This is a genomic window from Pseudomonas sp. LAMO17WK12:I10 (genome assembly GCF_900215185.1).
Taxonomy (GTDB): domain Bacteria; phylum Pseudomonadota; class Gammaproteobacteria; order Pseudomonadales; family Pseudomonadaceae; genus Aquipseudomonas; species Aquipseudomonas chlororaphis.
This window is the reverse complement of record NZ_OBDX01000005.1, coordinates 184,242-240,574: the sequence shown is the minus strand read 5'-3', so window position 1 is coordinate 240,574 and position 56,333 is coordinate 184,242. Positions and strand designations below refer to the sequence as shown.

Genomic DNA, 56,333 nt, shown 5'->3' with positions numbered 1-56,333 from the left:
CAGCGACTCGCTGCGCCCGCGGGCAGCCTGGATGAACAGCTCCATTTGCTCGCGCACCGTCGGCTGGCCGATGTATTCGGCCAGGCTGACGGGGCGAATCGCACGGTCCTGGACTTCCTCGCGCTCACGGGGGCCCGTGGCGGCGATCAGACGATCTGCTTCTATCACTTAAATCATTCCCTTCAGGGCGCGGCGAATCATGTCTTCACTGCTCAGGCCTTTTTCCTTGATCGCGGAAACGGCCTTGCTGGCTTCCTGCGGCTTGTAGCCCAGGGAGATCAGGGCGCTGACCGCATCGGTCTCGGCACTGGCCACCGGCATCGGCGCATCCGGCTGGTTCGGTACCAGGGCAAACATGCTCGGTACGGTTTCCCAGGCCTTGAAGCGGTCCTTGAGTTCGACCAGCAGGCGCTCCGCGGTCTTTTTACCGACCCCCGGCACCTTGGTCAGCGCCGAGGTGTCCTGCGCTTGCACGCAACGCACCAGCTCGTCGACCTCCAGGCTGGACATCAGCGCCAGTGCCAGTTTCGGCCCCACGCCATTGAGGCGAATCAGTTCGCGAAAGAAGTCCCGCTCGCGCTTGCTGGCAAAGCCATAGAGTAACTGGGCATCTTCACGCACGACCAAATGGGTGTGCAGGGTGAGCGGTTCACCGACCGACGGCAGGCGGTAGAGGGTGGTCATGGGGACTTCCACCTCGTAACCCAGGCCGTTTACATCGAGAATCAGGTACGGCGGCTGTTTTTCAGCCAAGGTGCCGCGCAAGCGTCCAATCACGTTTCAGATCCTTAGCTCAGGCCAGAACAGGGGCCGGCGAGTCATAGAGCGAAGATCCGGGCCGGGCAGACAGGCGCGGGACACTCCACTCATCAAATGTTTGCGCAGATGCTATCAGAGACGCAGGCGGCCGCCACGACTGCGTGCGGTACCCAGGCCGTGGGGCAGCAGACTGGAACGGGTGTGGGCATGACAGATGGCAATCGCCAGGGCGTCCGAGGCGTCGATCTGCGGCTTGCTGGTCAACTTGAGCAAGTGCATGACCATCATTTGCACTTGTTCCTTGTTGGCCCCACCGGTACCCGCCACGGCCTGCTTAACCTGAGTGGCGGTGTATTCGGCGATTTCCAGGCTCTCCTCGGCTCCCGCCACGATCGCCGCGCCACGGGCCTGGCCCAGTTTCAAGGCCGAATCGGCATTACGCGCCATGAACACCTTTTCAATGCCCATGGTCACCGGACCGTAGGTCTGAATGACCTCGCGAACCCCGCGATAGACGATTTGCAGCCGCTCATGCAGCTCGCCGGCGCCCGTGCGAATACAGCCCGAAGCCACGTACACGCAGCCACGCCCGGTATCACGTACCACGCCGTAACCGGTGATGCGCGAACCCGGGTCGATACCAAGAATAAGAGTCATAACGCCTGCAAAGAGAAAATTCGGTTGCCTAAGGTAACGCCGGGAGAAGCCGGAAAAACAAAAAATCGCAGCCTTCGACAGCTCCCCTACAGGTACAGCGTAACCCTGTGTGTAAAGGGGGGGAAACCGCCGAAGGCTGCGATCTTTTATCGCGCTATCAGCCGAGCTGCTCGGCAACCGACTGGGGAATATCCGCGTTGGAGTAGACGTTCTGCACATCGTCGAGATCTTCGAGCATGTCGATCAGCTTGAGGATCTTCTCGGCGCCTTCCAGATCCAGCTCGGCACTGGTGGTCGGCTGCATGACGATTTCCGCGTCATCGCCCTTGAAACCGGCCTCTTCGAGCGCGTTGCGTACCGCATAGAAGCCAGTGAACGAGGTAAACACATCGATCGAGCCGTCTTCGTGAACGACCACGTCATCGGCGTCGGCTTCCAGCGCCGCATCGGTCAGTGCGTCCTCATCGACGCCCGGCGCGAAGCTGATCTGCCCCTTGCGTTCGAACAGATACGCCACCGAACCGTCGGTGCCAAGATTGCCGCCACATTTACTGAACGCATGGCGCACGGCCGCGGCGGTACGGTTGCGGTTGTCGGTCATGCATTCGACCATCACCGCCACGCCGCCCGGGCCGTAACCCTCATAGGTCAACTCTTCAACGTTGTCGGCCTCGGTCGCACCCGCACCACGGGCGATGGCGCGATCGATGATGTCGCGGCTCATGTTGGCGCCCAGGGCCTTGTCCAGGGCCAGGCGCAGACGCGGGTTGGAACCCGGCTCGCCACCGCCCTGACGAGCGGCGACCGTCAGCTCACGGATCCACTTGGTGAAGATCTTGCCTCTCTTGGCATCCTGACGCTCTTTGCGGTGCTTGATGTTCGCCCACTTGGAATGACCTGCCATAACGCGCTCCAAATTCTCTTTGAAACATTGCCCGCAACGCCTTTAACAGCGGGCGGGCAACAAATATCTCGACCCAATAGAAAAAGGCGCATCCGAAGATGCGCCTTCAGGTCGGCCTTACTCAGCCTTTGGCTGTTCGCGCAAACGGATGTGCAGTTCGCGCAGCGCCTTGGCGTCGACCAGGCCAGGAGCCTGGGTCATCACGCAAGCGGCGCTCTGGGTTTTCGGGAAGGCGATCACTTCACGGATCGACTGGGCGCCGGTCATCAGCATCACCAGGCGATCCAGGCCGAACGCCAGGCCACCGTGCGGCGGCGCGCCGTACTTCAGGGCGTCCAGCAGGAAGCCGAACTTCTCTTCCTGCTCCGCTTCATCGATACCCAGCAGACGGAAGACCGCCTGTTGCATTTCCTTGCGGTGGATACGGATCGAACCGCCACCCAGCTCGGTGCCGTTGAGCACCATGTCGTAGGCACGCGACAGGGCGGTCGCCGGGTTGGCTTCCAGTTCTTCCGGCGAGCATTTCGGCGCGGTGAACGGGTGGTGCAAGGCGGTGAAGCTGCCGTCGTCGTTCTCTTCGAACATCGGGAAATCGACAACCCACATCGGCGCCCATTCGCAGGTCAGCAGGTTCAGGTCGTGACCGAGCTTGATCCGCAGCGCGCCCAGGGCCTCGCTGACGATCTTGGCCTTGTCGGCGCCGAAGAACACGATGTCGCCGTCGACCGCGCCCACGCGATCGAGGATCACATTCAGGTTGGCTTCCGGGATGTTCTTGACGATTGGTGACTGCAGACCGTCAACGCCATTGGCGCGCTCGTTGACCTTGATGTACGCCAGGCCCTTGGCACCGTAGATGCCGACGAACTTGGTGTAATCGTCGATCTGTTTGCGCGGCATGCTCGCCCCGCCAGGAACGCGCAAGGCGGCGATACGGCATTTTGGATCGTTGGCCGGACCGCTGAACACCTTGAATTCCACGTCCTTGAGCTGGTCGGCAACGTCCACCAGTTCCAGCGGGTTACGCAGGTCCGGCTTGTCGGAACCGTAGCGACGCATGGCTTCTTCAAAGGTCATGTGGGGGAATTCGCCGAATTCCAGATCCAGCACTTCCTTGAACAGGTTGCGGATCATGCCTTCGGTCAGGCCCATGATGTCTTTTTCATCGAGGAAGCTGGTTTCGATGTCGATCTGAGTGAACTCAGGCTGACGATCGGCACGCAGGTCTTCGTCGCGGAAGCATTTGGCGATCTGGTAGTAGCGGTCGAAGCCGGCGACCATCAGCAGCTGCTTGAACAGCTGTGGCGACTGCGGCAGGGCGAAGAAGCTGCCGGCGTGGGTACGGCTCGGCACCAGATAGTCACGCGCGCCTTCAGGGGTGGCACGGGTCAGGATCGGGGTTTCGACATCGAGGAAACCGTTCTCGTCCAGGTAGCGACGGATGCTGGTGGTCATGCGCGAGCGCAGACGCAGCTTCTCGGCCATTTCCGGACGGCGCAGGTCGATGAAGCGATAGCGCAGGCGGGTTTCTTCGCCCACGTCGGAGTATTCGTTGAGCGGGAACGGTGGGGTTTCCGCTTCGTTCAGCACTTCCAGCTCGTAACCCAGGACTTCGATCATGCCCGAAGCCATGTTGGCGTTGCCGGCACCGGCCGGACGCAGGCGCACCTTGCCGGTGATCTTGACCACGTATTCGCTGCGCACGCGGTCGGCGGCGGCGAAGGTTTCAGCGCGGTCCGGGTCGAACACCACCTGGGCCAGACCTTCACGATCACGGATATCGAGGAAGATCACCCCGCCATGGTCGCGACGACGGTGGACCCATCCGCAAAGGGTAACTTCCTGACCTTCCAGGCTTTCGTTCAGTTGGCCGCAATAATGGCTGCGCATCATGGTAGTGGTTTCACTTCTCGTAATTCGAAATTCGATGGGAGGCCTTGCGCACCTCGGGGTACCGGATAATGCAAGAGCTCGCGCGTGTCGTTCAACTTAATCAGCTTTGTCGCCACCGGCCAGGTTCTTCTTGGCGCCGGTTTTGAAGTCGGTCTCATACCAGCCCGAACCGCTGAGGCGGAAACCTGGCATGGACAGCATTTTTTTCAGCTCGGGCGCCTGGCAGGCAGGGCAATCGACCAACGCAGGCGCGCTGATCTTTTGAATGGCTTCCAGCTGATGACCACAGGAAGCACATTGGTAGTCGTACATGGGCATGAGAGCGTCTCGGCGTACTTAACGTCTGGCTTAACCCGTGCCGAGGCCCGGGTTATATAGCAAAGGGCGGGATTATATCCATTAAATCGACCCTGTGCAGCCGTATGACGGCGCCGATAGACCACCGCCCGCCGAAACAAAGCCAGCGCCCCGCTGCCATACCCCACTCATCGGGCCTGAGGACGAACAGCCATGATCGGACGACAAGTCACGCCCATAAAAGCAAATGGCGCCGATAACGGCGCCATTCGGTCTGCGGGACTATTGCTCGCTCAGCAGCGAGCGCAGCATCCACGCGGTTTTCTCATGCACCTGCATCCGCTGGGTCAGCAAGTCTGCGGTGGGTTCGTCGCTGACCTTGTCGATGATCGGGAAAATGCCACGGGCAGTGCGGGTCACAGCTTCCTGCCCCGCCACCAGTTGCTTGATCATCTCATCGGCGCTTGGCACACCCTCTTCTTCCTTGATCGAAGAAAGACGTGCGTAGATGGAATAGGCACCTGGCGCCGGGAACCCCAGGGCGCGGATACGCTCGGCAATCAGGTCCACCGCCAGCGCCAGTTCGTTGTACTGCTCCTCGAACATCAGATGCAGCGTGCGGAACTGCGGCCCCGTGACGTTCCAGTGGAAATTATGGGTCTTCAGATAAAGCACATAAGTATCTGAAAGCAGGCGAGAGAGCCCCTCCACGATGGATTTGCGATCTTCTGCGCTGATACCGATATCGATTGCCATGTCTATCTCCGTTAGTACATTGAATTCAACAGGTCAGGTACCGGACCACTCTAGCAAGACTGCCCTGCACCCGCAGCCCGGGATTGCCCGAGGCACTGCGACAAATTGCCCACCAAGCGGGCGGCCAGTACCTGCAAGAAGGTCCACGCCGGTTGTGACCCGCCTGGAAAGCCGCCGTTCCACTTTTTTGGGCGCTGGCTCTCTAGAACAAGGCTTTGCCCGATAGTCCGGTATTCCCTTAGGACAACCAGGGTTTTCTCCCTCCTCCCGGCCACAGCGCCTGATTTGAGAAGGCCTGGGCTTTGCTGTTAAATAGAGGCCGTGTCGTTGTTGCCTATTTCTCGGCCTCAGCGCATAGGCTGATCCCGCGCACGTGCTCACCGCCTCCCATTGTTCAGAAGCGAACCGTGCACGCTCAGCTCTTCCTTGTGATCCGTCTTAACGTGAGTTCATTAAAATGTTGAAAATCGTCCACCTGCTAACGGGCGCAGCAGCCTTGCTGCTGTCCTTTATCCCTAGCCTGCGATCTGAAGCCGTTCCCTTCCTGCAACAACCCGATGCTCTTTACCTGGCCTTTTTCGGCCTGCTCAACCTGACACTGGCTCCGGTTATCCCCTACTGGAACAAAGGCCCGCGTCACCAACTGCAAAACCTGGTCAGCGCGCTCCTGGTGCTGGCGGTGGTCTTGCAGACCTTGACCCTGCTGGCACCAATGCCGGTTATCGCAGGTCAACCGGCTGTGCTGTTCAGCCTGCTGACCGCGGCGATCGCCGTTCTTCTGCACCTGGCCGTCAGCTTCTATAAATCGTCCCCCTCGACCAATACGTCGCAAACCTACGACATGAGCAATCGCGATACCGGCACCGTCAAGTGGTTCAACACTTCGAAGGGTTTCGGCTTCATCTCTCGCGACTCCGGCGATGATATCTTCGTGCACTTCCGCGCCATCCGTGGCGAAGGTCACCGCGTCCTGGTGGAAGGCCAGCGCGTGGAGTTCTCCGTCATGAATCGTGACAAGGGCCTGCAAGCCGAAGACGTGATTGCGGCGTTGCCGCGGCGCTGATTCACGCTCCAAAAAAAACCGCGACGCAGCCATGCTGCTCGCGGTTTTTTATTGCCTGAACGTCCGGTCGCCCGATGCTCAGTAATGTGGCGGCGGAGCCTCTTCTTCGAATGATTCGAACTGCCCCACCATTTCCTCTTGTCGCTTGAGCAAGGCGGCCATTTGCAATTGCAGACGTTCGACCACCCGCTGCTGCCCTACCAGCACGTCGTTCAGGGCTTGAATGGTGTCATCCTGAAAAGCCAATCGGCTTTCCAGATCGGTTACCCGCTCTTCCAGGTTCATGACTCAGCCCTCCAGAAACTTGAAATCATCGGTCAGGACCAGTCGTAACCGCTCACGAATCGCAGCCACCTGTTCGGCGGCATAGGGCTTGGCAGGCAGCTTGCCCCATACCGGAGCAGGCCAGGCCGCATCGTCGCGCTTGCGAACGATAACGTGCATGTGCAACTGGCTGACGACATTACCCAGAGTCGCCACATTCAACTTGTCCGCATCGAACGAGTCTTTAAGCAACTCCGCCAGCGCCGTGGTTTCTCGCCATAGTTGCTGCTGGTCCGCGTCATCCAATTGAAACAACTCACTGATATCTTCCCGGCGCGGAACCAGGATGAACCACGGGTAATTGGAATCGTTGGACAACAGCAGCCGACAAAGGGGGAAATCCCCAATGGGCAGTGTGTCTTGTTGAAGTCGTGGATCTAAAGCGAACACCGCGCGTACTCCCGCTCAGCTCATCAAGTTTCAGCTTAGCGAACGCCATGACCGGCTGCCCGCCAAGCGACAGAACGGCAGCATACCTGCGAAAGCTCTTGCGTTCATTGCTCTGCTGCGCAGATCCCGCCTCAACATCCATCCTCGATGCCACGCGTCAGAGCGCCCCAGCCTGGAACATTTTCCAGCGGGCTGCACCATGACAGAACGAAGCTCATAAAAAACAGGGAGAAAACCGCGAAATAGCCCCTTCCCTGCGCATTCTTCCAGTGCCCGACGCCGGATTATGATTGAGCTGCATCAAGAAACTTTTGCACCAAAACCTCACAGTGCGTCTACGCTCAGTGCGTTAACCATCCGCCATCTACTCACTCAGCAGGGTGAACCGGTAACGTTTTGGAATGACATGCGTTTTTTTCAGGGATCAACACCAGGAGAACAGGGAACGTCAAGCCCAAACAAAACGACCTTAAAACCACTGTTTTATGCGGTTTTTACAGCCAGAAGGGCTATCACCGAAAAAAACTCGGTGCCTTTGCGTTTTGTGCACGCTTGTTGCATTCACACCCACATTGTCCCAGGAGAAGCCACCGGAAAAAGGCCTCTCCTGTGACTAATAACAATAGTGGCAAGGCTGCCCCATGGAGATTTGACTGCTTGACCAAAGTTCTTTTTGTTCCAGGTTCAAGCCTTCGAAAACAGCGCTGAAGTTGTCAGTCCGGGTACATGCGGACTGCGGATTTGCGACATTGATCGAGCATTTTGCGACAGGGTCGTAAAGAAGCTGAAAGGACTGATACGCAAGTATCGCCAACATTGTCGGCGTGATATAAGTTTGCGCCGACACAAAAAGAAAGAGCCGCCCAGATAATAAAACAGGTGGGACGGCAGTACTCTTCTAAAAACCAAAGGAGCAAATCACGATGCGCGTGATGAAGTGGAGCATGATCGCACTGGCAGTTGCAGCAGCCGCCAGTACTCAAGTGGCTACGGCCGCACCTTTTGTAAGTGACCAATCTGAAGCCAAGGGCTTTGTTGAAGACGCTAAGTTCGACGTACTGCTGCGTAACTATTACTTCAACCGTGACAACAAAGACCACAGCAACGATCAGAAAGACTGGACCCAGGGTATCTGGGGTAACTTCAGTTCTGGTTACACCCAGGGCACCGTAGGCGTCGGCGTCGATGCGTTCGGTTACCTGGCGATCAAACTGGACGGCGGCGACGGCACTGGCGGGACCGGCAACATGAGCCGCGACTCCGATGGCGACGTCAACAACAGCCAGGGCAAAGCAGGCGCTGCGGTCAAATTCCGCATATCCAAAACCGAGTTGAAAGCTGGCGACATGCAGCCAAGCACCTCCCCGGTCTTCGCGGTCGGCGGTTCCCGGATCCTTCCTCAAACTGCCAGCGGTTTCCAACTGCAGAGCAGCGAGATCAAAAACCTTGATCTGGAAGGTGGTCACTTCTATTCGGCCACCAGCCAGGACTCCAACGCCCGTAACGGCAACTTGTATGCTAACTATGCCGGCGTAGCATCCAACAGCATCGACTACTTCGGTGGCAAGTACGGCATCACCGACAACCTGAGTGCATCGCTCTACGGTGCCAAGCTGGAAGACATCTGGAACCAGTACTACGCCAACCTGAACTACACCATCCCGATGGGTGGCGATCAGTCGCTGAACCTGGACGGTAACATCTACCGCACCACCGATGCTGGCAGCGCCAAGGCTGGTGACATCAGCAACACCACGTTCTCCCTGGCAGCTGCTTTCTCGTTCCTGAAAGCACACACCATTACCGTCGCTTTCCAGAAGGTCAATGGTGATACTCCATTCGACTACATCGGTGTAGGTGGTCACGACTCCTCCCGGCGCGGTGCCAACCGTGGCGGCGACTCGATCTTCCTCGCCAACTCCATCCAGTACTCTGACTTCAACGGCCCGAACGAGAAGTCCGCACAGATCCGTTACGATCTGAAAATGGCCGAGTACGGCGTTCCTGGTCTGAGCTTCATGACCCGTTATGTCAAAGGCTGGGACATCGACGGCACCGGTCTGGCTGACAACAGCGTGTACCGTAAAAGCAACGGCGATCCGATTTACGGTGCCGATGGCAAACACAACGAGACCAACTTCGAAGCCAAGTACGTTGTTCAGTCTGGCCCGGCAAAAGATCTCTCCTTCCGCGTGCGCCAAGCTTGGCACTTCGCTAACAGCGACCAGGGTGAAGGCGATATCAAAGAGTTCCGCCTGATCGTCGACTACCCACTGTCGATCTTGTAATAGCGGTTACTTCGCAAGTAATAAAAAAGGCCCATCATTCGATGGGCCTTTTTATTAGGGCTGGCGGCTCGCTGAAGCTCCGGTTGTCGACAGCTTATTGTTACAGCCAGGTTTCAAATACCCTCCAGCGAGCACCGCGTTAAAAGCCTGACCACTCGATCAGACTTTTAATCCCTATCCCCGTTACTTACTCAAACAGCCGCTTCCTGAACCACACGAATCACTCGTTGTGGAAACGGAATATCAATACCCGCTTCCTTCAAGCGATCACGGGACAACTCGTTGAAGCGGAACATCACATCCCAGTAGTCCGCGGTTTTCACCCAGACTCGCAAGGAAAGAGTAATGGCGCTGTCACCCAGCATGGAAACCACCGCCACCGGCTCCGGATCGGCCAGCACACGCTCGTCCTTGGCCAGGTCCAGCAGAACCTCACGGGCCTTTTGCAGGTCAGCCTCGTAGTTCACGCCGACATCGAAGATCACTTTGCGGGTCAGCTGGCGGTTGTGGTTGGTGATGATGCCGTTGGACAGGTTGCCGTTAGGTACGATGACGGTCTTGTTGTCACCGGTACGCAGCACCGTATGGAAGATCTGGATGCTGTCGACCGTGCCGCTGATGCCTTGGGCTTCGATCACGTCGCCGATGCGGAAAGGACGGAACAGCAGGATCAGCACGCCACCGGCGAAGTTGGCCAGGCTGCCTTGCAAGGCCAGGCCGATGGCCAGGCCCGCCGCACCGATCGCGGCAACGAACGAAGTGGTTTCGACACCGATCATCGAGGCCACGCTGACAACCAGCAGCACCTTGAGAATGACGTTCGCCAGGCTGCTGATAAAACCCTGCAGGGCCTGGTCGGCATTACGCAGCGCCAGCAGCTTGCCGACTTTTTGCGTCAGGCTGTTGATCAGCCACCAGCCGATGGCCAGCGTGATGACGGCCAGCAGTACCCGACTGCCGTATTCCATGATCATCGGAATCCAGGCTTGGGAAGCCTTGACCAGGTTGTCCACTTCAGCATTCAAATCCATCTATCTCTCCTGATTCCCGGCTGCCGGGCACACAAAAAACAAGGGCAGAACGAGTAGCTTTCTTTATAAAGGCTTAATCGTTTCTGCCCACTACTCGGGCCTCGGACGCCAATAAACTCGCGAGGTTCCCGAAAAATCCCATCAGTCGCGGAAGTTGTTGAACTGCAGCGGCATGCCGAACTCTTTCGCCCGCAGGGCGGCGATGGCTTCCTGCAGATCGTCGCGCTTCTTGCCGGTCACCCGTACCTGCTCGCCCTGGATCGCAGCCTGGACCTTCAGCTTGGCGTCCTTGATGTGGGCAACGATCTTTTTCGCCAGCTCTTTGTCGATGCCTTCCTTGAGGGTGGCTTCCTGCTTCATCACCTTGCCCGAAGCGTAAGCGTCCTTGACCTCAAGGCACTGCACATCGATCTTGCGCTTGACCAGGGCCAGCTTGAGGATCTCGATCATCGCTTCCAGCTGGAATTCGGCTTCAGCGGTCAGGTTGACGGTGAGTTCCTTTTCCTTGAACTCGAAGCTGCCCTTGCCCTTCAAGTCATAGCGGCGGTCCAGCTCCTTGACGGCGTTTTCCACGGCGTTGGTGACTTCGTGTTTGTCCAGTTCGGATACCACGTCGAACGACGGCATGTCATTTCTCCAATAAAAAAAGGGGCGCAGCTCGATAAAGATGGAGCACGCCCGGTTTGCGGTTAAAATCCGGGCTCATTATAACGGGTCTTTCCCCTCCTTCACTGCGAGCCTCGCATGCGCCTGCCAAACCGAGCACCACGCTGATGTCGACTACCTGGCACATTCTGGGCGCGGGCAGCCTCGGCACCCTGTGGGCGACACGCCTGGCCCGGGCCGGCTTGCCGGTACGCCTGATCCTGCGTGATCAGTCCCGCCTGCAGGCCTACCAGGCCGCGGGTGGGCTGACGCTGGTGGAACAAGGGCAGACCAGTTTTCATGCCATTCCCGGCGAGACGGTCGACAGCCCTGAGCCCATCACTCGTCTGCTGGTAGCCTGCAAGGCCTATGACGCGCAACAGGCCGTCAGCCAGCTGGTCTCGCGCCTGACGCCGGATGCCGAACTGGTCCTGCTGCAGAACGGCCTGGGCAGCCAGGACGCCGTGGCCGCCCAAGTGCCGCAGGCCCGCTGCATTTATGCCTCGAGCACCGAAGGCGCCTTTCGCGATGGCGACTGGCGCGTGGTGTTCGCCGGTCATGGCTACACCTGGCTGGGGGACGCCAGCCACCCCACCGCGCCCTTCTGGCTCGACGACCTGAGCGCCAGCGGCATCCCCCATGAATGGAGCGCGGATATCCTGACCCGCCTCTGGCGCAAGCTGGCGCTCAACTGCGCGATCAACCCCCTGACGGTCCTGCACGACTGCCGCAACGGCGGCCTGCTGCAGCACCATTGCGAAGTGGCGATGCTGTGCGTCGAGCTGAGCGAACTGCTGGAACGTTGCGGCCAGCCCGCCGCGGCCGAGAACCTGCAGCAGGAAGTGGAGCGGGTGATCCAGGCGACCGCCGCCAACTACTCCTCCATGTACCAGGACGTCGCCAGCCGGCGCAGGACCGAAATCAGCTACTTATTGGGGCATGCCTGCGACGTTGCCGCCAGGCACCAGCTGCATCTGCCCAACCTCGGCCGCCTGCGCCGGCTATTGGTGGAACACCTGCAACAGCGCGGATTGCCCAGCGACTGAGCAGCGGCTACGCTGCCCACGTGTTCCTCTCTAGCGACGTCCCCGATGCCATTGCGCCAGCGCCTTGAAAACCTGCCGGTCGGCCAAAAACTGCTGGCCGCCTTGCTCGTCCTGCTGATTACCGTACTGCTGGTCGCCAACCTGACCTTTATCAGCGCCGCCTACTGGATCTCTCAGGAAAGCATGGCGCCGCAAGCCTTGCAGACCATCGGCCGACTGGTATCCAACCCGACCCTGGCCGCACAGGCGCTGGACTCGCCACAAAACGCCGAGAAGCTGCTCAACGAACTCAACAGCTACTCTCCCCTGCGCGCCGCAGCGATCTATGACGGCAAGGGCACTCGCCTGGCCCAGTTGCAACATGGCGAACGCCTGAACCTGCCGGAACGCTATCGGCATATCGAAGCCTGGCAACTGACCGAATTTCGCAGCAACCAGATCATCACCCTGCCCCGCGCCGGCCAGCCCCCCGGCCACCTGTTGCTGGTGGCCAGCAGTGAGCTGCCGATGGCCTTCTACACCGGCACCCTGACCGCGAGCCTGGGCATCCTGATCTTCAGCGTACTGCTGTGGCTGATCATTGCCCGACAGATCAAACGGCTGATCACCCAACCCATCCATCAGCTGGAAGAACTGTCCCGGCAGGTGACACGCGAGGAAAACTATTCCCTGCGCGCCGCCCGTGGCAACCACGATGAAATCGGCAGCCTGGCCGAGGCCTTCAACACCATGCTGTCGCGCATCGAAGCGCGAGAACAGCAACTCAAGCGGGCCCGCGACGACTCCCAGGCGGCCTATGACCAGGCCCAGGGGTTGGCCGAGGAAACCCGCCATACCAACCGCAAGCTGGAGCTGGAAGTCCAGGTGCGCAGCAAGATCGAAAAGAAACTCACCGGCTTTCAGAACTACCTCAACAGCATCATCGACTCGATGCCCTCGGCGCTGATCGCCCTCGACGAGCAGCTCTATGTCACCCAATGGAACCAGGAGGCCAGCGCCCTCTCCGGCACCCGCCTGGACGAAGCGTTGAATCAGCCGATCTTCCTCGCCTTCGAACCGCTCAAGCCGTTCCTGCCGCAACTCAAGGAAACCGTGGAGCAACATACGGTCACCAAGGTCGAGCGGGTCACCTGGGTCAAGGACGACGAAGCCCGGCATTACGCCCTGACCTTCTACCCGCTGATGGGCGGTGCCGGGCGCGGCGTGGTGATCCGGATCGACGACATCACCCAGCGCCTGTCCCTGGAAGAAATGATGGTGCAGTCGGAAAAAATGCTCTCCGTGGGCGGCCTGGCCGCCGGCATGGCTCACGAAATCAACAACCCGCTGGGGGCCATCCTGCACAACGTGCAGAACATTCGTCGGCGCCTGTCCCCCGAGCTGGCGAAGAATCAGGAACATGCCGAGCAGATCGGCATCGAGCTGGAAACCGTCAACCGTTACCTGCAGAGCCGCGAAGTGCCGCAACTGCTCGATGGCATTCAGCAGGCCGGAGCCCGGGCGGCGAAGATCGTGACCCATATGCTCAGCTTCAGCCGACGCAGCAACCGGCAGATGGCGCCTTGTGACCTGCCGGCGTTGATCGACCAGGCCGTGGAGATTGCCGGCAACGACTTCGACCTGGCCATAGGCTTCGACTTCAAGGGCCAGGCCATCATCCGCCAGTTCGACCCACAACTGGGGCCGGTGCCCGGTACCGCCAACGAACTGGAGCAAGTCCTGCTCAACCTGCTGAAAAACGCCGCCCAGGCCATTCACCAGCGCGTGGATGACAGCGAACCCGGGCGCATTATCCTGCGCACCCGGCTGAACCCGCCCTGGGCGGAAATCCAGGTCGAGGACAACGGCATCGGCATGAGCGAAAACGTGCGCAAACGCACCTTCGAGCCGTTCTTCACCACCAAGGAAATCGGCCAGGGCACCGGCCTTGGGCTTTCGGTCTCTTACTTCATCATCACCAACAATCACAAAGGCCAGATGGAAGTGCAGTCGACGCAGGGCCAGGGCACTTGCTTCACCTTGCGTTTGCCATTGGCGGGCAGTCAGCCGCCACCACTGGAACATCCCCCACTGGAGAGGTAAGCATGGGCTTTCGCTTGTCGAAGATTTACACCCGCACCGGCGACAAAGGCGAAACCGGGCTGGGTGACGGGCGCCGGGTTCCCAAGGACCATCCGCGGGTCGAGGCCATCGGCGAAGTCGATACGCTGAATAGCCAGCTGGGGCTGCTCTTGGCCGGGCTGGCGGAACAGCGTCTAGAGCATCCCGGCTTGCAAGAGCTGATCGACGTCCTGGCGCCTTGCCAGCACCGCCTCTTCGACCTGGGTGGCGAGTTGGCCATGCCGGTTTATCAGGCACTCAATACCGCGGAAGTCGAACGCCTGGAAGCGGCCATCGATGCCTGGAACGAAGAGTTGGGGCCACTGGAGAATTTCATCTTGCCGGGCGGTTCGGCCTTGATTGCCCAAGCCCATGTCTGTCGCAGCCTGGCGCGCAGTGCCGAGCGACGCTGCCAGCATCTGAATGCCATGGAACCGCTGGAGGGGGTCGGCCTGGCCTACATCAATCGCCTGTCCGACCTGCTGTTCGTGGCGGCGCGCCTGATTGCCAAGCGCCAGGGGATTGCCGAGATTCTCTGGCAGGCGGCGGCCAAACCCGAATAGCGGGCGTTTTTCTCCGCCGGTCGCGAGCAAGCCCGCTCCTGCAACTTATGCAGGAGCGAACTGGCGGGTGAATGGCCTCAGGGCCAGAACGCGCGAATCCCCGCCACCCCTTGCGCACCGGCCTGCCAGGCCTGCTCGCGCTGATCCGGACCGACACCGCCCAGCAGGTACACCGGCTTGTTGAAACCGCTGATCAGTCGGGCGGCCTGCTCCCAACCCAGTGGCTGCGCCTCAGGGTGGGTCTGGGTCGGCTGGACCGGCGACAGCGTCACGAAGTCCACATCCATCTGCTGCGCCAAGGACAACTCTTCAGCATTATGGCAAGACGCTGCCAGCCAACGCTCCTTGCCAAAGGGACGCCCGGCGCTGGCGTATTTGCGCAGCTGCGCCGAGGTGATATGCCAGCCCGCCGAGGGGAAATCCCCCAGCCATTCGAACGGCCCCTTGAGCATCAATTGCGCCTTGCCCGCACACAGGCCGACCGCATCCACCGCCAGGTCGCGGTATTGCGGGTCGTAGCCGTTGGGCGCGCGTAGCTGGATCAACTTGCTGCCACCGGCAATGGCCTTCTGCATGCCCCGCAACAGCGCCGGTGTTTCCAGGCCTTCCGGGGTGATCAGGTAGTCACTCGGCAAGCGCGCCGCCGCCACGATCGGCTGGTTGGCCGCCGGGAACTCGTAGTCCTCCAGCTCACGGGCCGTGATCCAGACCAAAGGCTGGCCCTCGGCGCCATGGGGTTCGCCGGTAAAGGCGCACACCTCCCAGACATCCAGCAACACCTGCTTGTCCGGATAATCGTGCTGCACCTTGATCAAAGGCCGCGCCTGGGACACCACAATGCCCAGTTCCTCCTGCAGCTCACGGGTCAACGCCGCTTCCACCGCCTCGTCCGCTTCAACCTTGCCGCCGGGAAACTCCCAGAGGCCACCCTGATGCTGGGTATCGGCACGTCGGGCAATCAGGATCCTGCCGTCGGCATCACGGATAACGGCCGCCGCCACATGTACTCGTTTCACCGCACTGCTTCCTCTAAACCGGCTTTCTGCCAGGCCTTGAAGGCTGGCCATTGATAGATCGTTTCAACATAGGCGGCATCGACAGCCGGCAGCGCCACCCGATAGGTACGCAGGCGCACGGCGACTGGCGCAAAAAAGGCGTCCGCCAGGCTGACCCGGCCAAACAGGAAAGGCCCTGGCTCGGTCGCGACCGCGCGACATTCCGCCCATAAAGCCAGCATCCGCTCGATATCGGCCTGGGCCTCGGGCGGCATGGGTGAAAGCGCGGCATCGCGGCTCAGGTCGAACGGCAGATTACCGCGCAAGCCGAAAAAGCCACTGTGCATCTGCGCGCAGGCGGAGCGGGCCTGGGCACGGGCGGCCACATCCCGCGGCCAGAGCTCGGCTTCGGGAAAACGCTCGACCAGGTATTCGGCAATCGCCAGGGAGTCGGCAATGGTGCCGTGCTCGGTCTTCAGCAAAGGGACTTTGCCGGTCGGCGAATGCTTGAGAATCAGCTCGCGGGTATCGGGCTGGTTCAGCTTGATCAGTTCTTCGGTGTAAGTCGCGCCGGCCAGCTCAAGCGCCAGGGCGGCGCGCAGCGACCAGGAGGAATAGAGTTTGTCGCCGATGATCAGGTGAAGATTCATGTCGGGCACCTTTCAGAGGAGATGGAGGCCCGGGGCCTCCATCGCGAGCAGGCTCGCTCCTACACGTGATGCGTCGCGTCCATGTAGAAGCGAGTAGCGGTGTATCAGGTACGGTATTCCGCGTTGATTTTCACGTACTCGTGGGACAGGTCGGTGGTCCAGATGGTTTCGCTGCAATCACCGCGTCCCAGCTCGATGCGGATGGTGATTTCTTCCTCCTGCATCACCGCCGCGCCCTGGGCTTCGGTGTAGGTGGCGGCACGCGCGCCACGGCTGGCGATACACACCTCACCGAGGAAAACGTCGATCTTGCTCACATCCAGGTCCGGCACGCCGGCACGACCGACGGCGGCCAGGATACGCCCCCAGTTCGGGTCGGACGCGAACAGCGCAGTCTTGATCAGCGGCGAGTGGGCCACGGTGTAGCCGACATCCAGGCACTCCTGGTGATTGCCGCCGCCGTTGACTTCGACCGTCACGAACTTGGTCGCGCCTTCACCGTCACGCACGATGGCCTGGGCCACTTCCATGCACACGTCGAACACCGCCTGCTTCAGCGCGGCGAACAGCGGGCCGCTGGCCTCGGTGATTTCCGGCAGGGCTGCCTGGCCGGTGGCGATCAGCATGCAGCAGTCGTTGGTGGAGGTATCGCCGTCGATGGTGATGCGGTTGAACGACTTGTTGGCGCCATCCAGCAGCAGGTTCTGCAGCACTTCACGGGAGACTTTGGCGTCGGTGGCAATGTAGCCGAGCATGGTCGCCATGTTCGGACGAATCATGCCCGCGCCCTTGCTGATGCCAGTGACGGTGATGGTCACGCCATCGTGCTGGAACTGACGGCTGGCACCCTTGGGCAGGGTGTCGGTGGTCATGATGCCCTTGGCGGCGGCGGCCCAGTTGTCCACGGACAGGTCATCCAGTGCGGCCTGCAGCGCGCCTTCGATCTTCTCGACCGGCAGCGGCTCGCCGATGACCCCGGTGGAGTACGGCAGTACGGCGCGGGCATCGACGCCAGCCAGCTCGGCCAGCTTGGCACAAGTGCGGGTCGCGGCGGCCAGGCCTGGCTCACCGGTACCGGCGTTGGCGTTGCCGGTGTTGGTCAGCAGGTAACGCACAGGGCCTTGCACGCGCTGCTTGGCCAGGATCACCGGAGCGGCACAGAACGCGTTCAAGGTGAACACACCGGCCACCGTAGAGCCCTCGGCACAGCGCATGACCACAACATCCTTGCGCCCCGGGCGCTTGATGCCCGCCGAAGCGATACCAAGTTCAAAACCGGCAACCGGGTGCAACGTTGGCAAAGGACCAAGACCAACAGCCATGAATGCGCTCCTCTTTAACCTGATGTGTGCACCGCCATCGCAAAAGGCAGTGCGGCGAATGGAAAAACGCCGCGACGGCTGATGCCGGTCGCGGCGCGGGTATTTCAGTGTCTGGCGAAAATCTTAGTTGATCTGGCCGTGACAGTGTTTGTACTTCTTGCCCGAACCGCAGTAGCACAGTTCGTTGCGGCCCAGTTTCTGCTCGTTGCGTACCGGAGCCGAAGCCAGGGCCACGTCGACATCGACGCCCTCTTCCAGCGCTTCCGGCTGTTCCAGGCCCGGGGCTTCGGCATGCTCGAACTGCATGCGCTGGGCCAGCGCCTCGGCTTCCTGGCGCAGGCGCGCCTCTTCCTCGACCGGATCCTCGCGGCGAACCTGAACGTGCGACAGCACACGGATCGAGTCGCGCTTGATGGAATCCAGCAGCTCGGAGAACAGGGTGAAGGACTCGCGCTTGTATTCCTGTTTCGGGTTCTTCTGCGCATAACCACGTAGGTGAATACCGTGACGCAGATGATCCATGGTCGACAGGTGGTCTTTCCACAGGTCATCCAGTACGCGCAGAACGATTTGTTTCTCGAAGGTGCGCAGTGCTTCGGCACCGGCCTGGTCTTCTTTCTCGTTGTACGCCGCCACCAGCTCGTTGAGCAGCTTCTCGCGCAGGGTTTCTTCGTACAGGTGATCGTCTTCGTCGAGCCATTGCTGGATCGGCAGGGACACACCGAAGTCGCTTTGCAGCGCAGCTTCCAGACCGGCCACGTCCCACTGCTCAGGCAGCGATTGTGGAGGGATGTGCGCGCTGACGGTGGCGTTGAGCACGTCCTGGCGGAAGTCGGAGATGGTCTCGCCGATGTTGTCCGCGGCCAGCAACGTGTTACGCATGTGATAGATCACTTTACGCTGTTCGTTGTTGACGTCGTCGAACTCGAGCAGTTGCTTGCGAATGTCGAAGTTGCGGCCTTCTACCTTGCGCTGGGCCTTTTCAATCGCGTTGGTCACCATGCGGTGCTCGATCGCTTCGCCGGACTGCATGCCCAGAGCCTTCATGAAGTTCTTCACCCGGTCGGAGGCGAAGATGCGCATCAGGCTGTCTTCCAGGGACAGGTAGAAACGGCTGGAACCGGCGTCGCCCTGACGACCGGCGCGACCACGCAGCTGGTTGTCGATGCGGCGCGATTCATGACGCTCGGACGCGATCACCTGCAAGCCGCCGGACTCCAGCACTCGCTGGTGGCGCTTCTGCCAGTCGGCCTTGATCTGGGCAATCTGCTCGGGGGTCGGGTTTTCCAGGGAGGCGACTTCGACTTCCCAGTTACCGCCCAACAGGATGTCGGTACCACGACCGGCCATGTTGGTGGCGATGGTCAGGGCGCCCGGACGACCGGCCTGGGCAATGATTTCCGCTTCTTTTTCGTGGAACTTGGCGTTCAGGACCTTGTGCTCGATGCCTTCCTTCTGGAGCAGGTTCGACATGTGCTCGGAAGTTTCGATGGTCGCGGTACCCACCAGAACCGGACGGCCCTGGGTCATGCATTCCTTGATGTCATTGATGATCGCGGCATATTTCTCGTCCGCGGTCAGGAACACCAGGTCGTTGTAGTCTTTACGAGCCAGCGGCTTGTTCGGTGGAATCACCATCACCTGCAGGCCGTAGATCTGATGGAACTCGAACGCTTCGGTGTCCGCGGTACCGGTCATGCCGGACAGCTTGGTGTACAGACGGAAGTAGTTCTGGAAGGTGGTCGACGCCAGGGTCTGGCTTTCGGCCTGGATGTTGAGGTTCTCCTTGGCTTCGATGGCCTGGTGCAGGCCTTCGGACAGACGGCGACCCGGCATGGTACGACCGGTGTGTTCGTCCACCAGGACCACCTGGCCATCCTGGACGATGTATTCGACGTTGCGATTGAACAGTTTGTGCGCGCGCAGACCGGCATAGACGTGGGTCAGCAGGCCCAGGTTGTGCGCCGAGTACAGGCTCTCGCCTTCCGCCAGCAGGCCGACCTGGGTCAGCATCTCTTCGATGAACTGGTGACCGGCTTCGTTGAGTTCGACCTGACGGGTCTTCTCGTCGACGGTGAAGTGACCGGCCTTGGTGACCTCGCCTTCCACTTCCTCGATGTGCTGCTCAAGGCGCGGGATCAGCTTGTTGATCTCGGTGTAGAGCTTGGAGCTGTCTTCGGCCTGGCCGGAGATGATCAGCGGGGTACGGGCCTCGTCGATCAGGATCGAGTCGACTTCGTCGATCACGGCAAAATTGAGCTCGCGCTGGAACTTGTCTTCCATGCTGAAAGCCATGTTGTCGCGCAGGTAGTCGAAACCGAATTCGTTGTTGGTGCCGTAGGTGATGTCGGCGGCGTAGGCGGCGCGCTTCTCTTCCGGCGGCTGGAACGGCGTGACCACGCCGACCGTCAGGCCGAGGAATTCATACAGCGGGCGCATCCAGTTGGCGTCGCGGCGGGCCAGATAGTCGTTCACCGTGACCACGTGCACGCCCTTGCCGGACAGCGCGTTGAGGTAAACGCCCAGTGTTGCTACCAGGGTCTTGCCTTCACCGGTACGCATTTCGGCGATCTTGCCTTCATGCAAGGTCATGCCGCCGATCAACTGTACGTCGAAGTGGCGCATACCCATGACCCGCTTGCCGGCTTCGCGGGCGACCGCAAAGGCTTCGGGAAGCAGTTTGTCGAGGTTTTCACCTTTGGCTATGCGGGCCTTGAACTCTGCAGTCTTGGCGCGCAACTGATCGTCCGAAAGGGCCACCATTTGCTCTTCGAAGGCATTGACGATCTGTACCGTCTTGAGCATGCGTTTGACTTCACGCTCGTTCTTGCTTCCAAAAAGTTTCTTTAACAAAGGCGCAAACATATCGGCAGGATCTTCCACACATAGGGATGGAGGGCGGCCCCGTGAGTCGCCCGTGCAGCCCTCATGGCCGCATGCGAACGAGTATTCTACCCGGAAACGATGGTGAGGAAAGTGGCGTTATTCCACGATGCTGGTACAGCGCTGTGACGGGGCTCACTTACAATAAGGCCTTTTGCGCCAGTTTCAACCCGGACGAGTACGAAGTTAACCATTGATTTAATGGATAAAGCCTCGTCGCAGCGATGAGCGAGGTCCGGCCAGCGCTTTCTGCTACCATGGCGGCTCTGTAACTTCAGGTGTCTGATCATGGCATTTCGCCCTCTTACGGCCAGAGCACCCGCCGTACTCCTTCGCGAAGCCAAGCCTCTCAAAGCCATACTCGGCCACGCCCAGCGCCTGGCGCATCTGCAGCGCCTGCTGGAAAGCCAGCTGCAACCGGCCGCGCGCGAACACTGCCACGTTGCCTCCTGGCGCGAAGGCAGCCTGCTGCTGATCGTCACCGACGGCCACTGGGCGACGCGCCTGCGTTATCAGCAAAAACGCCTGCAACGTCAGCTTTTGGAGTTCAATGAGTTCAACAATCTGACGCGGATTCTGTTCAAAGTGCAGCCTCCCACTGTGCAACGAGGCGCCGCCGGCCACACCATGGACCTGTCGAGCAACGCCGCCGAGACCATTCAGGCCACCGCCGACGGCATCACCGATCCCAACCTGCGCGCCGCCCTGGAGCGCCTGGCCAGCCACGCCAAACCACGGGCGTGACCGACCAGCCGCCGATCAGCGGCGCTTGCTGCCCCCCAGCAGAGACCCCATCAGCCCGCGCACCAGTTGCCGTCCCAGTTGATTGGCAGCCTGACGCATGGCGGACTTCAGGGCCTGACCGGCGGCAGTACCGAGGAACTCGCCGGCCCGATCGGTAAAGCTCGGCTCCTCGGCGGCCGGTTTGCCCGGCGCAGCCTCGGCCTCCGGCGCCAGGCCCTTGCGTCCCATCAGCACTTCATAGGCCGACTCGCGGTCGACCGGTTTGTCATAGCGGCCGACCAACGGCGAACTGTTGATCAGCGCTGCACGCTCGGCCTCGGTCAGCGGCCCGATGCGCGATTGCGGCGGTGCCACCAGCACTCGCTGGACCATCTCCGGCGTGCCTTTTTCCTGCAGGGTACCGACCAGCGCCTCGCCAATCCCCAGCTCGGTCAACACCGACAGCGCATCGAACGCCGGGTTCGGCCGGAAGCCGTCCGCCACGGCGCGCAAGGACTTCTGTTCCTTGGCGGTGAAGGCCCGCAAGCCGTGCTGGACGCGCAGCCCCAGTTGCGCCAGCACGTCGTCCGGCAAGTCGCCTGGCGACTGGGTGACGAAGTACACGCCCACGCCCTTGGAGCGAATCAGCCGCACCACCTGTTCCAGCTGGTCCTGCAACGCCTTGGGCGTGCCGGCGAACAGCAGGTGGGCCTCGTCGAAAAACAGCGCCAGCAGCGGCTTTTCCGCATCGCCGCGCTCCGGCAGTTGCTCGAACAGCTCGGCCAGCAGCCACAACAGGAAGGTCGCATAGACCTTGGGCGCTTCGTGCACCAGGCGGCTAGCGTCGAGCAGGTGGATCCGCCCGCGCCCGTCACTGGCCGGCTGCAGGATGTCTTCCAGTTGCAGGGCCGGCTCGCCGAACAGGGCCTCGGCGCCCTGCTGTTCCAGAGTCGCCAGGCGCCGCAACAAGGCCTGGCTGGAGCCGGTGGTCATCAGCGCCGCGTCATCCCCCAGCAACTGCGGGTTGTCCTTGAGGTGGTTGAGCAACGCCTTGAGGTCTTTCAGGTCGAGCAGCAACAGCCCTTCGCGGTCGGCCACTTTGAATGCCGCGTACAACGCCGATTGCTGGCTGTCGGTCAGCTCCAGCAGGCTGCCCAGCAGCAGCGGGCCCATTTCACTCAGGGTAGTGCGCAGCGGGTGCCCGGACTGCCCGTGAATGTCCCACAACGTGACCGGATAAGCCTGGGGCTTGTGGTTCAGCCACGGCATCCCGGCAATACGTTCGGCGACCTTGCCCTGGGGATTGCCCGCGGCGCCCAAGCCACACAGGTCACCCTTGATGTCCGCGGCGAACACCGCGACACCGGCATCGCTGAACGCTTCCGCCAGTCGCTGCAAGGTGACGGTTTTCCCTGTCCCGGTAGCGCCTGCCACCAGCCCGTGACGATTTGCCAGGCGCATGGCCTGGGCAATCGGTTGCCCCGCGAGGTCGGCACCGATAACGAGTTGCGATGAATCCGGCATTTTGTCACCCATGGTTAATCTTTAGCCTTGACCGGCCGATAGATCAGAAAAGACTGAAAAATAGTTCAGATAATTCCCCAAGGAGAGGTGGAAATATCAACTTACTTTCAACCCCGCCCATTTTGCGCGCTTTTATAAGAGCACGCTCGTGACATTAAGACCTAGCGGACACCACAAGCCATGAACAAAAACCTGCGCTTCAGCCATAAAATCCTGCTTGCCGCCGCCCTCATCGTTATTGCCGCCTTCGCTTCCTTCACGCTGTACAACGACTATTTACAGCGCAATGCGATCCGCGAAGACCTGGACAATTACCTGCATGAAATGGGCGATGTGACCGCCAGCAACATCCAGACCTGGCTCACCGGGCGCATCCTGCTGATCGAAAACCTGGCGCAAAACCTGGCGATCGACCCGCAATCGACCAAGGTGGCCAGCCTGCTCGAACAGAAGGCCCTGACCTCGACCTTCATGGCCTCCTACCTGGGCGATGCCAGCGGCAGCTTCACCATCCGCCCGGACGCGAAGATGCCCGACGGCTTCGATCCGCGCGTTCGCCCCTGGTACAAGGGCGCCGAAAGCAGCAGCGGCTCGACCCTCACCGAACCCTATATAGATGCAGCCACCGGCCAGTTGATCATTTCCGTCGCCACCGCCTCGCGTAACGGCGGGCAGAGCATCGGCGTGGTGGGCGGCGACCTGAGCCTGCAAACCCTGATCGAAACCCTCAACGCCCTGGATTTCGACGGCATGGGCTATGCCTTCCTGGTCAGCGCCGACGGCAAGATCCTGGTGCACCCGGACAAGGCGCTGGTGATGAAGAGCCTGAGCGAGGCCTACCCGCAGAACACGCCACGCATCAGTGGCGATTTCAGCGAAATCGAAGTCGAGGGCAAGACCCGCATCGTCACCTTCACCCCGATCAAGGGCCTGCCGTCGGTGAACTGGTACATCGGCCTGTCCGTGGACAAGGACAAGGCGTTCTCGATGCTCAGCGAGTTCCGCGCTTCGGCCATCATCGCCACCGTCATCGCCGTGGCCATCATTATCGCCCTGCTCGGCATGCTGATCCGGGTGCTGATGCAACCCTTGCATGTCATGACCCGCGCCATGCAGGACATCGCCGACGGCGAAGGCGACCTGACCCGCCGCCTGACCATCCAGAACCAGGATGAATTCGGCATCCTCGGCACCGCGTTCAACCGCTTCGTGGAACGCATCCACGGTTCGATCCGCGAAGTGTCGTCGGCCACCGAGCACGTCAACGAAGTAGCCCTGCGCGTGGTCAGCGCCTCCAATTCGTCGATGCTCAACTCCGACGAGCAGGCCAGCCGCACCAACAGCGTGGCCGCGGCGATCAATCAGCTCGGCGCCGCCGCCCAGGAAATCGCCCGCAACGCCGCCCAGGCCTCGCAACAAGCCAGCGACGCGCGCAGCCTGGCCGAGGACGGCCAGCAAGTGGTGGACCGCAGCATCCTGGCGATGAACCAGCTGTCGGACATGATCAGCGCCTCCAGCAGCAACATCGAAACCCTCAACAGCAAGACCGTGAACATCGGGCAGATCCTCGAAGTCATCACCAGCATCTCCCAGCAGACCAACCTGCTGGCCCTCAACGCGGCCATCGAGGCGGCGCGGGCGGGCGAGGCCGGGCGCGGCTTCGCCGTGGTTGCCGACGAGGTGCGCAACCTGGCCCACCGCACCCAGGAATCGGCGCAACAGGTGCAGACCATGATCGAGGAGTTGCAGGTCGGCGCCCGCGAGTCGGTCAGCACCATGAGCAACAGCCAGCGCCACAGCCAGGACAGCGTGGAGATCGCCAACCAGGCCGGCGAACGCCTGAACAGCGTGACCCAGCGCATCGGCGAGATCGACGGCATGAACCAGTCCGTGGCTACCGCGACCGAGGAACAGACCTCGGTGGTGGAGTCGATCAACATGGACATCACCGAGATCAACACCCTGAACCAGGAAGGGGTGGAAAACCTGCAGTCGACCCTGCGCGCCTGTTCCGACCTCGAGCAGCAGGCCGCACGCCTGAAGCAACTGGTCGGCAGTTTCCGTATCTGATCCCTTCAGCCATCCGGTGCCTGGGCAACACCCAGGCACCGGACTGCCAACAATCCCTCCCGCATCCGCAGCAAACCGTTCATCCAGACGCATCGCCAACCGCCACGGCATCCCGACCGAACATCTATCCTTGATAAGGGTCAACCCTAGGGAGAACACCGGATCGGAGGGATGATCATCGTGCATATCGCTGACATAACCATGTTCTACGCCCCTGCCAGCGGTGGCGTGCGCACTTATCTGGACGCCAAGCATCGTCGCCTGGGACGCCAACCAGGAATCCGCCACAGTTTGTTGATCCCCGGGGCCCACTTCAGCGAACGCGACGGCATCTATGAAGTCCCCGCTCCCGCCCTGCCCTTTGGCAAGGGCTACCGTTTTCCCCTGCGCCTGGGGCCCTGGCGCAATATTCTCCATGGCCTGCAACCGGACCTGATCGAAGTCGGCGACCCTTACCTCACCGCCTGGGCGGCCCTGGATGCGCGGCGCCAGTTGGATGTACCTGTGATCGGCTTTTATCACTCGGACCTGCCGCTACTGGTCAGCAACCGCATGGGCCCCTGGTTCACCCCGAATGTCGAGGCCTACGTGCGCAAGCTGTACGGCAACTTCGACCGGGTCCTGGCCCCCAGCCAGATCATGGCCGACAAACTGATCGGCCTGGGCGTGCGCAACGTCCATGTGCAGCCGCTGGGCGTCGACCTGCAGACCTTCCACCCGAGCCATCGCGACCCCGACCTGCGCACCGAACTGGGGGTTGCCGAAGACAGCCGCCTGCTGATCTTTGCCGGTCGCGGCTCCAAGGAAAAGAACCTACCGGTGCTGCTCAACTGCATGCAACGCCTGGGCAAGCGCTACCACCTGCTGCTGGTGGGCTCGGCCATGCCGACGGCGGTGCCGGAGAATGTCACGGTGATCGACGAGTTCTGCCCGGCCCCTCAGGTCGCCCGCCTGATGGCCAGCTCCGATGCCCTGGTCCACGCCGGGGACCAGGAAACCTTTGGCCTGGTGATCCTCGAAGCCATGGCCAGCGGCATTCCCGTGGTGGCGGTGGCCGCCGGGGCCTTCCAGGAAATCGTCACCGCGGAAGGCGGCTTGCTCTGTGCGCCGAACAATCCGCTGGCGATGGCCCATGCCGTGCAGGAGCTGTTCGCCCAAGGCTGCGCCGAGCGAGGCCAACGGGCGCGTCGCCATGTCGAACGTTATTACGCCTGGGATACGGTGGTCGCCAGCCTGCTGGAGCACTATCGAGCCGTGCTCGGCACCCAGCAGCCGATGCTGGCCCATGGTTGAGTCCGCCGGGGTGCCCAGCGTGCTGCTGGTATTGCACGATGTCGCGCCACAAACCTGGATCGACTACCAACCCTTCGTCGAAGCCGTCGACGCCATGGGCAACGTGCCGATGACTTGGCTGGTGGTACCGGATTTTCACCGGCACAACCCGCTCGATGCTCATCCCGGCTTTCGCCGGCTGCTCAGCGCGCGCCTGGAACGCGGCGACGAACTGGTGCTGCACGGTTACTTCCATTGCGACGAGGGTCCGCCACCGCGCACCCCGTATGACTGGTTCATGCGTCGTGTGTACACCCATGAGGGTGAGTTCTACAGCCTCTCGGAAAACGCCGCCCTGGCACGCCTGCATGCCGGGCTGGAACTGTTCCAGCGTTACAACTGGCCCTTGCAGGGGTTCGTCGCCCCCGCCTGGCTGATGAGCCCGGGTACGCGCCAGGCCCTGCGCCAACTGCCCCTGCGCTACACCAGCGGCCCGCAGCACCTGTACCGGCTGCCGGACTTCTCGCCGATCGCCGCCCCCGGCCTGGTGTGGAGCGCCCGCAGCGCCTGGCGCCGCAAAGCCTCCCGGCTGGTCAGCCTGCAACGCGAACGACGCTGGCAGCAGGCATCGGTGATTCGCCTCGACCTGCACCCGGTGGACATGCGTCACCCCGACTCGCGCCAGTACTGGCTGGACACCCTCGAACGCCTGCTGGAGCAAGGACGCCAGCCACTGACCAAGGCCGACTGGCTCGACACCCAGCCGCCAAGGGCACGCGGTACCCCGTGAGCCGGGCGATCTGGCTGGCCACGGCCTTGCTGGCGGCAATCCTGGTGCCGCTGCTGCTGGGCGGCGGCGAACTGTGGGGGCGGGTCCAGCGTTTTTCCCTGCCGTTGCTGCTGGGCATGCTGAGCATGATTCTGCTGTGCTGGATCATCAATTCGCTGCGCCTGAGCCTGCTGCTGGGTCGACACCGCGGCCGTCTGGGACGCTGGAAGAGTCTGGCGGTAGTGATGTCCACCGAGTTCGCCATGTGCGCCACGCCCGGCGGCAGTGGCGGCCCCCTGACCTTGATGGCCCTGCTGGCGCGTAACGGCGTGCGCCCGGCTCACGGCAGCGCGGTGTTTGCCATGGATCAATTGAGCGACCTGCTGTTCTTCCTCTGCGCGCTGCTGGGGATCCTGTTCTACGCGCTGTTCCAGAACCTCAGCCAGCGCCTGGAATGGCTGCTGGCCCTCAGCAGTCTTTCGCTGTTCGGCGGGTTATGCATCTGCCTGGCGGTAGTCCGCTACCACCGTCGCCTGATCCTGCTCAGCGGCCATCTGCTTGCGCCCTTCAAGATTCGCCCCGCGACCCGTCGGCGCCGGGCACGCAAATGGCTGCATTTCCTCAAGGCCTTCGGCGATAGCCTGAAACTGCCCTGGCAGACCCTGACGGGGGTCTTTGCCCTGACCTGCATGCATTGGGCGCTGCGCTACAGCGTGCTGTACCTGGCGTTGCGCGGGCTAGGGGTGGACCTGCAATGGGCCTGGACCTTTCTGATCCAGATGCTCGCCCTGAGCGCAGGGCAATTCAGCCTGCTGCCCGGCGGCGCGGGAGCGGCGGAGCTGACATCGGCGGCGCTGCTGGCGCCCATGGTGGGGAAGTCGACGGCGGCCGCGGCCATCCTGATCTGGCGGGCCGTTACCTACTATTTCTATCTGCTGGCCGGCGGGCCGGTATTCCTGATGATGGTCGGGCGCCCCTTGCTGCGCACCCTGATGAAGCTCAAGCAGGCTTAGGCGGCTCTGTATCCAGGGCATCCTGCCGCAACTGCTGCCACAACTCGGCGGCGCCGGGAAACTCGGTACCGTCCTCGACGCTCATGTCGTCCGGGTCGTAACGGCTCAGGCAGCCCTCGCCGAGGGTGGCGGGTGCCTTGGATGTGGCTTTGTCCAGTGGATCACTCATCGGTCGATCCTCATGAAAAATCGCCGGACCGGGGCTTGGATGCCCGAGTCCGGCGGATTCGATCAGAGCGCTATTTGTCAGAGCACTCTGGATCAGAACACGACAGTCTTGTTGCCGTGCACCAGCACGCGGTCTTCCAGGTGGTAGCGCAGGCCGCGGGCCAGGACCATTTTCTCGACGTCACGGCCGAAACGCACCATGTCTTCGATGCTGTCGCTGTGGCTGACACGGACCACGTCCTGCTCGATGATCGGGCCGGCATCCAGCTCTTCGGTCACGTAGTGGCAGGTCGCGCCGATCAGCTTCACACCACGCAGGGAAGCCTGGTGGTAAGGCTTGGCGCCGACGAACGACGGCAGGAAGCTGTGGTGAATGTTGATCACCTTGTGCGCGTATTCGCGGCACAGCTCTGGCGGCAGGATCTGCATGTAGCGCGCCAACACCACCACTTCGGCGTCGTGCTGCTTGACCAGGCGCGAGACCTCGGCGAACGCCGGCTCCTTGTCCTGAGGGTCGACCGGCACGTGGTAATAAGGAATGCCATGCCACTCGACCATGCTGCGCAAGTCGTCGTGGTTGGAAATCACACAGGAGATCTCGCAGTCGAGTTCGTCGCTGTGCCAGCGGTGCAACAGGTCCGCCAGGCAGTGGGACTCGCGACTGGCCATCAACACCACGCGTTTCTTCTGCGCGGTATCGGTGATGCGCCAGTCCATCGAGAACTCTTCGGCAATCGGCGCAAAGGCTTCGCGAAAGGCTTCAAGGCCGAACGGCAAAGAGTCGGCACGTATTTCGTGACGCATGAAGAACCAGCCACTCAGGTCATCAGAGTGGTGACTGGCTTCGGTGATCCAGCCGTTGTGGGACGCCAGAAAGTTACTGACTTTGGCAACGATGCCAACGCGGTCCGGGCAGGAAATCACCAACCGAAAAGTGCGCATGAGGGGGAAACTCCAGAACTTCGCAAAGGCCGCCATTCTAGCGATTGCGCGACAAAACTGCAGTATTCGTGATGTCGGAATCCGATTCCTCTGAGCAGCCTGTAGGGCTCATGCCCGATGCGGGAGGGAAATCAGTCACACTTGGAAATAGTCCTATAACTTTGTGGGAAATAGTCGTGCGGACTCGTTCACAATATTTAACTCATCAATCAGGGTCTTTGCCAAACACTCTAATCAAATTAAATAAAAGCCGGCTTTATTGTTTACTTGAGGAAACTGCCTGACTATTATTACACCACTATCACCTGCCACTCAGCACTCAACATAAGGCAATTCTCATGTCCCTGATCAACGAATACCGCGCCACAGAAGAAGCTATCAAAGAGCTGCAAGCCCGTTTGAAGAACCTGTCGCAAGACGACAAACTGCAAGCCGAGCTGGAATTCGAAGGCAAACTGCGCGCCCTGATGGGTGAATACTCCAAGTCCCTGCGCGACATCATCGCGCTGCTGGATCCGGACTCGAAAGTTAAGGCGCCACGTGTTGCCGCCAAAGCGACCAGCACCAAGCGCGCACGCAAGGTCAAACAATACAAGAACCCGCATAACGGCGAAGTCATCGAAACCAAGGGCGGCAACCACAAAACCCTGAAAGAGTGGAAAGCCAAGTGGGGCGGCGACGTGGTAGAAGGCTGGGCAACCCTGCTGGGTTAAGCCGTACACCCGTCACAGAGGGATTTGCGACCTTATGAAAAAACGCCAGCTTGCTGGCGTTTTTTTATTTCCGGCAAATGCCCGAAATGTACTAAGCCGAACAATCAAAGCCCGAAACGCAGGGCCAGCGACCGGCTGTAATCCTGCCATTCATCCAGCACCTGGCGCTGAATCGTTGTAGCACTCACCCGTAGTTCGGCAGCCGCCCGATTGAAACTTTCCAGGGTATTGGGCGCTCCCCACTGCGGGTCGCACAGGCGCTGCTGACAGAATGACTTCCAGCGTTCTTGCTCCTCCCCGTTCAAGGTTTCAGGAAAGTTACGGGCGCGATAACGAAATAATAATTCGGGCAAACGTTCATCATCGAACGGCCATTGCTCTTGCCCTAAATGAAGCGGCTCGGCATTGCGCACTTGTTCGCATAAGCGTCGGTCGCGATCGCCGATAAAACCGTCGTACAACTGCTGCTCGGGATCGACGCTAGGGGCAAAGTCCTCGCTGGCATAAATAGCCGCAAGTTTATCCCGCCAAACTTCTTGTGCGTCACTTAGCCGCAGCGCCCGGGCCTTATATTCCGCCATGTCCAGTTGCAAACGCTGCTGATCTTCGCCACGCAACACATTCAGCGGCGCGACGACCGGACAGCGGTTGATATGGATCAGCTTCAACGGCACCGGCAACTCGCCTTCGGCCAGGTCTTCGCGGCGGGTATACAAACGCTGGCGCAGCGTCTCGGCGTCCAGCTCGAGCAATCCCTGCGGGTCCAGGTGTAGGTCACAGACAATCAGGGCGTTGCGGTTGCGCGGATGCCAGGCCAGCGGCAGGACCACGCCGACATAACTGCGCGCTGCGGAAAAGCGTCCGGAAATATGCACCAGCGGTTGCAGCAGACGAACTTGGTCCATGACTTTCTGCTTGCTGCGCAACTGGAACAGCCATTCATACAACTTCGGCTGTTTGTCCCGAATCAACCTGGCCAGGGCAATAGTGGCGCGCACATCGGACAGCGCTTCGTGGGCATGCCCGTGATCGATGCCATTGGCGGCGGTCAGGCGCTCCAGCTTCAGGGTCACCCGCCCCTCCTCGTCCCGCGGCCAGACAATCCCTTCCGGGCGCAAGGCATAGGCGGTGCGCACCACATCGATCAGGTCCCAGCGGCTGTTGCCGCCTTGCCACTCGCGGGCATAAGGGTCGAAGAAATTCCGGTACAGGCTGTAGCGGGTCATCTCGTCGTCGAAGCGCAGGGTGTTGTAGCCGGCGCCACAGGTGCCCGGTGCCGCCAGCTGGGCGTGCACCCGGGTCATGAAATCGGCTTCGCTCAATCCCTGTTCGGCCAGCCGGCCCGGGGTAATGCCGGTGATCATGCAGGCCGCTGGATGGGGCAGGATGTCGTCGCTGGGCTGACAGTAAAGATTGACCGGCTCGCCGATCTCGTTGAGTTCGAAGTCGGTGCGAATCCCCGCCACCTGCAACGGCCGATCGCAGCGCGGGTTGATGCCGGTGGTTTCGTAGTCGTACCAGAAGATGGAAGTCACGGGCTGTTCCTGAGCAAAAGACCGGCAAAGTCTAGGCGCTTGGCACCGGCCGCGGCCAGCCTTGTGATGATTCAAGGGTAACGGCGCACGTCACGCGACACAGTAAATGATGTCGTTCGCCCCTCCGACACTGCTAGCATCAGGCGGTCATCCATCGCCACCAGGCCAGCCTCAAGTTGCCTATGCTCGAGACGACAGCACTGCCAGGGAAAGCATTGCCCCCGCCACTGGACACCCGCTACCAGGTCGAAACGCCAGAAGGCATCGACCTGCCGCTGCGGCCGGCGGGGCTGATGTCGCGTGCCCTGGCCTTTGCCATCGACCTGGGCTTTCGTGGCCTGATCCTCGGCGTGCTGTTTATTGTCCTGGGGTTTCTCGGCCAGCTCGGCATGGGGCTGGGCTCGATCCTGCTGTTTCTGGTCAGCTGGTGGTACATGGTGCTGTTCGAGGTGTTGAACCAGGGCTGCTCGCCAGGCAAGCAACTGATGGGCCTGCGGGTCGTGCAGGACGATGGCACGCCCATCGGCTGGGGCCCTTCCCTGACCCGCAACCTGCTGCGTTTTGTCGACATGCTGCCGTTCGGTTATTGCCTCGGCGCCATCAGTTGCCTGCAGCACCCAACCTTCAAGCGCCTCGGCGACCTGGCGGCCGGCACCATGGTGATCTACCGCGAGCAGCCGGTGGTTCGCCCGACCTTGCCGGCAGTGCCCGCCAGGACCGCCGCCTTCGCCCTGAGCCTGACTGAACAACGGGCCATCCTCAGCTTCGCCGAACGCCAGGAACAACTGTCCGCGGACCGGGTCCAGGAGCTGGCCGCGCTACTCGCCGAGCCTCTGCATGTAACACCCGCGCAGGCCCGTGACGAACTCAATGGCATCGCCCGCGGACTGCTGGGGCCGACATGAAACAGAGCCTGTTCGAAAACCGTCATCAAGCCTTGTGGCAGCACCTGCGCGAACAGCTCGAACAACTGGAACGCGGCCAGGCAACGCCCGAGACCTATGCCCGTTTCCCCGAGGATTACCGCCGCTTGTGCCAACACCTGGCCCTGGCCCAGGAACGCGGCTACAGCAGCTTCCTGGTCGACCCGTTGCAACAACTGGCGCTGCGCGGCCATCAGCAGCTCTATCGCCAACGCAGCCCGTTGGGCGCCCGGGTCCTGGGCTTTGTCCTGGCCGGTTTCCCGCAGCTGGTGCGCGAACAATGGCGCTTCGTCCTGGCCGCCAGCCTGGTGTTCTTTGGCAGCCTGCTGGGTATCGGCCTTTTGGTGTACCTGGTGCCCGAACTGATCTACAGCGTGGTCAGCCCGCAACAGGTGGCCGAAATGCAACGCCTCTACGATCCAGGCGCCAGTCGCCTGGGCCGCCTCGCCAACCGGGCCGCCGGCGAAGACTGGATGATGTTCGGCTACTACATCATGAACAACATCGGCATCGCTTTTCAGACCTTTGCCAGCGGCCTGCTGTTTGGCCTGGGGAGTCTGTTCTTCCTGTTCTTCAACGGCCTGACCATCGGCGCGGTGGCCGGGCACCTGACCCAGATCGGCTATGGCGCCACCTTCTGGTCGTTTGTCGTCGGCCACAGTGCCTTCGAGCTCAGCGCCATCGCCCTGGCCGGCGCGGCCGGATTGAAAATGGGCTGGGCGCTGATCGCCCCCGGACGCCTGCCCCGCGGCGAAGCCTTGCTGCTGGCCGCGCGCACCAGCGTGCAGTTGATCTGCGGGGTCATCCTGTTCCTGCTGATCGCTGCCTTTATCGAAGCCTATTGGTCCTCCCTGACCTGGCCCGCGGCCTGGATCAAATACCTGGTCGGCGGCATCTGCTGGCTGCTGGTCCTGGCCTACCTGATATTCGCTGGACGCCGCCATGCGCCTGAGTGAAGCCAGCGTGGTGATTCGCCCGCGCACGACCTGGGAAGCCATGGACCTGGGCGTGCTGCTGAGCCAGCGCCACCGACGCCTGCTGATGACCAGCTGGGCGCTGATCACCCTGCCGGTATTCGTCCTGCTCAGCCTGTTGCTCTGGGACTCGCCCACCCTTGCCCTGCTGCTGTTCTGGTGGCTCAAGCCGGCCTTCGAACGGCTGCCGCTGTACATCCTCGCCAAAGCCCTGTTCGGCGAAACCCCGACCTTGCGCCAGGCCCTGCGCCAATGGCCCAGGCTGCTCAAGCCGCAACTGCTGGCCAGCCTGACCTGGCGCCGCCTGAGCCTGAGCCGCAGTTTCATCATGCCCGTGGTGCAGCTCGAGGGCCTGAGCGGCGAGGCGCGCCAGCAACGGGTGCGGGTGCTGCAACAGCGCAATGCCGGGGCCGCGCACTGGCTGACCCTGATCGGCATGCACCTGGAAGGCATCTTGTGGATCGGCCTGCTGGCGTTGTTCTATCTGCTGCTGCCACAACAGATCGAGCTGGACTGGGACTGGCAGACGTTAATTGCCGCCGCCGAGCAGGACTGGCTCTGGCTCGAACACCTGACCAACGCTTTCTATGCTCTGGTCTTGATTGTCTGGGAGCCGGTGTACGTCGCCTGCGGCTTCAGCCTCTACCTCAATCGCCGCACGCTGCTGGAGGCCTGGGATATCGAACTGGTGCTGCGCCGCCTGCGGCAGCGCTTGAGCGGCGTCGCCCTGCTGCTGGTCCTGGGCAGCCTGAGCCTGCTGCCCCTGCCGTCCGATGCCTGGGCCGCCGAGCCGGCCACTAGCCCTGACAGCCCGCGCCTGCTGGATCAGCCGCTGACCAGCCAGGCCGCGAAAGACAGCATCAGCCAGATCCTCGACCAGCCGCCCTTCAAGAACCCGCAGACCGTGACCCGCTACCGGTTCGACGAAGACAGCCCGAAAAGCGCTGAACACTCTGAACTGCCGGGCTGGCTCAAGGCCCTGAACGATCGGCTCGACAGCAGCGTCTTCAGCGCCGCGGCCAAAGCCCTGGAGATCCTGCTCTGGGCCCTGCTGCTGGGGGCGCTGGCCCTGCTGGTATGGCGTCATCGTGAAGGGTTGCGAGCCTTTGTCGGCCGCCGTCCGCTGCCGGGCAAGCTACCCGCGCGAGCCGCTCCACACCAGCTGTTCGGCCTGGACCTCAGCCCCGACGCCTTGCCCGAGGATGTCGCCGCCGCTGCCGAAGCGCTCTGGCCACAGCAGCCACGCGAAGCCCTCGGGCTGTTGTACCGCGCGCTGCTGAGCCGGCTCCTGCATGACTTCCGCCTGCCGTTGAAACCGGCGGACACCGAGGGCCAGGTCCTCGAGCAGATCAAGGCTTTGCAGTTGCCCCAGTTGCAGGCGTTCAGCAACAGCCTGACCCAACACTGGCAGAACCTGGCCTACGGTCATCGCCTGCCTCCCGCGCAGTTGAAGCAGGAGCTGTGCGATGGCTGGCGTACCCTGTTCGGCCCGGGAGCACCACGATGAACCGGTGCCTGCTGCCGCTGCTCGCGCTGCTGGTCGCCGGCCTGCTCGGCGGCTTGCTGCTGTACCTCTACCTCAACGCCCGGCCCTACCAGGAAACCATCGATCACGGCCCCTCTCCGCAAGCCCGCGCCAACCCATACCTGGCGGCGGAAATGTTCCTGCGCCAGCGCGGCTTGCAGGTTCACCACGCCAACGGCCTGGAGGTGCTGCCGACCCTCAAGCCGCAGCAGAACAGCCTGTTGCTGCTGGGCGAGCGCTCGAACATGACGCCGCAGCAGGTCGAGCAACTGCTGGACTGGGCCAGGGCCGGCGGGCGCCTGCTGTTCGTCGCCGAAGCGCTGTGGAATAAAGAGGCCGGACGCAGCGGCGACCTGCTGCTCGATCGCCTGCACCTGCGCCAGTTTCTCAGCAAGGACCTGAAAGCCCCTCCACCCGGCGCTGGCAAAGAGCCCTACCCGAAACTGACCAAGCTCTACCTGGAAGACGAAGATGCGCCGGCCTACATCGGTTTCGACACCGACTTCCACCTGGAAGACCCGGACAACCTCGCCCGGTCCTGGGCCAACAGCGCCCGGGCCACCCACATGATGCAACTGAGCTACGGCCAGGGTTCGGTGACCGTGCTCACCGATGCCGAGATCTGGAAGACTCCGTTGATCGCCAAGTACGACAACGCCTGGCTGCTCTGGTACCTGAGCGCCGACAGCGACGTCACCCTGCTGTTCGACACCGATCACGACAGCCTCTGGAGCCTGCTGCTGAAGTATTTCCCCCAGGCGCTGGTGGCCCTCGCCGCACTGCTCGGCCTGTTGCTGTGGCATGTCGGGGTTCGCCACGGACCGATGCAGGCCCCGATGCCCAGGGCCCGGCGCCAGTTGCGCGAGCACCTGCAAGCCAGCGCTCACTTCCTGTTGCGCCACACCGGTCAGCAGGGGCTGCTGCATAGCCTGCAGCAGGACATCCTGCGCCGCGCCCAGCATCGTCATCCCGGTTTCGAACGACTCACCGCCACCGAACAAGGGCAGGTCCTGGCCCGCCTTACCCGGCAACCGGACAGCGTCATCAGCCAGGCCCTGGCTCCCCAGCCGGCACAACGCCTTTCCAGCGCCGACTTCAGCCGCCTGGTCACCCACCTGCAAACTCTCAGGAATGCCCTATGAGCGACCTTCCCGCCGAACCGCTTCCCGCCACCGAGCCCGGTCATGCCCAAGCGCATGCCGTCCAGCAACGCCAGCGCGCCAGCCAGCTGGCCCAGGTCCTGCGCCACGAACTGCAAAAAGTGGTGATCGGCCAGGACGCGGTGATCGACGACGTGCTCACTGCCCTGATCGCCGGTGGCCACGTGCTGCTCGAAGGCGTGCCCGGGCTGGGCAAGACCTTGCTGGTGCGCGCCCTGGCCCGTTGCTTTGGCGGCGAGTTCGCGCGCATCCAGTTCACCCCGGACCTGATGCCCAGCGACGTCACCGGCCATGCGGTCTACGACCTGCAGACCGAGCAGTTCAAGCTGCGCAAGGGCCCCTTGTTCACCCACTTGCTGCTGGCCGACGAGATCAACCGCGCGCCGGCCAAGACCCAGGCCGCCCTGCTCGAAGCCATGCAGGAGCGCCAGGTCACCCTCGAAGGCCGGGCGCTGCCCATCACCCAGCCCTTCATGGTCCTGGCCACGCAGAACCCGATCGAACAGGAAGGCACCTACCCGCTGCCGGAAGCCGAACTCGACCGTTTCATGCTCAAGCTGCGCATGGATTACCCGGACAGCGACCAGGAATTGAACATGGTCCGCCAGGTCACCCGCTCGCCCCGGGCCGACATGCTCGACATGCAGCCGCTGCGTACCCTGCTGCAGGCCAAGGACGTGCTGGCCCTGCAGCGGATTGCCAGCGACCTGCCGCTGGACGAGCAGGTCCTCGACTACGCCGTGCGGCTGGCCCGGGCCACTCGCAGCTGGCCGGGGCTGACCCTCGGCGCCGGGCCGCGCGCGTCGATCGCCCTGGTCCGTGGGGCCCGGGCCAGGGCCTTGCTGCGCGACGGTGAGTTCGTCATTCCGGATGACATCAAGGGTTGCGCCCTGGCAGTGCTGCGGCATCGTGTGCGGATCGCCCCGGAGCTGGATATCGAAGGCTTGTCGGTGGAGCAGGTGCTCAAGCAACTGCTCGATCAAGTGCCGGCGCCACGACTGTGAGCCCGCCAAAGCGATGAAGCCCTCACGCCTGTTTCTGACCTGGCTCGGCGTATTGCTGGCGCTGGACGTGCTGCTCGGCGCCGCGCGTGCCTACGGCCTGGCGGTCGCGGCCAGCCTGCAAGCGATTGCCTGGGGCCTGCTCCTGGCCCTGTTGCTGCTGGCCGTGCTGGACGCCTTCCGGCTCAGGCGCCTGCCTTCGCCCCAACTGCGGCGCCAGTTGCCCGGCAGCCTGCCCCTGGGGCGCTGGAGCGAAGTGCGCCTGGAGGTTCGCCACGACTTTGCCCAACCGCTGACCCTGGAGCTGTTCGATCATGTGCCCGATGGCCTGGGCTTCGAATACCTGCCGCAGTCGCTGCTCCTGGAGCCGGGCCAGTCGCAGGAACTGGGTTATCGGGTGCGCCCGCTCAAGCGCGGCCATTTCAACTTCGAGCGCTGCGAGGTCAGCCTGCCCAGTCCGCTGGGCCTGTGGTCGGCGCGTCGGTTGCTGAAGCTCGACGACAGCACGCGCGTCTACCCGGATTTCGCCCGCCTCTACGGCGCCCGGCTGCTGGCCGTCGACAACTGGCTGAACCAGATCGGCGTGCGGCAACAGCCGCGCCGAGGCCTGGGCCTGGAGTTCAACCAGCTGCGTGAGTTTCGCGAGGGCGACAGCCTGCGCCAGATCGACTGGAAAGCCACCGCCCGGCAACGCACGCCGATTGCCCGCGAGTACCAGGACGAACGCGACCAGCAGATCGTCTTCATGCTCGACTGCGGGCGGCGCATGCGCAGCCAGGACGGCGAACTGGCGCATTTCGACCACGCGCTCAACGCCTGCCTGCTGCTCAGTTATGTCGCCTTGCGCCAGGGCGACGCGGTGGGCCTGAGCACCTTTGCCGGCGAACGCCGCCGCTATCTGGCGCCGGTCAAGGGCGCGGGGCAGTTGAGCGCCTTGCTCAACACTGTCTACGACCTGGACAGCAGCCAGCGCTGCGCCGACTTCCAGGCCGCCGCCAGCGAGCTGCTGGCCCGGCAGAAGCGCCGGGCCCTGGTAGTGCTAGTGACCAACCTGCGGGACGAAGACGACGAGGAATTGCTGACCGCGGTCAAGCGCCTCGGGCGCCAGCACCGGGTGCTGGTGGCCAGCCTGCGCGAGGAAGTCCTCGATCAGTTGCGCCAGGCGCCGGTGCACAACCTGTCCGACGCCCTGACCTACTGCGGCACGATCAATTACCTGAATGCCCGCACCGACCTGCATGAACGCCTGAGCGCCCAGGGCGTTGCCCTGCTCGATGTGCGGCCGGGTGAACTGGGAGCGGAACTGGTGACCCGTTACCTCAGCTGGAAAAAGGCCGGGACCCTGTAGCGGTCAGGCGGAGGTCTGCACCGGGTAGAAACTGAAGTAGCTGCGCAAGGCCATCACCAGCTCGCGGTACTCGGGAGGCGAACGCAGCAGCACGAAGCCGGTGTCGTAATGATGGGGCGTGACATCCTCATGGCACCAACGGCAAGAGGCGGTGATCTCGATCGGTTGCAGCTGGCCGTCGCGACCGGGCACCTGCAGGCGCAATTCGAAATCGGCGCCGATCAGCATCGGCAACTGGCTGATCAACATGAAGCCGTCTTCGGAGACGTTGCCCAGATAACCGATGGGTCGATCGGTCAGCCGATTGAAGACTTTCAAAAAACACGGCAACTGGTGCCGCTCGATCCGCCGGTCCGTGAACATGTCATGCATCGCTATTTAAGAAGGTCATTGCGCATCGTCGCGCCGAGGACTGTCGACCCCGGCCGGCCCATTTTAGAAACAATACTCTAAAACAGGCCCACAGATGTTAGCTCAAGGCTCACGCGAGATCAGCAATAGCCTGATGACGATTGTTACAACGCGGTCGGACGCGCCTGAGCGCTGTTGCGCGAAGGGTAATGACCCAGTTGCTGCAGGGTTTCCAGGCGCGCGCGGGCACGGTAGGCGTACTCGCTGCTGGGGTGTTCGGTGATGATGTACTGATAGGTCTGCGCGGCATCGAGGAACAGCTTCTGCCGCTCCAGGCACTGTCCGCGCAGCATCGATACTTCAGGCTGGATATAAGGGCGCGAACGACTCGTGCGGTCGACCTGGCTCAGTTCGAGCATCACCCGTTCGCAGTTGCCGGCGTCGTAGGCGCGGTAGGCGGTATTCAGATGATGGTCCATCGACCAGCGGGTACAGCCGACAACACTGACGGCCAGGGCAGCAATGAGCACGAATCGCATGGGGGTTCTCCTGTCTTGTGCACGTTATCGACCCGCGTTGGAAAATCTTCAGGAATGTTCGTTTAAAGAAACAAACGAATAAGTAGTGCAAACGAACAATGACTACAGCTGCGGACCATAGTAGCCTCTCGTTGCGCTTGAACTCAGGAGTCTTTGCATGTCCGTCCGTCGTACCAAAATCGTCGCTACCCTTGGCCCGGCCAGTAACTCGCCGGAAGTTCTCGAACAGCTGATTCTGGCTGGCCTGGACGTCGCCCGCCTGAACTTCTCCCACGGCACCCCCGACGAGCACAAGGCTCGCGCCAAGCTGGTGCGTGACCTGGCCGCCAAGCATGGGCGTTTCGTCGCGCTGCTGGGTGACCTGCAAGGCCCGAAGATCCGTATCGCCAAATTCGCCAACAAGCGCATCGAGCTGAAGATCGGTGACAAGTTCACCTTCTCCACCAGCCACCCGCTGACCGAAGGTACCCAGGACATCGTCGGCATCGACTATCCGGACCTGGTCAAGGACTGCGGCGTGGGCGACGAGCTGCTGCTCGACGACGGCCGCGTGGTGATGCGCGTCGACACCGCCACCAGCACCGAACTGCATTGCACCGTGACCATCGGCGGCCCGCTGTCGGACCACAAGGGCATCAACCGTCGCGGTGGTGGCCTGACCGCCCCGGCCCTGACCGAAAAAGACAAGGCCGACATCAAGCTGGCCGCGGCCATGGACCTGGACTACCTGGCCGTGTCCTTCCCGCGCGACGCCGCTGACATGGAGTACGCCCGCCAACTGCGCGACGAAGCCGGCGGCACCGCCTGGCTGGTGGCGAAGATCGAGCGCGCCGAAGCCGTGGCCAACGACGAAACCCTCGACGGCCTGATTAAAGCCTCCGATGCCGTGATGGTGGCCCGTGGCGACCTGGGCGTGGAAATCGGCGACGCCGAGCTGGTGGGCATCCAGAAGAAAATCATTCTGCACGCCCGTCGCCACAACAAGGCGGTGATCGTCGCGACCCAGATGATGGAGTCGATGATCCAGAATCCGATGCCGACCCGCGCCGAAGTGTCCGACGTGGCCAACGCCGTGCTCGACTACACCGATGCCGTGATGCTCTCGGCCGAATCCGCCGCCGGCGCCTACCCGCTCGAAGCTGTCCAGGCCATGGACCGCATCTGCATCGGCGCGGAAAAGCATCCGACCAGCAAGACCTCCAGCCACCGCATCGGCAAGACCTTCGAGCGCTGCGACGAAAGCATTGCCTTGGCCACCATGTACACCGCCAACCACTTCCCGGGCGTGAAGGCGATCATCGCCTTGACTGAAAGCGGCTACACCCCGCTGATCATGTCGCGTATCCGTTCCTCGGTGCCGATCTACGCGTTCACCCCGCACCGCGAAGCCCAGGCCCGCACCGCGATGTTCCGTGGCGTCTACACCATCCCGTTCGACCCGGCGTCCCTGCCGCCAAGCGAAGTCAGCCAGAAGGCCATCGACGAGCTGGTCAAGCGCGGCGTCGTGAAGAAAGGCGACTGGGTGATCCTGACCAAGGGCGACAGCTACCACACCACCGGCGGCACCAACGGCATGAAGATCCTGCACGTTGGCGACCCGATGGTCTGAGCCACCTGAAGCAACACTAAAGAGCCCCGCAGTGAAGACTGCGGGGCTTTTTTATGGGGGGTACTTTTATGGAACTCACGAACCTGTAGCCGCTGCCGCCAGGCTGCGATAAGGCCGCCAGGCCTTCAGCGATCTTGAGACCTGACGCCCCCTTCGTCGGAATACCGCCCAAATCGATCGCAGCCTCCGGCAGCGGCTACACGAGCGGTGCCGATTTCAGCTCTTGGCAAGAAACCCCGATAAAGCCGCCAGCGCTTCCGGCGAATGCAGGCGCTGGGTGAACAGGGCGCCCTCCTCCTCGATCACCTTGCGCAGCTGTTCGCGATCGGGCGTACGCATCAGCTGTTTGCTGATCTGCACCGCCTGCGGCGCCAGCTTCTCGAAACGCAGCGCCATCTCCCGGGCCTTGTCCAGGGTCGCCGCACCGTCGGCCAAGGCCAGGTTGGCAATGCCCCATTGCGCCGCCTGTTCACCGCTGAAACCTTCGCCCAGCAGCAACAGTTCGGCGGCCCTGGCCTGTCCGAGCAAGCGCGGCAGGATCAGGCTGGAACCGAACTCCGGGCACAAACCGAGATTGACGAAAGGCATGCGCAACCGGGCATCGCGGCTGACGTACACCAGGTCGCAATGCAGCAGCAGGGTGGTGCCGATCCCCACGGCCGGCCCGGCAACCGCGGCGACCACCGGCTTGCGGCACTCGAACAGGCTGCGCATGAACTGGAAGACCGGGCTGTCGAGACCGGTAGGTGGCTGCTGAAGGAAGTCGGCAATGTCGTTGCCGGCGGTAAAGCAATCGCTGCTGCCGCTGAGCAGTACCGCGCGGACCTCAGGGTCGGCGTCGGCTTGCCGCAACCCTTCGGCCAGCTGGCTGTACATGGCCCGGGTCAGGGCATTTTTCTTGTCCGGGCGGTTCAGACGCAGGGTCAGCAGCCCGCCCTCGCGTTCAAGCAGGATGGTATCGGTCATGGGGGTCTCGCTCAGGCCGGATCAGCGCTCAACCACGGGGCAGGAATACGTCAGCCAGCAGTTGATTGCGCGGCAGCCCCGCCAGGTACAAGCGTCGGGCGAAAGCATCGACGCTGTCGGGGTGCCCGCAGAGTAAGGCCTGGGTTTGCCGCGAAACAAGCCGCAGTTGTGCCAAAGCCGCTGGCAGCTCGGTCGCGGTCAACAGCTCGACACTGAGGTTGGCGTGGCTCGCCACCAGCGCCGCCAGGGGCTTGGCCAGGTAATGTTCGCTGGCGTCATGGGCCAGGTGAATGACGCGGATGTCGCCCTGATGATCCTGGCGCAAAGCTTCGCGCAGGATACCGAACAAGGGCCCTAGCCCGGTGCCCGCCGCCAGCAGCCACAATGGCCGGGTTTGCCAGTCCGGGTCGTAGTGCAGCGCCCCGCCGCGCAGCTCGCCCAGGCGCAACCCATCGCCGGGCTTGAGCTGGCGCGCCGCGTCGCTGAACGCGCCGGGCTGGCGGCAATCGAGGTGGAACTCAAGAAAGCGGTCTTCGCCAGGCAGGCTCGCCAGCGAATACGGCCGCGCCACGCCGGAAGCCGTCCATAGCACCAGGTGCTGGCCGGCCTGATAACGCAGGTTGCGCTCCGGCTGCAAACGCAGGCGCAGCACCGTGGCCGACAGCCAGTCCACACCGACCACCTCGGCCGGCGCGCCATCGCGCAGCGGGTCGTAGGTTTCGACCCGCAGGTCTTCCACCACCTGACACTGACAGGCCAGCCGCCAACCGCGCTGGCGCTGATCGTCGCTCAAGGCATCGGGCCGGCTGTCGCTGGGCAGGCCCTCGACGCAGTGCACCAGGCAGGCGTGGCAACTGCCGGCGCGGCAGCTGTAAGGCACCGCCACGCCGGCCTGATTCAAGGCATCCAGCAGATTGCTGCCAGCGACCACCGACCACTGCCGCTCACCGACACGCAGCTCAGGCATCGATATTTTCCCAGGCCGCGGCGCAGCGATTGCGTCCGTCGCGCTTGGCCCGATACAGCGCCTGGTCGGCACGTTGCAGGGCATCGTCCAGGTCGTCGCCCAGCTCCACCAGGGTCATGCCGACGGACAGGCTCAGGCCAGGCACCTCAACCCCGATCAACTGGGCGTCCATAAAGGCCACGCGCAGACGCTCGCAGCAGGAGGTCAGGCGTTCGGGATCGCAATCGGGCAACAACATGACAAACTCCTCGCCGCCGTAGCGGGCCAATACATCGCCATCGCGCAGACAGGCGCTGGCTACGGCGGCGAACGCCTGCAGCACCTGATCGCCCGCGGCATGGCCGTGCACGTCGTTGATCCGCTTGAAGTGATCGAGGTCGATCAGCGCCAGGCCATGCATCTGCTCCAGGCTCATCGCGTGCAGTTCGCGCGACGCCAGCCGCAGGAAATGCCGTCGATTGTACAGGCCGGTCAGTTCGTCGGTGGCGACCAAGTCCTCCAGTTGTCGCATCATGCCGCGCAAGGTGTCCTGGTGCGCCTGCAAGGCGAAGCGCCGTTGCCGCATGCGCTGCCGGGAAGTCTGCACATAGCTGGCGTACAGGCACAGCCAGATCAGCACCGCGAACAGCACGCACACCTGCAGGACGGCGAGCATCGGATCGGCCAGCCGGAAGTGGTAGCCGTCCCACAGCGTGATCCCGGCAAAACCGATGAAAATGCACAGGGCACACCGCACGAAGGCCCGGCGCGGAAGGTGGAACAGGCCGAACAGCAGTGTCAGCAGGTAGAACACCAGGAAGGTGCCGCGCGCCGTATCGAGGTGGGCCAGCAGCCAGGTCTGCCAGCCGATGGCCAGGAGTATCTGGATCTCGGTCAGGCTCGGGTCGCGAAAGCGCAGGTTGCGCCCGGAGACAAACAGCCAGAACAGCAGCGCCTGGCTCAGCACCACCAGGCCGGTATCGATCAGCGCCGAATGCACCGACGCCGAATAGTAGCCACTGAAAATGGCCAGCCAGAGCAGCAGCAACGCCAGTCCATAGGTACCCGCCGCAAGAACGAAGCGCTTGAGTAAAAGACTCTGGATAGCGTTATGGGTCAATCGTTGACTCACCATGCGAAAGGGGGCTTTAAAGAGTTTCCTACCCTACAGGCCACTTGCCACTTTAGTGGTGTCGCCAAAAAATAACTATCCCATTTTTGTTCCCGCCCAGCGCCATCCGACCCGGGACCGCGCCCACCGTCATGCCTGGCGCCATCCCCCGACCGGCGCATGCCCGGCATGCGACTTTGGTTTGACTGCCGGCGCGTGTGCCCGGCCCCGAGGCGCGGTATACTGCCGCGCCTTTTTAGCGTCGCGCCAGTGTGTCCGGCGTGCCTTGAAGGTGCTTGCAACCGACCGATGCACCCAAGCTGCAAGCACCTTATTAAATGTTCCCGTCTTTTAGAGGAGCGCGACTCATGACCGTGATCAAGCAAGACGACCTGATTCAGAGCGTTGCCGACGCCCTGCAATTCATTTCCTACTACCACCCCGTGGACTTCATCCAGGCGATGCACGAAGCCTACCTGCGCGAAGAATCGCCAGCGGCCCGTGACTCCATGGCGCAGATCCTGATCAACTCGCGCATGTGTGCCACCGGTCACCGCCCGATCTGCCAGGACACCGGTATCGTCACCGTATTCGTACGCGTGGGCATGGACGTGCGCTGGGACGGCGCGACCATGAGCCTGGACGACATGATCAACGAAGGCGTGCGTCGCGCTTACAACCTGCCGGAAAACGTCCTGCGGGCCTCGATCCTCGCCGACCCGGCGGGCGCTCGTAAAAACACCAAGGACAACACCCCGGCGGTCATCCACTACTCCATCGTTCCCGGCAACACCGTGGAAGTGGACGTGGCGGCCAAGGGCGGCGGCTCCGAGAACAAGTCGAAGATGGCCATGCTCAACCCGTCCGACTCGATCGTCGACTGGGTGCTGAAGACCGTTCCGACCATGGGCGCCGGCTGGTGCCCGCCGGGCATGCTCGGCATCGGCATCGGCGGTACCGCCGAGAAAGCCGCGGTGATGGCCAAGGAAGTGTTGATGGAGTCCATCGACATCCACGAACTGAAGGCCCGCGGCCCGCAGAACCGTATCGAAGAGATGCGCCTGGAGCTGTTCGAGAAGGTCAACCAGCTGGGCATCGGCGCCCAGGGCCTGGGCGGCCTGACCACCGTGCTCGACGTGAAGATCATGGACTACCCGACCCACGCCGCCTCCCTGCCGGTGTGCATGATCCCGAACTGTGCCGCGACCCGCCACGCACACTTCGTGCTCGACGGCTCGGGCCCTGCGTCCCTGGAAGCGCCACCCCTGGACGCCTACCCGGAAATCGTCTGGGAAGCCGGTCCGTCGGCCCGTCGCGTCAACCTCGACACCCTGACCCCGGAAGAAGTGCAGAGCTGGAAGCCGGGCGAAACCGTCCTGCTCAACGGCAAGATGCTCACCGGTCGCGACGCCGCGCACAAGCGCATGGTCGAGATGCTGAACAAGGGCGAAACCCTGCCGGTTGACCTCAAGGGTCGCTTCATCTACTACGTCGGCCCGGTCGATCCGGTCGGTGACGAAGTGGTTGGCCCGGCTGGCCCGACCACCGCGACGCGGATGGACAAGTTCACCCGCCAGATCCTCGAGCAGACTGGCCTCTTGGGCATGATCGGCAAGTCCGAGCGCGGCCCGACCGCGATCGAAGCGATCAAGGACAGCAAGGCCGTGTACCTGATGGCCGTCGGCGGCGCTGCCTACCTGGTGGCCCAGGCGATCAAGAAGTCCAAGGTCCTGGCCTTTGCCGAACTGGGCATGGAAGCGATCTACGAGTTCGAAGTCAAAGACATGCCGGTCACTGTCGCGGTCGACAGCAAAGGCGAGTCGGTGCACATCACCGGTCCTGCCATCTGGCAGAAAAAGATCAGTGAAAGCCTGGCGGTAGAAGTGCAGTAAGCGCTGCTTGCTGTTACCCAAGGCGGCGTTGCTCGATGAGCAGCGCCGCCTTTTTCATGCCTGCCCGGGCAAGGGCTGTCCACGATCAACGAAGCCTCGGACAGGCGTGTTATCTTTCCTGCCCCTTTCAGCCTGCCCTTGACTCATGGTCCAGATCTCCCGCCCGCTGCGCTTGACCTTCTATACCCTGGTGATCCTCGCCGGCGCCGTGGTCAGCGCGACCTTCGCCATGCGCCACGCCGAGCGCCAGGCGCTGGAGGACGATGCTGCCCGCGCCAGCGAGCAACTGGCGTTGTACGCCAACTCCCTGCATACCCTGATCGAACGTTACCGCGCCCTGCCCGCCGTGCTGGCGCTGGACCCGGAACTGCGCTCGGCGCTCAAGGGCCCGGTCGGCCCGCAGCAGCAGGACGCCCTGAACCGCAAACTGGAACAAATCAACGGCGCCGCCCGCTCCTCGACCCTGGAGCTGCTGGACCACACCGGCCTCGCCGTGGCCGCCAGCAACTGGCGCCTGCCCAGCAGCTATGTCGGGCACAACTACGGTTTTCGCCCCTACTTCAGCCAGACCCGCAGCCAGGGCAGCGGGCGCTTCTATGCGGTGGGCGTCACCAGCGGTATTCCCGGTTATTTCCTCGCCAGCGCGGTCAAGGGTGAGCAGGAGCAGTTCCTCGGCGCCATGGTGGTGAAACTGGAGTTCCCCGAACTGGAGCGCGAATGGAGCCAGGGCAGCGACACTCTGTTGGTCAGCGATGCCCGGGGCATCGTGTTCATCGCCAACCAGCCGGGCTGGCGTTATCGCCAGCTGCGCCCGTTGTCGGACAGCGACCGCGCCGAACTCCAGGCCACCCGGCAATACGACAAGCAACGGCTGACCCCGCTCGAACATCGGCCGCTGCGACGCTTTGACGACGACAGCGCGCTGACCCGGGTCGAGGGCCCGGACGGCAGCGTCGACTACCTGTGGGAATCCCTGCCCCTGGCCACCGAAGGCTGGACCCTGCACCTGCTGCGCCGTCCGCAGATCGCCTTTGAGGACCGCCGCAATGCCGGCCTGGCCGCGGCCGGTGCCTGGCTGACCCTGGTGTTCCTGCTGCTGTTCCTCAACCAGCGCTGGCGCCTGGCCAAGCTGCGCCAGCGCAGCCGCGAAGAGCTCGAACGCCTGGTCGAGGAGCGCACTCGCGACCTGCGCACCGCCCAGGACGGCCTGGTGCAATCGGCCAAGCTCGCCGCCCTGGGGCAGATGTCCGCGGCCCTGGCCCATGAAATCAACCAACCGCTGACCACCCAGCGCATGCAACTGGCCACCCTGCGCCTGCTGCTCGATCACGGGCGGATCGACGAGGCCTACCAGGCCCTGAAACCGCTGGACGATATGCTGACCCGCATGGCCAGCCTCACCGGCCACCTGAAAACCTTCGCCCGCAAGAGCCCCAGCGGCCTGCGCGAACGCCTGGACCTGGCGGCGGTGGTGGATCAGGCCCTGCAACTGCTGGACACCCGGCTGCGCGACGAACAGGTCGACACACGCCTGCAACTGACGCGCCCGGCCTGGGTCCGCGGCGATGCCATACGCCTGGAGCAGGTGCTGATCAACCTGCTGCGCAACGCCCTGGACGCCATGCGCGACAAGCCCCTCAAGCACCTGGAAATCCACCTCGAAGCCGACCAGCAGCTGTGGAGCCTAAGCGTCATCGACAGCGGTGGCGGCATCGCCGAAGAACACCTGCCGAACGTCTTCGATCCGTTCTTCACCACCAAGCCGGTGGGCGACGGCCTGGGCCTCGGCCTGGCGGTGTCCTACGCTATCGTCCACGAACTGGGCGGGCGCCTGAGCGCCGGCAATCAAGGCCAGGGCGCGATCTTCACCCTGAGCCTGCCCATCGACCTGGAGGCGCATATCCCATGTTGAATTCGGTGATGCTGGTCGACGACGAAGCCAGTATTCGCACCGCCGTCGAACAATGGCTGAGCCTGTCGGGCTTCGCGGTGCAGCTGTTCAGTCGCGCCGAGGACTGCCTGGCCCGGCTGCCCAGGGACTTCCCCGGGGTGATCCTCAGCGACGTGCGCATGCCTGGCATCAGCGGCCTGGAGCTGCTCAAAGAGGTGCAGCAACGCGACGCCGACCTGCCGGTGATCCTGCTGACCGGCCACGGCGACGTGCCGATGGCGGTGGAAGCGATGCGCGACGGTGCCTATGACTTCCTGGAAAAACCCTTCAGCCCGCAAACCCTGTTGAGCAGCCTGCGCCGGGCCCTGGACAAGCGCGGCCTGGTCCTGGAAAACCGGCGCCTGCACGAACAGGCCGATACCCGGGAGAAAATCGACTCCACCCTGCTCGGCGTGTCCCGCGCCTTGCAGACCCTGCGGCGCCAGGTGGTCGACCTGGCCGCGCTGCCGGTCAACGTGCTGATCCGCGGCGAGACCGGCAGCGGCAAGGAACTGGTCGCCCGCTGCCTGCACGACTTCGGGCCGCGCGCCGACAAGCCTTTTGTTGCCCTGAACTGCGCGGCGATCCCCGAGCAGCTGTTCGAAGCCGAGCTGTTCGGCCATGAAAGCGGCGCCTTTACCGGCGCCCAGGGCAAGCGCATCGGCAAGCTGGAATACGCCGACGGCGGCACCCTGTTCCTCGACGAGATCGAAAGCATGCCACTGGCCCAGCAGGTCAAGCTGCTGCGGGTGCTGCAGGAACAGAAGCTCGAGCGATTGGGTTCCAACCAGAGCATCGAGGTGGACCTGCGGATCATTGCCGCGACCAAGCCGGACCTGCTGGACGAAGCCCGCGCCGGGCGTTTTCGCGAAGACCTGGCCTACCGCCTGAACGTCGCGCAACTGCGCCTGCCGCCGCTGCGGGATCGACGCGAAGACATTCCACTGTTGTACGAACATTTCGCCCACGCCGCCGCCGAGCGTCTGGGCCGTAGCGTCGCGCCCCTGAGCGGGGCGCAGTTGAGCCGCCTGCTGAGCCACGACTGGCCGGGCAACGTGCGCGAACTGGCCAACGTCGCCGAACGCCAGGTGCTCGGCCTGGGCGAGCCCGAGCCGGAAACCATCGACCCCGGCCAGTCCCTCGCGGCGCAGCAGGAAGCCTTCGAGGCGCAATGCCTGCGGGCCGCGCTGACCCGGCACAAGGGCGACATCAAGGCGGTGCTCGTCGAGCTGCAACTGCCGCGCCGCACCTTCAATGAAAAGATGCAGCGCCATGGGCTGGCGCGGGAGATGTTTCTTGGGGAGGAGTGATGCTCGCGAAGACGCCCTCACCCACACCGCCTTCATCGGCAATTTTCCGCTCACGCACTTTCACCAATGAGCGGATTTCCGCTCATCGAATTCTCAAGACCCTTCTAAACCAGGCCTTTCGGCTCCTGGCACAGCTCCTGCTATAGCTCCAGCAGGCTGCGTTTCGGCGCGCTCCACAAAAACAATTAAATGAAGGATCCGTCATGGATAACTCGCAAACCCTGCCTCTTGGGTCGGCAGCTGCGCCTGCCAAAGAAAAGACCACCGCCAGCCGCCTGAAATCGATCTTCAGCGGTTCGGTCGGCAACATGGTCGAGTGGTACGACTGGTACGTCTACGCCGCCTTCTCCCTGTACTTCGCCAAAGTCTTCTTCCCCAAGGGCGACACCACCGCGCAACTGCTGAACACCGCCGCGATCTTCGCCGTGGGCTTCCTGATGCGTCCGATCGGCGGCTGGCTGATGGGGCTCTACGCTGACCGCAAGGGCCGCAAGGCCGCATTGATGGCCTCGGTGCTGCTGATGTGCTTCGGCTCCCTGATCATCGCCCTGACTCCCGGCTACGAGACCATCGGCGTCGGCGCTCCGATCCTGCTGGTGCTGGCGCGCCTGATGCAGGGCCTGTCGGTCGGCGGCGAATACGGCACCTCGGCCACCTACCTCAGCGAGATGGCGACCAAGGAACGTCGTGGCTTCTTCTCCAGCTTCCAGTACGTGACCCTGATCTCCGGCCAGCTCATCGCCCTGGCGGTGCTGATCGTGCTGCAGAACGTGCTGACCACCGAGGAGCTGCAATCCTGGGGCTGGCGCATTCCGTTCGGCATCGGCGCCCTGTGCGCGATCGTCGCGCTGTACCTGCGTCGTGGCATGGAAGAAACCGAGTCCTTCACCAAGAAGAAGGAAAAGCCGAAAGAAAGCCTGATGCGCACCCTGATGCGTCATCCGAAAGAGCTGATGACCGTGGTCGGCCTGACCATGGGCGGCACCCTGGCCTTCTACACCTACACCACCTACATGCAGAAATACCTGGTGAACACCGTCGGCATGAGCATCTCCGACTCCACCACCATTTCCGCGGCGACCCTGTTCCTGTTCATGTGCCTGCAGCCGGTGGTCGGCGCGCTATCGGACAAGATCGGCCGCCGTCCTATCCTGATCGCCTTCGGCATCCTCGGTACCCTTTTCACCGTGCCGATCCTCACCACCCTGCACACCATCCAGAGCTGGTGGGGCGCGTTCTTCCTGATCATGGCGGCGCTGATCATCGTCAGCGGCTATACCTCGATCAACGCGGTGGTCAAGGCCGAGCTGTTCCCGACCGAGATCCGCGCCCTGGGCGTGGGCCTGCCCTACGCGCTGACCGTATCGATCTTCGGCGGCACCGCCGAATACATCGCGCTGTGGTTCAAGAGCGTCGGCATGGAAACCGGTTACTACTGGTATGTCACCGCCTGCATCGCCGTGTCGCTGCTGGTCTACATCACCATGAAAGACACGCGCAAACACTCGCGGATCGAGACTGACTGACCGGCAAGAAAAAGCGAGAGGGTGCAAGGCCCTCGCGCTATGGTGTCATCAGCTAAACCCTATCGCGGGCAAGCGTCGCTCCCACAGAAGCGGGGCTTGCCCGCGATAACCGCAACGCGGTGCGCGGATCATCACCCCAATTCAGCTGCCACCTGCCGCTCGCTACGGTTCTTGTAGTACGAAGCCCCGGCAATCATCACCAGCAGAATCCCCGCCAAGACCGCCGACGAACCGATGGTGCCGAAGTCCAGGCCGCCCTTTTCCAGGGGCTTGGTCAGGAAGTCGCCCAGGGTCGCGCCGAACGGCCGGGTCAGCACGAACGCCACCCAGAACAGCAGTACCGAGGAGATCCGGGTGCAGTACTTGAGCACGACCACCAGGGCGATGGTCGAGCCGATCAGCAGCGCGCCGCCGGCAAACCCCAGCCCCGAGTCGTCCGCCAGGTAGTCTCCCAGCGCGGTGCCCAGGGTGTTGGAAAACAGGATCGCCAGCCAATAGAACAGCTCGCCGCGCAGGGTCTGGATTTTGTTGACGTTGAGCGGATCGCCGCTCAGGCGCCAGACCGCGAAGATCGCCATCAGGATCGCGATCAGGATCGCCGAGCCGGTGGCATAACCCAGGCCCAGGGTGCGGTCCATGAAATCCGACATGGTGGTGCCGGCGGTGCTGGTGGAGAGAATCACGATCCAGTACAGCACCGGGTTGTAGGTTTTCGAAAACAGCTGGGTGACCAGGGTCAGCAGGAACACGCTGATCAGGATCATCGAGCTGATGGCGTAGCCAACATTCAGGGTCATCGACAGCAAGTCGCCGGCGGTTTCCCCGAGGGTCGTCGCGCAGATTTTCATGACCCAGAACGCCAGGGTGATCTGAGGAAGTTTATTCATTCGTCGCAGTGCTCCAGAGCTCGAGTGAAGACGGTCCGTCTTGGACTTCTATGTGGGAGCGAAGGCTGCGGGGCGAGCGGTGAAAAATAGGTAAGGGGGGTATGAAAAAACCGTTGATCACGTTTTTTCAGTGGTGCGGACAGGTTAATGACCGGTTAATGCCCAGCCCTCACTCTGCTTCCATCGAAATCGGTGTCGGCGCCTCAAACGCGGCAGAAGCAGGAAAGAGGCTTTATGCAGCGATTCTTGACGCCAAAAACATCTATTAATTAGATATTTTTAAGCATTTATTTGCGCTTTTTAATCAAATTAACTGGCGTAGTATCCATTCCACACCCACTGCACAAAACGTCAACGAACCTGGAGTGACCCTCATGAAAAGCAAACTGATCCTCGCCCTGACCCTTTCCGTACTGGCTGCCAATACCTTTGCCGCCGATGGTTACGACCGCACCGGCTCGGCCACTTTCACCTCGGGTAGCTCGGCCAGCACCAGCCTGGCTTCCGACGGTTTCGATCGCACCGGCACCGCTGACGCAATCGCTGCCGACGGCTTCGACCACACCGGTACCGCAGGCGCAATCGCTGCCGACGGCTTCGATCGCACCGGGACTGCCGCCGCCATCGGCTAACCCTCAGGGATGCCCCGCAGCCCGGCTTCGGCCGGGCTTAGTTGTTTCTGGCCCGGGGAAAACCGCACGTCGCAAGGCTGGCATTCACTTTCAATGGCTTGCACTATGGCGGCCTTCCCTCTTTGTCCGCGCAAGAGCCTGCTATGTCCGAAGACATCCATTACTACGAACCCGCCCAGGGCCACGGCCTGCCCCATGATCCGTTCAACGCCATCGTCGGCCCGCGCCCAATCGGCTGGATCTCCTCCCAGGACCAGCAAGGCCGGCTGAACCTGGCGCCCTACAGTTTTTTCAACGCCTTCAATTACATTCCACCGATCATCGGTTTCGCAAGCGTCGGTCGCAAAGACAGCCTGAACAACATCGAGCAGACCGGCGAGTTCGCCTGGAACCTCGCCACCCGCCCGCTCGCCGAGCGGATGAACCAGAGCTGCGCGGCCGTGCCGGCCGAGGTCAATGAGTTCGAACTGGCGGGGCTGACGCCCGTGGCCTCGAAAGTGATTGCGGTGCCGCGGGTAGCCGAAAGCCCGGTGTCCTTCGAGTGCAAGGTCACGCAGATCATTCAACTGCAGCGCGCGGATCAGGAGTTGGTGCCCAGCTGGCTGATCCTCGGCGAAGTGGTCGCCGTGCATATCGCCAAGTGGCTGCTCAAGGATGGGATATACGACACCGCCGCGGCAGAGCCGATTCTGCGCGGCGGCGGGCCGGCGGACTATTTCCAGCTGGGGCCAGAGGCCCTGTTCAAGATGTTCCGCCCGGGGGCGGTCAGGTAGCTGCTCAAACCAACTAGCTGCGCAGATCAGGTAGCGACCCGGATCAGGCCGTTTCCCAGGCCAGTTCGCCGTCTTCGGTCACGTCGATCAACTGCTCAAGCTTCTGCGCGGCAGCCTGGTCGGCGTCATGGGCGGTCTTGAATTTCTGGTCGTCGAGGACCTTGTGAAAGCGCGGTGCCCCTGAACCACCCAGGGCCTTGACCGCGATGGCGGCGCTGTAGCCCCCTTCACCTGGAACCACGGCGGAAACCGCTTCGTATGCTGCAAACTCTTTACGTGCCATGTTGCTGGTCCTGGCCAATGGAAAGTCGGCCATTCTAAACCCTCAGCTGGCCAGCTGGTGTACCGGTGCCCCGTTCAGTTGCGCGTATTCGCCTTCGGCCTGGGCCGCCGAGACGTCTCTGAAAGTATGGAAATCCAGGCTGTTGACCACCAGGTCCTGGACCAACTCGGCGAAGATCGCCATGGCCGGCGAACAGAAGTAATCGGTCATCGCCTGCTGGCTGCTCCAGAATCCGGATATCAGCCACAGGTCAGCGTCGCACTGCGAATGCTGCAAGGCGAACTGCAGGCAACCTTCGGCCTGGCGGGATGGTTCGATCAGACTGCTCAAGCGAGCACCCAACTCCGTTGAGCGGCCGGCGCGGGCGCGAACGAATGCCATATGGCTGACGGGAATATGCGTGGACATGTGCGACCCTCCCAGGGTGGTGTCGAGGCAGCCATGGGACGGGCTGCGACAGGATCCAAGATTAAGCGCCCGACGTAATGCTCGTTAGTCGATTCCTGCCGGCCTATTGCACAATCCTGCGAGTCTTGCCCAGGAACGCCGAATCCTGCCCGGCAAGCGGAAAAAAACCCACAACGTTGTTTCAAGCAAGTGACAGCCCGCGCACAGGACTCGACTCTACTCACGCGCGCACGCGTGGCAGGATCAGGCAAGATTTACGCAGGAATCGCCTACCCCTGGCGCTTGCACAAATTTAAGCTGTGGCCATTCGCAATCTTTCCGGAGGGGCCTTCATGTCATCGCTCGAAACCCAGCAGCCGCCACTGGATGCGGAGATGGAAAAACAGCGGGCGGAGCTGGCCGGGATCATTGCTCGCAATACCGGCGAAGACGGCAGCTATGCCACGGCGATCCAGTCGCTGTTCGTCTCGCGCCACAGCCACTCCCACGATTTCGCCTCGGTGCTGGCCCAGCCGGCCCTGTGCATCATGGCCCAGGGGCGCAAGGAAGTGCGGCTGGCCGACGAGGAGTTCAACTACGACCCGCTCAACTACCTGGTGGTCTCGGTTTCCATGCCGTTGAGCGGGCGCCTGGCCGATGTCTCGCCGCTGGAACCGGTCCTGGCCCTGCGCCTGGACATCGACCCGGCCGAGATCAGCACGCTGATCGCCGATGCCGGGCCACTGGGGGTGCCGAACCGTCCTGTCGGCCGCGGCCTGTATGTGGAACGCCTGGACACGCCGATGCTCGACGCCGTGCTGCGCCTGACCCGCCTGCTGGACACACCCAAAGACATCGCCATGCTCGCGCCGCTGATTCGTCGGGAAATTCTCTACCGGCTGTTGCGCAGCCCGCAGGGCCACCGGTTGTATGAGATCGCCATTGCCAACAGCCAGAGCCACCGGGTCAGCCAGGCCATCAAGTGGCTGAACGGCAACTACGAGCAACCGCTGCGCATCGACGATCTGGCGCGAGGGGTGAACCTCAGCGTGTCCACCCTGCACCACCGTTTCAAGGCCATGACCGCCATGAGCCCCTTGCAGTATCAGAAGCAACTGCGCCTGCAGGAAGCCCGGCGCCTGATGCTGACTGAAGGGCTGGAGGCGTCCGCCGCCGGTTACCGGGTCGGCTACGAAAGCCCCTCGCAGTTCAGCCGCGAATACAGCCGCCAGTTCGGCGCCCCGCCGCTGCGCGACATGGCGCGCCTGCGCAGCAGCGTCTGACTCCCCCCTACAGAGAACCATCTCGCTTCAAAAGACTGTTACCGCGCGCGAACCACGTGCTTGATCTCCTGGAACGCCTGCAAACCCCAAGGCCCCAGCTCGCGGCCGATGCTGCTCTGCTTGTAGCCGCCCCAGGCGGTCTGCGGGAAGATCACCTGCGGTGCGTTGATCCACACCAGCCCGGCCTGCAAGGCATTGGCGACTCGCTCGGCGTTCTGCACATCGGCGCCGACCACACTGGCCACCAGGCCGAATTCGCTGTCGTTGGCCAGCGCGATGGCCTCGGCCTCGCTGGCGAAACTGCGCACGCAGAGCACCGGGCCAAAGATCTCCTCACGCCACAGCGCACTGTCGAGGGGCACTTCGGTGAAGATCGTCGGCCGCACAAAAAAGCCGCGCGCACGGTCCGCCGGGCGCTCGCCGCCACACACCAACTTGGCCCCGACACTCAGTCCGCGATCGATATGGCCCAGCACGCGCTGGTATTGCGCCTGGTTGACCAGCGCGCCCATCTCCACGTCCGGATCGAAAGGGTCCGCCACCCGAATCGCCTCGGCCCGTGCCTTGAGGCGCAGGAGGAATTCGTCCGCCAGTTCGTCGGCCACCAGCACCCGGCTGGTGGCGGAGCACATCTGCCCGGCGTTGAAAAAACCGCCACCGCAGGCCAGCTCCACCGCCAGTTCGAGATCGGCATCGGCCAGCACCAGCAGCGAAGATTTGCCACCCAGTTCCAGGCTCACGCCCTTGACCGTCTCCGCCGCGCGCTGCATGACCTGGACCCCGACCGCATTGCTGCCGGTAAAGGAAATCTTCGCCACCCGCGGATCGGCCGCCAGCGGCGCGCCCACCGCCAGGCCGGTGCCACAGACCAGGTTGAACACGCCCTTGGGCAAGCCGCTCCGGGCGATGATCGCCGCCAGCTCCAGTTCCGGCAGCGGCGTGACTTCCGAGGGTTTGAGCACCACGCTGCAACCGGCGGCCAGGGCCGGCGCAAGCTTCCAGGCGGTGGTGACCATCGGGAAGTTCCACGGCACGATCAGGCCGACCACGCCACAGGGCTCACGCCGCACACGGGCGCTGAAATCATCGCTGGGCAGCGGCACATCGCGGTCCTGGGTGGCGTCCAGGCCTTCGGCCAGCCCCGCGTAGTACTCGAAGGTGGCAATCACGTCGTCGACGTCGATGGCCGCTTCGAATTGCGGCTTGCCATTGTTGCTCGACTGCAGTTGCATCAGGCGTTCACGACGCTCGGCGACACCGGCGGCGATCCGCCGCAACACCGCGCCACGCTCGGCGCCGCAGGTCGCGGCCCACTTGGCGAGCCCGGCCTGGGCGGCACTTACCGCCTGCTCGACGCTGTGTGGGTCGCCGCCACCGACCACGGCCAGTGGCTCTTCGGTAGACGGATTGATCACCGACAACAGCGCGCTGCCGGCATGCCACTGGCCATCGATGTATAGGCCGTTCAACAGGTTTGTCGGGTTCATGCCTGCACCGCCCGCATCCAGCCGGCCTGGTCGATTTCGATCAGGGTCGGGCCCTGGCGATCGCTGGCCGCGCGCAACGCATCGCGCAATCCGTCGACGCTGTCGATGGCCTCGGCGAAGCAGCCCAGGGCCTTGGCCACGCCGATGAAGTCCGGCGTGTAGATGTCCACGCCCACCGGCTCGATGTCGCGGTTG

Annotated in this window: 55 protein-coding genes (2 of these 55 cut by a window edge); 26 read left to right on the top strand and 29 right to left on the bottom strand. The window is 62.6% G+C overall.

What is annotated here, in order from left to right; all coding sequences use genetic code 11:
- The 7 genes from ruvB to CRO75_RS08735 form a co-directional block, all read right to left on the bottom strand.
- Positions 1–168: the beginning of a Holliday junction branch migration DNA helicase RuvB gene (gene ruvB / locus CRO75_RS08765; protein WP_062824837.1), read on the bottom strand. 891 nt of this gene lie to the left of the window's left edge; 168 of the gene's 1,059 nt are visible here — the first part of the coding sequence; the start codon lies at positions 166–168; its stop codon lies beyond the left edge, outside the window.
- A complete protein-coding gene (ruvA, locus tag CRO75_RS08760; protein WP_007931117.1) occupies positions 169–777 on the bottom strand; it encodes a Holliday junction branch migration protein RuvA in 609 nt (202 codons plus the stop codon). It abuts the gene before it with no gap.
- 114 nt (positions 778–891) lie between these two features.
- Positions 892–1,416 (bottom strand): crossover junction endodeoxyribonuclease RuvC, encoded by a 525-nt coding sequence (gene ruvC / locus CRO75_RS08755; RefSeq protein ID WP_007931118.1) that lies wholly within the window; start codon positions 1,414–1,416, stop codon positions 892–894.
- Positions 1,417–1,573: 157 nt separating this feature from the next.
- A complete protein-coding gene (locus tag CRO75_RS08750) occupies positions 1,574–2,320 on the bottom strand; it encodes a YebC/PmpR family DNA-binding transcriptional regulator (RefSeq protein ID WP_007931120.1) in 747 nt (248 codons plus the stop codon).
- 117 nt (positions 2,321–2,437) lie between these two features.
- Positions 2,438–4,213 carry an aspartate--tRNA ligase gene (aspS, locus tag CRO75_RS08745; RefSeq protein ID WP_092417533.1) on the bottom strand — a complete coding sequence of 592 codons (1,776 nt, stop codon included), beginning with the start codon at positions 4,211–4,213 and terminating at the stop codon, positions 2,438–2,440.
- A gap of 96 nt (positions 4,214–4,309) precedes the next feature.
- A complete protein-coding gene (locus tag CRO75_RS08740) occupies positions 4,310–4,531 on the bottom strand; it encodes a zinc ribbon domain-containing protein (protein ID WP_007931131.1) in 222 nt (73 codons plus the stop codon).
- 261 nt (positions 4,532–4,792) lie between these two features.
- A complete protein-coding gene (locus tag CRO75_RS08735; RefSeq protein WP_009045289.1) occupies positions 4,793–5,266 on the bottom strand; it encodes a Dps family protein in 474 nt (157 codons plus the stop codon).
- Between the two features lie 457 nt (positions 5,267–5,723).
- On the opposite strand from CRO75_RS08735, the gene CRO75_RS33520 reads away from it, so the two are divergent.
- Positions 5,724–6,329, top strand: a complete 606-nt coding sequence (locus tag CRO75_RS33520) for a cold-shock protein (protein ID WP_009045290.1) — start codon at positions 5,724–5,726, stop codon at positions 6,327–6,329.
- A 78-nt stretch (positions 6,330–6,407) separates the two neighbouring features.
- Here CRO75_RS33520 and CRO75_RS08725 read toward each other — a convergent pair whose 3' ends face one another.
- Together CRO75_RS08725 and CRO75_RS08720 are read right to left on the bottom strand one after the other, a co-directional pair.
- Positions 6,408–6,614, bottom strand: coding sequence for a SlyX family protein (locus CRO75_RS08725; protein WP_007931136.1), 207 nt, complete (start codon positions 6,612–6,614; stop codon positions 6,408–6,410).
- Between the two features lie 3 nt (positions 6,615–6,617).
- Entirely contained in the window at positions 6,618–7,043 is a 426-nt protein-coding gene (locus CRO75_RS08720; RefSeq protein ID WP_009045292.1) for an HIT domain-containing protein, read from the bottom strand.
- Between the two features lie 923 nt (positions 7,044–7,966).
- Between CRO75_RS08720 and CRO75_RS08715 the strand changes: the two genes are divergently transcribed.
- Positions 7,967–9,331: an OprD family porin gene (locus CRO75_RS08715; protein ID WP_053262394.1), complete on the top strand. Its 1,365-nt coding sequence runs from the start codon at positions 7,967–7,969 to the stop codon at positions 9,329–9,331.
- Between the two features lie 191 nt (positions 9,332–9,522).
- Here CRO75_RS08715 and CRO75_RS08710 read toward each other — a convergent pair whose 3' ends face one another.
- Together CRO75_RS08710 and CRO75_RS08705 are read right to left on the bottom strand one after the other, a co-directional pair.
- Complete coding sequence (locus tag CRO75_RS08710; RefSeq protein WP_009045294.1) at positions 9,523–10,362, bottom strand: mechanosensitive ion channel family protein; 840 nt, start codon at positions 10,360–10,362, stop codon at positions 9,523–9,525.
- A 141-nt stretch (positions 10,363–10,503) separates the two neighbouring features.
- Positions 10,504–10,989: a YajQ family cyclic di-GMP-binding protein gene (locus CRO75_RS08705; protein ID WP_007931144.1), complete on the bottom strand. Its 486-nt coding sequence runs from the start codon at positions 10,987–10,989 to the stop codon at positions 10,504–10,506.
- 146 nt (positions 10,990–11,135) lie between these two features.
- Between CRO75_RS08705 and CRO75_RS08700 the strand changes: the two genes are divergently transcribed.
- From CRO75_RS08700 to CRO75_RS08690, 3 genes are read left to right on the top strand one after another with little or no spacing between them, the layout of a single operon-like run.
- Entirely contained in the window at positions 11,136–12,053 is a 918-nt protein-coding gene (locus CRO75_RS08700) for a putative 2-dehydropantoate 2-reductase (RefSeq protein WP_097135004.1), read from the top strand.
- Between the two features lie 45 nt (positions 12,054–12,098).
- On the top strand, positions 12,099–14,135 hold the full coding sequence (locus CRO75_RS08695) for an ATP-binding protein (protein WP_097135003.1): 2,037 nt from the start codon (positions 12,099–12,101) through the stop codon (positions 14,133–14,135).
- A gap of 2 nt (positions 14,136–14,137) precedes the next feature.
- Entirely contained in the window at positions 14,138–14,716 is a 579-nt protein-coding gene (locus CRO75_RS08690) for a cob(I)yrinic acid a,c-diamide adenosyltransferase (RefSeq protein ID WP_097135002.1), read from the top strand.
- A gap of 77 nt (positions 14,717–14,793) precedes the next feature.
- On the opposite strand, the gene CRO75_RS08685 is transcribed toward CRO75_RS08690, so the two are convergent.
- The 4 genes from CRO75_RS08685 to secA form a co-directional block, all read right to left on the bottom strand.
- Positions 14,794–15,732, bottom strand: coding sequence for a Nudix family hydrolase (locus CRO75_RS08685; RefSeq protein WP_097135001.1), 939 nt, complete (start codon positions 15,730–15,732; stop codon positions 14,794–14,796).
- A complete protein-coding gene (locus CRO75_RS08680) occupies positions 15,729–16,361 on the bottom strand; it encodes a glutathione S-transferase (protein WP_097135000.1) in 633 nt (210 codons plus the stop codon). The genes CRO75_RS08685 and CRO75_RS08680 overlap by 4 nt, the downstream gene beginning before the upstream one ends.
- Before the next feature lie 104 nt (positions 16,362–16,465).
- On the bottom strand, positions 16,466–17,683 hold the full coding sequence (gene argJ / locus CRO75_RS08675; RefSeq protein WP_097134999.1) for a bifunctional glutamate N-acetyltransferase/amino-acid acetyltransferase ArgJ: 1,218 nt from the start codon (positions 17,681–17,683) through the stop codon (positions 16,466–16,468).
- A 123-nt stretch (positions 17,684–17,806) separates the two neighbouring features.
- Entirely contained in the window at positions 17,807–20,548 is a 2,742-nt protein-coding gene (secA, locus tag CRO75_RS08670; RefSeq protein ID WP_097134998.1) for a preprotein translocase subunit SecA, read from the bottom strand.
- 306 nt (positions 20,549–20,854) lie between these two features.
- Between secA and CRO75_RS08665 the strand changes: the two genes are divergently transcribed.
- Entirely contained in the window at positions 20,855–21,310 is a 456-nt protein-coding gene (locus CRO75_RS08665) for a DciA family protein (RefSeq protein ID WP_007931160.1), read from the top strand.
- Positions 21,311–21,325: 15 nt separating this feature from the next.
- On the opposite strand, the gene CRO75_RS08660 is transcribed toward CRO75_RS08665, so the two are convergent.
- On the bottom strand, positions 21,326–22,813 hold the full coding sequence (locus CRO75_RS08660) for a helicase HerA-like domain-containing protein (RefSeq protein WP_097135013.1): 1,488 nt from the start codon (positions 22,811–22,813) through the stop codon (positions 21,326–21,328).
- A gap of 180 nt (positions 22,814–22,993) precedes the next feature.
- Here CRO75_RS08660 and CRO75_RS08655 point away from each other — a divergent pair, with 180 nt between their 5' ends.
- The 4 genes from CRO75_RS08655 to CRO75_RS08640 all read left to right on the top strand — a co-directional run bounded on the left by CRO75_RS08655 (position 22,994) and on the right by CRO75_RS08640 (position 27,937).
- Positions 22,994–24,883, top strand: coding sequence for a methyl-accepting chemotaxis protein (locus tag CRO75_RS08655; protein WP_009045301.1), 1,890 nt, complete (start codon positions 22,994–22,996; stop codon positions 24,881–24,883).
- Between the two features lie 171 nt (positions 24,884–25,054).
- Positions 25,055–26,176, top strand: coding sequence for a glycosyltransferase family 1 protein (locus CRO75_RS08650; RefSeq protein ID WP_097134997.1), 1,122 nt, complete (start codon positions 25,055–25,057; stop codon positions 26,174–26,176).
- Positions 26,169–26,945 carry a DUF2334 domain-containing protein gene (locus CRO75_RS08645; RefSeq protein WP_177409735.1) on the top strand — a complete coding sequence of 259 codons (777 nt, stop codon included), beginning with the start codon at positions 26,169–26,171 and terminating at the stop codon, positions 26,943–26,945. Before CRO75_RS08650 ends, CRO75_RS08645 begins: the two co-directional genes overlap by 8 nt.
- Entirely contained in the window at positions 26,942–27,937 is a 996-nt protein-coding gene (locus CRO75_RS08640; RefSeq protein ID WP_097134996.1) for a lysylphosphatidylglycerol synthase transmembrane domain-containing protein, read from the top strand. The genes CRO75_RS08645 and CRO75_RS08640 overlap by 4 nt, the downstream gene beginning before the upstream one ends.
- Here CRO75_RS08640 and CRO75_RS08635 read toward each other — a convergent pair.
- Together CRO75_RS08635 and purU are read right to left on the bottom strand one after the other, a co-directional pair.
- Positions 27,924–28,106, bottom strand: coding sequence for a hypothetical protein (locus CRO75_RS08635; protein ID WP_097134995.1), 183 nt, complete (start codon positions 28,104–28,106; stop codon positions 27,924–27,926). The two genes, CRO75_RS08640 and CRO75_RS08635, sit on opposite strands and share 14 nt — an antisense overlap.
- Before the next feature lie 92 nt (positions 28,107–28,198).
- Complete coding sequence (purU, locus tag CRO75_RS08630; RefSeq protein WP_097134994.1) at positions 28,199–29,047, bottom strand: formyltetrahydrofolate deformylase; 849 nt, start codon at positions 29,045–29,047, stop codon at positions 28,199–28,201.
- A gap of 338 nt (positions 29,048–29,385) precedes the next feature.
- Here purU and mvaT point away from each other — a divergent pair, with 338 nt between their 5' ends.
- The gene (mvaT, locus tag CRO75_RS08625; protein ID WP_097134993.1) at positions 29,386–29,760 is read left to right on the top strand and encodes a histone-like nucleoid-structuring protein MvaT; all 375 of its coding nucleotides are present in this window, start codon (positions 29,386–29,388) and stop codon (positions 29,758–29,760) included.
- A 104-nt stretch (positions 29,761–29,864) separates the two neighbouring features.
- Here mvaT and sbcB read toward each other — a convergent pair whose 3' ends face one another.
- Positions 29,865–31,295 carry an exodeoxyribonuclease I gene (gene sbcB / locus CRO75_RS08620; protein WP_097134992.1) on the bottom strand — a complete coding sequence of 477 codons (1,431 nt, stop codon included), beginning with the start codon at positions 31,293–31,295 and terminating at the stop codon, positions 29,865–29,867.
- Between the two features lie 182 nt (positions 31,296–31,477).
- On the opposite strand from sbcB, the gene CRO75_RS08615 reads away from it, so the two are divergent.
- From CRO75_RS08615 to CRO75_RS08590, 6 genes are read left to right on the top strand one after another with little or no spacing between them, the layout of a single operon-like run.
- A complete protein-coding gene (locus CRO75_RS08615) occupies positions 31,478–32,200 on the top strand; it encodes an RDD family protein (protein ID WP_097134991.1) in 723 nt (240 codons plus the stop codon).
- The gene (locus CRO75_RS08610) at positions 32,197–33,174 is read left to right on the top strand and encodes a stage II sporulation protein M (RefSeq protein ID WP_097134990.1); all 978 of its coding nucleotides are present in this window, start codon (positions 32,197–32,199) and stop codon (positions 33,172–33,174) included. Before CRO75_RS08615 ends, CRO75_RS08610 begins: the two co-directional genes overlap by 4 nt.
- Positions 33,161–34,699 (top strand): DUF4129 domain-containing protein, encoded by a 1,539-nt coding sequence (locus CRO75_RS08605; RefSeq protein ID WP_097134989.1) that lies wholly within the window; start codon positions 33,161–33,163, stop codon positions 34,697–34,699. The genes CRO75_RS08610 and CRO75_RS08605 overlap by 14 nt, the downstream gene beginning before the upstream one ends.
- Complete coding sequence (locus CRO75_RS08600) at positions 34,696–35,859, top strand: DUF4350 domain-containing protein (protein WP_097134988.1); 1,164 nt, start codon at positions 34,696–34,698, stop codon at positions 35,857–35,859. Before CRO75_RS08605 ends, CRO75_RS08600 begins: the two co-directional genes overlap by 4 nt.
- The gene (locus CRO75_RS08595) at positions 35,856–36,881 is read left to right on the top strand and encodes a MoxR family ATPase (RefSeq protein WP_097134987.1); all 1,026 of its coding nucleotides are present in this window, start codon (positions 35,856–35,858) and stop codon (positions 36,879–36,881) included. Before CRO75_RS08600 ends, CRO75_RS08595 begins: the two co-directional genes overlap by 4 nt.
- A gap of 13 nt (positions 36,882–36,894) precedes the next feature.
- Positions 36,895–38,226: a DUF58 domain-containing protein gene (locus CRO75_RS08590; protein WP_097134986.1), complete on the top strand. Its 1,332-nt coding sequence runs from the start codon at positions 36,895–36,897 to the stop codon at positions 38,224–38,226.
- A gap of 3 nt (positions 38,227–38,229) precedes the next feature.
- Here the strand turns inward: CRO75_RS08590 and CRO75_RS08585 are convergent, their stop codons facing one another.
- Together CRO75_RS08585 and CRO75_RS08580 are read right to left on the bottom strand one after the other, a co-directional pair.
- Positions 38,230–38,589, bottom strand: coding sequence for a PilZ domain-containing protein (locus CRO75_RS08585; RefSeq protein WP_062826250.1), 360 nt, complete (start codon positions 38,587–38,589; stop codon positions 38,230–38,232).
- A 152-nt stretch (positions 38,590–38,741) separates the two neighbouring features.
- Entirely contained in the window at positions 38,742–39,116 is a 375-nt protein-coding gene (locus CRO75_RS08580) for a hypothetical protein (RefSeq protein WP_009045314.1), read from the bottom strand.
- Between the two features lie 157 nt (positions 39,117–39,273).
- Here CRO75_RS08580 and pyk point away from each other — a divergent pair, with 157 nt between their 5' ends.
- On the top strand, positions 39,274–40,725 hold the full coding sequence (gene pyk, locus CRO75_RS08575; protein ID WP_007931191.1) for a pyruvate kinase: 1,452 nt from the start codon (positions 39,274–39,276) through the stop codon (positions 40,723–40,725).
- A 216-nt stretch (positions 40,726–40,941) separates the two neighbouring features.
- Here pyk and CRO75_RS08570 read toward each other — a convergent pair whose 3' ends face one another.
- From CRO75_RS08570 to CRO75_RS08560, 3 genes are read right to left on the bottom strand one after another with little or no spacing between them, the layout of a single operon-like run.
- On the bottom strand, positions 40,942–41,691 hold the full coding sequence (locus tag CRO75_RS08570) for an enoyl-CoA hydratase-related protein (RefSeq protein ID WP_097134985.1): 750 nt from the start codon (positions 41,689–41,691) through the stop codon (positions 40,942–40,944).
- A gap of 28 nt (positions 41,692–41,719) precedes the next feature.
- Positions 41,720–42,658 (bottom strand): iron-sulfur-binding ferredoxin reductase, encoded by a 939-nt coding sequence (locus tag CRO75_RS08565; RefSeq protein WP_097134984.1) that lies wholly within the window; start codon positions 42,656–42,658, stop codon positions 41,720–41,722.
- Positions 42,651–43,757 (bottom strand): GGDEF domain-containing protein, encoded by a 1,107-nt coding sequence (locus CRO75_RS08560; RefSeq protein WP_097134983.1) that lies wholly within the window; start codon positions 43,755–43,757, stop codon positions 42,651–42,653. Before CRO75_RS08560 ends, CRO75_RS08565 begins: the two co-directional genes overlap by 8 nt.
- Positions 43,758–44,116: 359 nt before the next feature.
- Between CRO75_RS08560 and CRO75_RS08550 the strand changes: the two genes are divergently transcribed.
- The 4 genes from CRO75_RS08550 to CRO75_RS08535 all read left to right on the top strand — a co-directional run bounded on the left by CRO75_RS08550 (position 44,117) and on the right by CRO75_RS08535 (position 50,406).
- Entirely contained in the window at positions 44,117–45,640 is a 1,524-nt protein-coding gene (locus CRO75_RS08550) for a fumarate hydratase (protein ID WP_007931196.1), read from the top strand.
- Between the two features lie 145 nt (positions 45,641–45,785).
- Entirely contained in the window at positions 45,786–47,552 is a 1,767-nt protein-coding gene (locus tag CRO75_RS08545; protein ID WP_097134982.1) for an ATP-binding protein, read from the top strand.
- Positions 47,546–48,880: a sigma-54 dependent transcriptional regulator gene (locus CRO75_RS08540; protein ID WP_097134981.1), complete on the top strand. Its 1,335-nt coding sequence runs from the start codon at positions 47,546–47,548 to the stop codon at positions 48,878–48,880. The genes CRO75_RS08545 and CRO75_RS08540 overlap by 7 nt, the downstream gene beginning before the upstream one ends.
- Positions 48,881–49,083: 203 nt before the next feature.
- Positions 49,084–50,406 (top strand): MFS transporter, encoded by a 1,323-nt coding sequence (locus CRO75_RS08535; RefSeq protein WP_009045321.1) that lies wholly within the window; start codon positions 49,084–49,086, stop codon positions 50,404–50,406.
- Between the two features lie 131 nt (positions 50,407–50,537).
- Here the strand turns inward: CRO75_RS08535 and CRO75_RS08530 are convergent, their stop codons facing one another.
- Entirely contained in the window at positions 50,538–51,293 is a 756-nt protein-coding gene (locus CRO75_RS08530) for a hypothetical protein (protein ID WP_085532121.1), read from the bottom strand.
- Between the two features lie 101 nt (positions 51,294–51,394).
- Here CRO75_RS08530 and CRO75_RS32840 point away from each other — a divergent pair, with 101 nt between their 5' ends.
- From CRO75_RS32840 to CRO75_RS08520, 3 genes are all read left to right on the top strand, one after another.
- Entirely contained in the window at positions 51,395–51,562 is a 168-nt protein-coding gene (locus CRO75_RS32840; RefSeq protein ID WP_158539493.1) for a hypothetical protein, read from the top strand.
- A gap of 105 nt (positions 51,563–51,667) precedes the next feature.
- Positions 51,668–51,925 (top strand): hypothetical protein, encoded by a 258-nt coding sequence (locus CRO75_RS08525; RefSeq protein WP_097134980.1) that lies wholly within the window; start codon positions 51,668–51,670, stop codon positions 51,923–51,925.
- A gap of 143 nt (positions 51,926–52,068) precedes the next feature.
- Positions 52,069–52,698, top strand: coding sequence for a flavin reductase family protein (locus CRO75_RS08520; RefSeq protein WP_097134979.1), 630 nt, complete (start codon positions 52,069–52,071; stop codon positions 52,696–52,698).
- 43 nt (positions 52,699–52,741) lie between these two features.
- Here the strand turns inward: CRO75_RS08520 and CRO75_RS08515 are convergent, their stop codons facing one another.
- Both CRO75_RS08515 and CRO75_RS08510 read right to left on the bottom strand, forming a co-directional pair.
- Entirely contained in the window at positions 52,742–53,014 is a 273-nt protein-coding gene (locus tag CRO75_RS08515; protein ID WP_009045324.1) for a hypothetical protein, read from the bottom strand.
- Between the two features lie 9 nt (positions 53,015–53,023).
- Positions 53,024–53,389, bottom strand: coding sequence for an antibiotic biosynthesis monooxygenase family protein (locus CRO75_RS08510; protein WP_092417550.1), 366 nt, complete (start codon positions 53,387–53,389; stop codon positions 53,024–53,026).
- Between the two features lie 332 nt (positions 53,390–53,721).
- Between CRO75_RS08510 and CRO75_RS08505 the strand changes: the two genes are divergently transcribed.
- The gene (locus tag CRO75_RS08505) at positions 53,722–54,651 is read left to right on the top strand and encodes an AraC family transcriptional regulator (RefSeq protein WP_009045326.1); all 930 of its coding nucleotides are present in this window, start codon (positions 53,722–53,724) and stop codon (positions 54,649–54,651) included.
- Positions 54,652–54,689: 38 nt separating this feature from the next.
- Here CRO75_RS08505 and CRO75_RS08500 read toward each other — a convergent pair whose 3' ends face one another.
- Together CRO75_RS08500 and CRO75_RS08495 are read right to left on the bottom strand one after the other, a co-directional pair.
- Positions 54,690–56,138, bottom strand: coding sequence for an aldehyde dehydrogenase family protein (locus CRO75_RS08500; RefSeq protein WP_097134978.1), 1,449 nt, complete (start codon positions 56,136–56,138; stop codon positions 54,690–54,692).
- A protein-coding gene (locus CRO75_RS08495; protein WP_097134977.1) for a 5-guanidino-2-oxopentanoate decarboxylase crosses the window boundary here: on the bottom strand, positions 56,135–56,333 show its 3' end. 1,439 nt of this gene lie beyond the right edge of the window; 199 of the gene's 1,638 nt are visible here — the last part of the coding sequence; the start codon falls outside the window, past its right edge — the gene reads right to left on this strand; the stop codon is at positions 56,135–56,137. The genes CRO75_RS08500 and CRO75_RS08495 overlap by 4 nt, the downstream gene beginning before the upstream one ends.

Coding starts and splice junctions, on each gene's coding strand:
- CRO75_RS08750 (WP_007931120.1), bottom strand. CDS start 2,320: ATGGCAGGTCATTCCAAGTGGGCGAACATCAAGCACCGCAAAGAGCGT.
- CRO75_RS08590 (WP_097134986.1), top strand. CDS start 36,895: ATGAAGCCCTCACGCCTGTTTCTGACCTGGCTCGGCGTATTGCTGGCG.
- CRO75_RS08500 (WP_097134978.1), bottom strand. CDS start 56,138: ATGAACCCGACAAACCTGTTGAACGGCCTATACATCGATGGCCAGTGG.
- CRO75_RS08680 (WP_097135000.1), bottom strand. CDS start 16,361: ATGAATCTTCACCTGATCATCGGCGACAAACTCTATTCCTCCTGGTCG.
- CRO75_RS08645 (WP_177409735.1), top strand. CDS start 26,169: ATGGTTGAGTCCGCCGGGGTGCCCAGCGTGCTGCTGGTATTGCACGAT.
- CRO75_RS08700 (WP_097135004.1), top strand. CDS start 11,136: ATGTCGACTACCTGGCACATTCTGGGCGCGGGCAGCCTCGGCACCCTG.
- CRO75_RS08570 (WP_097134985.1), bottom strand. CDS start 41,691: ATGACCGATACCATCCTGCTTGAACGCGAGGGCGGGCTGCTGACCCTG.
- CRO75_RS33520 (WP_009045290.1), top strand. CDS start 5,724: ATGTTGAAAATCGTCCACCTGCTAACGGGCGCAGCAGCCTTGCTGCTG.
- CRO75_RS08715 (WP_053262394.1), top strand. CDS start 7,967: ATGCGCGTGATGAAGTGGAGCATGATCGCACTGGCAGTTGCAGCAGCC.
- CRO75_RS08635 (WP_097134995.1), bottom strand. CDS start 28,106: ATGAGTGATCCACTGGACAAAGCCACATCCAAGGCACCCGCCACCCTC.
- CRO75_RS08660 (WP_097135013.1), bottom strand. CDS start 22,813: ATGCCGGATTCATCGCAACTCGTTATCGGTGCCGACCTCGCGGGGCAA.
- ruvC (WP_007931118.1), bottom strand. CDS start 1,416: ATGACTCTTATTCTTGGTATCGACCCGGGTTCGCGCATCACCGGTTAC.
- CRO75_RS08530 (WP_085532121.1), bottom strand. CDS start 51,293: ATGAATAAACTTCCTCAGATCACCCTGGCGTTCTGGGTCATGAAAATC.
- argJ (WP_097134999.1), bottom strand. CDS start 17,683: ATGGCTGTTGGTCTTGGTCCTTTGCCAACGTTGCACCCGGTTGCCGGT.
- CRO75_RS08520 (WP_097134979.1), top strand. CDS start 52,069: ATGTCCGAAGACATCCATTACTACGAACCCGCCCAGGGCCACGGCCTG.
- CRO75_RS08525 (WP_097134980.1), top strand. CDS start 51,668: ATGAAAAGCAAACTGATCCTCGCCCTGACCCTTTCCGTACTGGCTGCC.
- CRO75_RS08605 (WP_097134989.1), top strand. CDS start 33,161: ATGCGCCTGAGTGAAGCCAGCGTGGTGATTCGCCCGCGCACGACCTGG.
- mvaT (WP_097134993.1), top strand. CDS start 29,386: ATGTCCCTGATCAACGAATACCGCGCCACAGAAGAAGCTATCAAAGAG.
- pyk (WP_007931191.1), top strand. CDS start 39,274: ATGTCCGTCCGTCGTACCAAAATCGTCGCTACCCTTGGCCCGGCCAGT.
- CRO75_RS08550 (WP_007931196.1), top strand. CDS start 44,117: ATGACCGTGATCAAGCAAGACGACCTGATTCAGAGCGTTGCCGACGCC.
- CRO75_RS08535 (WP_009045321.1), top strand. CDS start 49,084: ATGGATAACTCGCAAACCCTGCCTCTTGGGTCGGCAGCTGCGCCTGCC.
- CRO75_RS08735 (WP_009045289.1), bottom strand. CDS start 5,266: ATGGCAATCGATATCGGTATCAGCGCAGAAGATCGCAAATCCATCGTG.
- CRO75_RS08655 (WP_009045301.1), top strand. CDS start 22,994: ATGAACAAAAACCTGCGCTTCAGCCATAAAATCCTGCTTGCCGCCGCC.
- CRO75_RS08740 (WP_007931131.1), bottom strand. CDS start 4,531: ATGCCCATGTACGACTACCAATGTGCTTCCTGTGGTCATCAGCTGGAA.
- CRO75_RS08665 (WP_007931160.1), top strand. CDS start 20,855: ATGGCATTTCGCCCTCTTACGGCCAGAGCACCCGCCGTACTCCTTCGC.
- secA (WP_097134998.1), bottom strand. CDS start 20,548: ATGTTTGCGCCTTTGTTAAAGAAACTTTTTGGAAGCAAGAACGAGCGT.
- CRO75_RS32840 (WP_158539493.1), top strand. CDS start 51,395: ATGAAAAAACCGTTGATCACGTTTTTTCAGTGGTGCGGACAGGTTAAT.
- purU (WP_097134994.1), bottom strand. CDS start 29,047: ATGCGCACTTTTCGGTTGGTGATTTCCTGCCCGGACCGCGTTGGCATC.
- CRO75_RS08595 (WP_097134987.1), top strand. CDS start 35,856: ATGAGCGACCTTCCCGCCGAACCGCTTCCCGCCACCGAGCCCGGTCAT.
- CRO75_RS08585 (WP_062826250.1), bottom strand. CDS start 38,589: ATGTTCACGGACCGGCGGATCGAGCGGCACCAGTTGCCGTGTTTTTTG.
- CRO75_RS08610 (WP_097134990.1), top strand. CDS start 32,197: ATGAAACAGAGCCTGTTCGAAAACCGTCATCAAGCCTTGTGGCAGCAC.
- CRO75_RS08505 (WP_009045326.1), top strand. CDS start 53,722: ATGTCATCGCTCGAAACCCAGCAGCCGCCACTGGATGCGGAGATGGAA.
- aspS (WP_092417533.1), bottom strand. CDS start 4,213: ATGATGCGCAGCCATTATTGCGGCCAACTGAACGAAAGCCTGGAAGGT.
- CRO75_RS08580 (WP_009045314.1), bottom strand. CDS start 39,116: ATGCGATTCGTGCTCATTGCTGCCCTGGCCGTCAGTGTTGTCGGCTGT.
- CRO75_RS08510 (WP_092417550.1), bottom strand. CDS start 53,389: ATGTCCACGCATATTCCCGTCAGCCATATGGCATTCGTTCGCGCCCGC.
- CRO75_RS08600 (WP_097134988.1), top strand. CDS start 34,696: ATGAACCGGTGCCTGCTGCCGCTGCTCGCGCTGCTGGTCGCCGGCCTG.
- CRO75_RS08540 (WP_097134981.1), top strand. CDS start 47,546: ATGTTGAATTCGGTGATGCTGGTCGACGACGAAGCCAGTATTCGCACC.
- CRO75_RS08515 (WP_009045324.1), bottom strand. CDS start 53,014: ATGGCCGACTTTCCATTGGCCAGGACCAGCAACATGGCACGTAAAGAG.
- CRO75_RS08710 (WP_009045294.1), bottom strand. CDS start 10,362: ATGGATTTGAATGCTGAAGTGGACAACCTGGTCAAGGCTTCCCAAGCC.
- CRO75_RS08615 (WP_097134991.1), top strand. CDS start 31,478: ATGCTCGAGACGACAGCACTGCCAGGGAAAGCATTGCCCCCGCCACTG.
- CRO75_RS08545 (WP_097134982.1), top strand. CDS start 45,786: ATGGTCCAGATCTCCCGCCCGCTGCGCTTGACCTTCTATACCCTGGTG.
- CRO75_RS08705 (WP_007931144.1), bottom strand. CDS start 10,989: ATGCCGTCGTTCGACGTGGTATCCGAACTGGACAAACACGAAGTCACC.
- CRO75_RS08725 (WP_007931136.1), bottom strand. CDS start 6,614: ATGAACCTGGAAGAGCGGGTAACCGATCTGGAAAGCCGATTGGCTTTT.
- CRO75_RS08565 (WP_097134984.1), bottom strand. CDS start 42,658: ATGCCTGAGCTGCGTGTCGGTGAGCGGCAGTGGTCGGTGGTCGCTGGC.
- CRO75_RS08650 (WP_097134997.1), top strand. CDS start 25,055: ATGATCATCGTGCATATCGCTGACATAACCATGTTCTACGCCCCTGCC.
- CRO75_RS08690 (WP_097135002.1), top strand. CDS start 14,138: ATGGGCTTTCGCTTGTCGAAGATTTACACCCGCACCGGCGACAAAGGC.
- CRO75_RS08695 (WP_097135003.1), top strand. CDS start 12,099: ATGCCATTGCGCCAGCGCCTTGAAAACCTGCCGGTCGGCCAAAAACTG.